The sequence below is a fragment of the Gemmatimonadaceae bacterium genome (assembly GCA_040882285.1).
GTDB lineage: Bacteria > Gemmatimonadota > Gemmatimonadetes > Gemmatimonadales > Gemmatimonadaceae > JACDCY01.
Window position 1 is genome coordinate 1 of sequence record JBBEBQ010000010.1, and the last position, 57,671, is coordinate 57,671.

Consider the following 57,671-nt stretch of genomic DNA (forward strand, 5'->3'; position numbering starts at 1 on the left):
ATTCATCGCATCAGCCCTGCTACCGTTTCACGGGTTACAGCCCACTAGTAGTAGTAGGCTTGGGAACTGCCACTGAGAACTGCCAAGCTGCGCGCTGCCAGCTGGAAGCTTCCAGCTACGGGCTCAAGACACTACCCGGTCCAAATCGCCTGCAGCTCGTAGCTGGCAGCTTCCAGCTGGCCGCTCGCAGCTTGGCAGTTCTATGTGGCAGTTAAAACGCTTGGCAGTCTACGTGGCAGTTAAAACCGGCTCGACCCCTCTCGTCGCAAAAATGCGAGCGACGGTCTCCCCGATCTTGTTGTTCGGCGTGCTCGCCCCCGCCGTGAGCCCCACCCGCACCGGCCCCTCCGCCGCGAGCCACCCTGCGCTCGTCGTCTCGCCCTCGGGGCTCCGGTGCCGGATCGTCCCCGCCGCGGGATCGATGCAGTCCGCGTCCTCGATATGGTACGTCGGCACCTTGAGGGCGCAGATCGCCGCGAGCGAGATCGTGTTGCTGGAGTTGTACCCGCCCACCACCACCATCGCGTCGAGCGGCTCCGTGAGCAGCTCGTCCACCGCGTCCTGCCTGTCCTGCGTCGCGCTGCAGATCGTGTCGAACGTCCGGAAATTCTCGGCCAGGTACTCCGGGCCGTGCCGGTGCGCCAGCGCCTCGCCGATCCGCCCCCCGATCGCCAGCGACTCCCGCGCGAGCATCGTGGTCTGGTTCGCCACACCGATCCTCTTGAGGTCGCGCTCGGGATCGAACTCCTCGTCGAACGCGTTCGGCAGCCGCTCCCGCAGCTCCCCCGCCCGGATCTTCCCCTCGATGAAGTCGCAGACCACTTCGGCCTCCTCCATGCTGCGCACCACGATGGACTTGGCTCCCGGGTACTTGAGCGTCTGCGACGCCGTCGCCCGCGTCTCCTCGTGGTAGTACTTGCCGTGGATCAGCGACGTCAACCCGTCCCGGGCGTAGCTCTCCACCCGCTTCCACACGTTCAGCACCGAGCCGCAGGTGGTGTCAACGACGATGCATCCCAGCGAGCGGAGTGACTCGAAATCGCCGATGGTGACGCCGAAAGCCGGCAGGATGACGACGTCTTCCGGCCGGATGACGCTAAAGTCGAATCCCTGCGGGCTCGGCAACAGAAACGTCACGCCCATCGCCCGCAGCTTGGCGTTCACGTGCGGGTTGTGGATGATCTCCCCCACCAGGTAGATCCGGCGGTCCGGAAACTTCCGCCTGGACTGGTAGGCGTAGTCCACCGCGCGCTCGACCCCGTAACAGAAGCCGAACTCGCGGGCCAGCCGGACGGTCGTGTCCCCGGCGGTCAGGGTGTACTCATTCGTACGCAACAGGTCCACGAGCTGCCCCGTATAATCAGCGGCCAGCTCTTCCTCGACCTCCGCCTTGAGCCCGAGCCCTTTCCGAAAGTAGGTTACCTGCCCTCCCTCACTGCTCATACGATCCAATCTAGTCAGCCCCCTCCCGGGTCGCCCTCGGAAGAGCCCCTCTCTTCCGATCCGGCCGACGTGGACCTGCTGCCACTGCAGAAACCTCCCGCGATCAGGAAGGGCGACACCATCGGCGTGGTCGCTCCCTCGTACGCGCCGCGCCCCGGCTGGCTGCTGCGCGGGGTGAAGGCGCTCGAGCACGTCGGCTTCAACGTGGTGCTCGACACCGAGATCGAGCAGATGCGCCGGTTCGAGCGCCGCGAGGACGAGCGCCGCGCCGAGAACTTCATGGGGATGTGGATCGACCCGCGGGTGAAGGCCGTGATCGGCGGGACCGGCGGGTACGGCGCGACGCGGATGATCCCGTATCTCGAGTCCGAGGTGTTTCGCCGGAATCCCAAGCCGTTCGTCGGCTACTCCGACATCACCGCGCTGCACATCTGGCTGATGCGGCGCTCGGGGATCCGCGTGTTCCACGGCCCGACGGTGGACGATCTCATTCCCAGCATGCGCGACCCGACGATGATCTCGCTGCTGAGCGCGCTGATGACGCCGCGACCGGCGATAAAGCTTGGCAAGGGCATCGCGCGCACGAGCCGGCCCGGTCGCGCCGTCGGCCGGCTCACCGGCGGGAATCTCTCGCTCGTGCAGCAGACGATCGGCACGCCGTACGAGATCGACACGCGCGGCGCGATTCTCTTTCTCGAGGAGACCACGGAGCCGATGTCGGTCGCCGACGAGCGGCTGGTGCATCTCCGCGCGGCGGGGCTGCTCAAGCACATCCGCGGGATCGTGTTCGGGCAGCTCTCGCTGGACCGATCAGAGGAAGACGAGTTCGAGGATTTCCTGCTCGATCTCGTGGCTGATCTCGGCGTCCCGGTGGTGATGGATTTCCCCGCGGGGCACGAAGTGCCGAACCTCACGCTGCCATTGGGCACAATGGTGGAGCTGGTGGCGGAGGAGCAGACGGGGTGGATCAGTTATGCTGAAGATGCGCTGACTGAATCTCCGGGGGAGTAGCTACCGGGATTCCCCGTCATTACGCACGGGGGTTGCGGGTGCTCAGCTTTCCCGACAAGCATCAACTGGTTTCCCCACGCAGCTTGGAGCTGGCGCTCCGAATGATCGACCACGCGGACTGAAGAAACAGCCCCGCGATCGCCGCCGCGACGATCAGGTCCGGCCACCGCGTCCCGGTCAGCGCGACAAATCCCGCCGCGATCACCACGGCCAGATTCCCCAGCGAGTCGTTCCGGGAGAACAACCAGATCGCGCGCACGTTCACGTCGCCCGCGCGATGCGGCAGCAGGACCGCGGCGGCGGCGAGGTTCACGACCAGCGCGATCACGCCGAACACGCCCATCAGCTCCGCGTCGGGCTGGCGCAGTACGAAAACTCTGTAGGCAGTAGTCGCGAGCACTCCCACGCCCATTGCCGCCAGAAACACACCTTGTGTGAGAGCGGCGCGGGCGCGCCACTCGCGCGGCCATGACAGAGCGACGATCCCGAAGAGCGTGATCAGCCCGTCGCCGAGAAAGTCGAGCGCGTCCGCCTTGAGCGCTTGTGAATCCGCGAGAAACCCGCCGGCCATCTCCACCACGCCGTAGCCGGCATTGAGCAGCACGACGATCCACAGCGCGTGCCGATAACCGGGCGCGGTCGCGACGTCGCCGGCTCGCTCCACTCAGCCTGCCTTCACCGCCTCGTCGATCGCGACGCACCACAGATGCAGCAACATGAGATGCATCTCCTGGATGTGCGCGGTGATATTGCTCGGCACAGCCAGCACGTGATCAGCCGTTGCACCGTCGGTTAAGCCCGCCGCTCCAGTGAGCGCAATCGTAACCGCCCCGCCTTTTTTCCCGGCGGCGAGCCCGCGCAGGACGTTCTCCGATTTCCCGCTGGTGGTGAGCCCGATCGCGACGTCGCCGGGCTGGGTGAACGCTTCCACCTGTCGCTCGAACAGAGTCTCGTAGCCGAAGTCGTTGGCGATGCACGTCACCGCCGCGGGATCGCACGCGAGCGCGACCGCCGGCAGGGGACGGCGGTTGTCCTTGAACCGACCGACCAGCTCACCCACCAGATGACTCGCCTGCGTTGCGCTCCCGCCGTTGCCGAACGCGATCACTTTGTGCCCGGCGACGAGCGCGCCGGCCATCGCGTCGGCGGAAGCGGCGATCCGGGCCGCGAGCGCGGTGAGCGTGTCGCCCGCGACTTTCTGGTGAGCGCGGAAATATTCGGCGAGTGCGGATTGCGAGGTCTTCGGCATTTGTCCCGGGATCGGTCGGTGCGGAATTCTAACGCCGGCCGCGCGGGCTGCGACCCCGCCCGCCGCCGCGCGCCTTCGGTGCCCCACGCTTGTCGCCACGCTTGCTCCCCTGCCGCGGGCCGCCGCGCTTTCCGCCCCCGCCGTGACGATCACCTCCGCCGCCACCACCGCCGCCACCGCCACCACGACCACCACGACCGCCACGACCACCGCGTCCACGCGACCCGCCGCGCCCGTCGCCCCGCACCTGCTCACGCTCTCCCCGAGCGGGTCGCTCGACTTCCTCCGGCATCCACGGCAGGTCGAGCGCGTCCTGCAATTCCTCCAGCGTGTTCCCGCGCACCGCCCCCCGCTGCCCACGCAGCACCATGAAGCGCAGCGGCCGGTCGAGCCGCGGCAGCTCGGGCTCGCTCAGCGTCCGCGCGACCTTCTCCGGCAGGCGCAGCCGGGCGACGCCGCGACGCTCGCCGTCCTCCTCCTCCACCTCGTACGCGATCTCGACTTCCTTGTCGCGGATCGGAACGGTGTCCGGCAGCGCCGCGTACCGCTCGCGCGCGCCCGGCTCGATCAGCGCCTCGAGATCCAGGCGCAGAGGCGCGGCCTTGAAGTCGTTCAGCGAGCGGACCTCCGCGAGCGCGATCTCGTACATCGCCGTCAGCTCCTGCAAGCCGAGCTTCGGCGTCGCCCCGCCCGAGCGCCGGTAGATCTCGCGGATCTCCTCGACCGCGACGCGATTGCGGTTCACCGCCGCGTGCCGCGCCTCGCCCTTCGCCAGCGCCTCCGCCAGCGCGTGCCGCGCCGCGCGCTCCAGCTCCGGCGGAAATTCCTCGAGCGACTCCAGCTCCCGCTCCAGCTCGAAGCCGAAGTACGTCAGCGTTCGCCGCAGGGTGAACGGATTGTGCTTGCGCCGCGCGTCGTACACGATCTCCGGCGGACCGCGGCGGGCGTGCTTGCGGATTTTCTCCAGCGGGATCTGCGTCCCTTCGATCCCCGCCCGCGGGATCCCGCTGCGGTCCGCGAAGTATCGCAGCGTCCCGGCGATCGGACCCCAGCTCCCGCACACGCTCGTCTTCGACACGCGCGCGTTGTCGCCGCTCGCGGTCTCCTCGTCTATCACGAGATCGAACGGCATCACCTCCGCCAGCAGCTCCACGAACTTGCCGTACGCGTGATCGCGCGCGAGCACCATCTTCGACGGCAGCTCGAGGTTGAGCCCACGATACACGCTCGCCATCCCCAGCGCGGCGTCCTCGATCGCCTTGACGAGCACTCCGCGCTCCTCGGCCCACTGCTCCACGCTGTCGTCGAACAGGTGCCGCGGCAGCCCGTACACCTCGCCGATGTAGCCGCAGCGCGTGAATCCCTCGGCGTAGAGATTGTACGCCGTGAGGTGATCGCTCCCCGGGACGACGAGCCCTTCGAGGTTACGGTCGTCGCGCGTCATGCGGTGCAGCGACTCGACCGAGCTCATCACCGCGACGTACGGCACGAGATCGTCGTCCGCGTGCACCAGCAGCTCGGCCCACGGCCGGTCCACCGGCATCGCCTCCACCAGCTTGCCGTAGTGCGTGAGCCGGCCGTTCTCCACGATGCCGCGGTCCTCGAGCAGCGCGAGCGCGCGGCGGTACGACTGCTTGTCGAGCGGCACCGGCAGCTCGAGCTCGTCGGCGCGCACGCCGAGGTCGGCGCAGGTGATCGCGACGCGCTCGGAATCGCCCGCGAGCTGGAAGTCGGGCGCCGTCGGCCGCAGCTCGGAGAAGACGATGTCGCGGTCGGACAGAATAAACACGCGCCCGTTCTCCACGCGGCCGTGCACGCGTCCCGCCATCTGCAGGATCTCGTTCGCGCCGAGGTGGACGCGAGTGAGCACGTTGCGCCCGCGCTCGATCACGTTGGCGAAGCGCGTGTCGTCGATCACCACCGTATCGAGCCCGCGCACGTTCAGCGCGCTCTGCCCCGCCGCCGTCATCGTGAGCAGGAACGGCTTCAGGTCGTCCCCCTCGAGGAACGGCCGGATGATCCGGATCGGCTCGCCGCCGTGATAGAACGCGGTGTTGATGCGCGGGAATCGCTCCTCGACCTGCGCGGCCGCCTGCTCCACCGCGTTGCGCGTCGGCAGAAAGACGCCGACTCCCCGCCTCTCCTTGAGCACGCGCTGGAGGAACCGGTCGTCCAGAAAGTCGAGCGGTTCCTTGTCGATGACGGTGACCTTCGCGGCGCGGGCAGGATCGAAGGCGAAGCTCTGCACGACCCCGGAAGATTCCAGGTAGCGCGAGTAGAACGTCGGATCGACCGTCGCCGACAGCCAGATGAACCTGCACCCGACACGCTTGCCGAGCGCGAGGCACAGCTCCAGCTCGGCGGAGGTCTGATGGATCTCGTCCACGACCAGCGTGTCGCTCGCGAGGATGTCGCCGTCCTGGAACCAGCGGCGCGCGATGCCGGTGGTGACGATGATCACGTTCCACGTCGGCGTGTCGGGCGTGGCCTCGCGCTCGCGGTTGACTACTCCGACTTTGAGCGGCGCCTTGAGAATGATCTCGGAGATCGGCCGGACCGCGAGCGTCTTGCCCGTACCCGTACCCGCGACGATCCCGAATCCGTTCCCGGACGCGGCCAGCTCGCGGACTTCAGTGCCGTGCTCGCGCTCGAGAAACGTGTCGATGTGGAGCCCCAGCGCGAGCTCGATGGTCTCACACGCCGCGCGCGTGGGGGCGATGACGATGACGCGCCCTGTGGGCGGCTCCGCCGCGACGAAGGCTTCGTGGTCGGGCGGGAGGTATTGGTCGCGGGCGCTGCGGAGCATTTAGGGAAGATGCCACCGCGCGGGCGCGAAACAAACCGCGGGTTGGTTGATGCCGGAAGGCGAAGTTGATTGAGGGAAGGTCCGCAGACCCGTCTTAGCGAGCGCAGTCTGCTCGCGTAGGGCCAGCGGACCTTCCCTCAATCAACTTCGACCGCGCGACAAGAGCCTACCCCGCGCGGCCCTTCCCGCGGCGCCCGCGCTCGGCGTCCCGCCGCGCGCGCTCGATCGCCTTGGCGCGATTTTTCTGCGCTTTGCGCACGGCCTTTTCCCGGTCCCGCCGCGCCTTCTCCACCGCCTTCCGGCGGTCGTGCTCGGCGCGCGACATCCGCCGATCGAAACCGTCGTCGTCCCGGTCCCGATCACCGTTGACGCGCCCGTTGGCTGCGATCCGCGTGAGAGTCCGCCCGTCGCGGCTCCGCGCGCGCTCCACGATCGTGCGACCGCTGCGGTCGCGCACGCGGCGCTCGTAGATCACGTTGCCGTTCCGGTCGCGGCCCACCGGATACCACACGCCGAGGTCCCGGGTGCGGCTCGCGCTCACGCGGCAATCACGATCCATGTCGCGCCGCGAGGTGCGCAGGCCGAAGAAGATGTCGCCGAGGTTCGAGCCGCGACGCTCGAAGTCGCAGTTGTTGTCCCGGAAGCGGCCGACCGCGCGCCCCGGGAACGGAGCGTCGCTGCCGTAGATGATGCGCGAGTTCAGCGGAGCCGTCGCGCGCGCGGTGATGCAGTCGGTCACGGTCGGCTGCCGTCCAGCGGGCACTCCTTCGATCCAGACGCGACACATTCCCGCTGGTGGACGCTGGCCCGGCGGAACGCTGCTCGCCCGCACCATAACCTGCGCGCTCGCTTCCGCCGCGAGCGCCGCGCCCGCGACGATTAACGTAAGAGCGATCTTTCTCATCGGTCCCTCCTCATGAGCTGATCCATCACTCGAAGGAGCTGAGCCCGAACGGGTTGCCACGGCCGCCCTTCTTCCTGGATGCCGGCAGCGGATCTCCGAAGATCACGCGGCCGTTCGCCGGCTTGTTGCGCAGCGCCCTGATGCAATCGGTCGGCGCCGGCTGTCGGCTGGCGGGCACACCCTCGAGCCAGATCCGGCACATCCCCGCGGGGGGACGGTATCGGCTCGGGATCCGTGGCTGCTCATCTCTGTCGCGCTGCGGCGCCGGCTGCGGCACGCGGGGCTTGCCCTGTGCGGCGGCCTCCCCCGGTATCGCGGCGGCGATCACTGCGAACGTTATTGCGAGATAGAGCTTGTTCATTGACAACTCCAACGATGCGCCGGCCCCATGCCGGCACGCTAGGTAATGGCAGATATGGGGCCGAGTGCTCAAATCAGCGTAAGTCGTTATAGGGAAGTAGTTTACGGATTTGTCAAAGCGGGGCCAACCGCGAAAATCGTCCTCCCCAGAGGACATTCAGTCCCCGAACGAGACTCCCGTGGCCCGGGCCGTCATGACGATGTCGTGGTTGGGGTCCACCCGCTTCGGCTCCCGCAACGCGTCCTCCAAGGGAATCGTGACGATGTGCGGCGATTGCAGCGCCAGCATCGTTCCCCACCGCTCGTCCTCTATCGCTTTGATCGCGGCACCGCCGAAGCGAGTCGCCAGCAGGCGGTCGTATCCCGTGGGCTGGCCGCCGCGCTGCAGGTGACCGAGCGTGAGCGACCGGCTCTCCTTCCCCGTTTTTTTCTGGATGATCTGCGCGAGCTCCTCGCACACTCCGCCGAGTCGCTTCGCTTCGCCGGGCAGCGACTCTCCGAGGATGGATTCGCGCCTGCCCTTCGGGTAAGCGCCCTCGGCGATCACGACGATGGAGAATTTCTTCCCCACGCGGTCGCGCGCCAGGATCTTCTCGCACACGACGTCCACGTCGTACGGGATCTCCGGGATCAGGATGACGTCGGCGGTGCCGGCGACCCCGGCGTGCAGCGCGATGAAGCCCGCGCGGCGCCCCATGACTTCCATGACCATCACGCGGTCGTGCGACTCCGCGGTGGTGTGCAGCTTGTCGATCGCTTCGAGCGCCGTGTTGACGGCGGTGTCGAAGCCGAAGGTGGTGATCGTACCGCTGATGTCGTTGTCGATCGTCTTGGGAACGCACACGATCTTCAGCCCCTTGTCGCACAGCTTCTTCGCTATTGCCAGCGACCCGTCTCCGCCGATCGAGATCAGCGCGTCGATGCCGAGCGCGCGCGCGTTCTCCAGCAGCTCGTCCGAGCGATCGATCTCCTCGACTGTTCCGTCGTCGCGCATGCGCGGATACGAGAACGGGTTGCCGCGATTGGTCGTGCGGAGAATTGTGCCGCCGAGGTGGGCGATACCGCGCACCGTGTTCTCGTCCATCGGGATCACTTCGTCCTCGCCGAGCAATCCCGCGAAGCCGCGCCTGATGCCGCACATCTCCCAGCCGCGACTCAGGGCGGAGAGCACGGCGGCGCGGATGACCGCGTTGAGCCCCGGCGCGTCGCCGCCGCCGGTGGAGAGGGCGATTTTCATGGAGGGAAAGCTATTGGCTGTTGGCTATTGGCTGTTCGCTAACAACCCCAGTTCCCGGCTCTTCCGTTCTGAGCGAATAGCTAATAGCCAAGAGCCAATAGCTCCTTCAGTATCTCCCCCTTCTCAGCATGCCGCTTCAGCTTCGCCTTCGAGAAAATCAGCTTCCCGTCCACCGTCACCTCGAACCTCCCTCCTCCGGACGGAATCAGCTCCAGCTCCGCCTTCGGATGCGCCTTCCTGATCTCGGCGGCCAGACCGGCCGCCCGGGGCTCGTAGCTTCAAACGGTGCAGTACTCGATCGTGATATGCATGGGTGCAAGATAATGGATACGGTGGTGAGAGTTGGCTGGCATTGGATCGCGATGGTCGCACTAACGTCACGGTGACCAGAAGATCAACTGAGAACGGATGAGCTGCCCGCTACCCGCTGCACGCTGTCAGCCACGGAGCTACGGCAAAGCGGTTGACTTATGAAGAGGTACTTAATGACACCTGCACGTTGCCCATATGCACCGACAAAGGGTCAGCGAAGTTTGCAGCTGTCTAGCGGACAGCTTCCAGCGGGTAGCGGGCAGCTGTTCAATTCTCTGTTGCAGTTCAGGCAGCTTCAAGCGGACAGCGGGCAGCTATTCAGTTCTCTGTCGCCGTTCAATCGCAGAAGGCCGCGCCGAGGCACGACGATACTCGAGCTCGCGCTTTCCCTGTCCGTGATCAGCATCCTCTCCGCCATAGCGTATCCCCGCATCGGCGGGCTGCTCGACGGCATCCACGTCCGCGGCAGCGCCACCGAGATCCACTCGCTCTTCACCGCCGCCCGGCATCACGCCATCACTCGCGCCGAGCGCATAACGGTTCAGATCGACACCGCGCGCGCGGCCATCTCGCTCGTGGCCGGCTCCGACACCCTGCACACGCGCGGCTTCAGCGAGACTCACGGCGTCGCGCTCGCGGCCAACCGCGCGTCCTTCACCTACTCCCCGATAGGCATCGGCTACGGCGCGGGGAACATGACGCTGGTGATCCGCCGCAACGCCCGGGTCGACAGCCTGTTCATTTCGCGCCTCGGCCGCGTGCGCAGGGACTAGAGCTTCCGCAGGAAGCTTCGCGTCGCTTCCAGCACCACGTCGGGCGTCTCCTCGCAGATCACGTGGCCCGCGCCGGGAATCTCGTGCACTTCCGCGTCCCGCATCGCGGCCGCGTCCTTCGCCGTCGCGCCCTCGTCCAGCAGCAGGTCCTTCGTGCCGAACAGCAGCAGCGAGCGGTGGACGATGCTCGACAGCGGCACCGGAACGCGCTCGCCGAAATCGAGCTCGTGCAGCAGGTCGCGAACGGCCAGCGGGAACTCCGGGAACTGCGTGGGAGCCCGGTACTCGTCCACGTCGCGCGCCGTGGGCCTGCCGATTCCGCCGTACGTGAGCCGGAGAATCGCCGCGATGACCCAGCGCCAGGTGAGATGCGGCAGCAGCGGCCGGACGAACGCCGGAGTGCACGCGCGATAGAATCGCAGGTGCGGAACTCCGCGATATCCCACCGGCGAGTACAGCAGCAGCGCGCGCACGGCGTCGCGGCGCTCGGCGGCCACCATGAACGACAGCACGGCACCGAGCGAGTGGCCGCCGATGACGGGATTCGCAAGCGCGAGCGCGTCGAAGATCTCCACCCCGTGCCGCACGAGCGCGGGGCGGGTGTACTCGCCCGGGCCGAACGGCTTGTCGGAAAGGCCGTGCCCCTTCAGGTCCACAGATATGGCGCGGTAGCCCATCTCCGCGAGCGCGGGGAGAATCAGCCGGAAGATGTACACCGAGCACGCCCAGCCCGGATACAGCAGAATCGGCGGCGCGCTCTCGTCGCCGCACTCGACGGCGCGTACCGAGATGCCGGACTTCAGCCGCACCATCCGCGAGCGGAAACGCGCATCATCCGCGGGGAACATCGCTTCCGGGGGAAGTCGTCCCCCGAGCCGCCGCGCGCTAGACGACCTTGATCTCCCGACCGGCGAGCCGCGCGATGAGACCGACGCGGAAGGTGACGTCGGCCCAGCGGCCCTCGCCCGCCAGCGACTCTTCCAGCGGGAACGTCGCCCACGCGTACGGGCTCTTCGTCTTCGGCGTCTCCGTTCCCTTGTGCGGATGCCACACGCCGTCCCGGTTGGTGTCCTCGAGGAACCTGTCGAACATCTTCAGCCATCCCTCGTTGCGGCGCAGGAAGCCGAGCCGAGCCATCAGCTCGAGCCACATCAGCGCGAACGGGATGTCAGCCTCGACCGCGTTCCGGTGCGGCAGCTTGTCGCCGAGAACGAGATGCGGCTGCTGCATCTGGTGGCGCCCGACCAGCTGCACGGGGTCCTGCCTCGGCTGCGGCTGCGACAGATGCTCGTACAATCTCTCCAGCGCCGAGTGGTGCTCGTACCGGAGAAGCGGCATGTGCGCGAGGATCCGCAGGACGAAGATCGAAGGCGGCGCGGCTTCGGCCGCGAGCACGTGCGTGTTGCCCACGCGCGTCCACGGCTTCTCGCCCAGCGGCGAGGCGAGGAACGCTTCCATCCGCTCGACGATCCGGCGCACCGCGCCGCGCAGCCGCGGATCGTTCTCGAACCCCGCGCGGGCCAGCGTCGCGGCGGCCGCCTCGCGCAGGATGGCCCTTCCGCGGCGGATCTGGTCTTCCGTCTGCGTCTTGGTCGCGAGCTCGTACAGAAAGCTGGGATCGTCGTCCTCGGCCAGCAGGCGGAACAGGATCCGGCGCGAGAGCGCGATCGGGGGCGAGTCGGGCGACCAGCCGTACTCCAGCAGCCGCTGGAGAGCGGGGATCGTGCCCACTCCATCGAACTCGCCGCCGCGGCTCGCCGGGACCGCCATCATCCGGTCGTTCCAGACGCCGTCGATCCCCTGCGTCACCGCCAGCCGGATCGCCGACCTGGACGCGTACGGCATCCAGTCGAGCTGCCCCTGCGGGATCGGCAACCGTGCGACTTCCACCGCCGCCCTGTATTGTAAGGCGGGCGAGCCGTGCTCCATCATCCAGGAGAGCGGGAACGTAACCGCTTCCGCCTCTTCTGCCGGAGCTGCGGGCGGAGGAGCGCTGGAAAGCCCTTCGAGCGCGGTCGAAAACCCTGCTGGGCTTGGGCTTAGGTGTGTAGCGCGCGCGTCGGGCGGAGTATTAACGGTCAAATTGTCCGTTTGAGCGGGGCGGGCCAGCCATGGAAGTGCGTGCCGGTTCAGCGGTTGGGCGAGGTCGGCGCGTAAGAATAGCACGTTTCCCGGTGGACGCCAGCCACTTATCGGGGTCAAATGCGCGGTGAATTCGTGGATGTCGGGGGCGTGCGGCTGTACTACTACGCCGCGGGCACGCGCGGTGGGGGCGACCCGATCGTGCTCCTGCACGGTTTCGCGACGTCGAGCGTGCTCTGGCGCGGTCTCATCCCGCTGCTGCCGCCCGGCCGCCGTATCGTCGCCGCGGATCTGCTCGGCTACGGTCGCAGCGACCGCCCGTACAATTCCGCGCTGACGGCCGATGCGCACGCCGACCGGCTGCGCAGTCTGCTCGCCGAGCTGCGGATCGCTCGCGCCTGCTTCATCGGCCACGATCTCGGCGCCACGGTTGCGCTCCGCTTCTCGCACGCCTGGCCCGCGCTGGTGTCGCGGCTCTGTCTCGTGGATCCGCCTGTCGGCCGCCACTGGGCCGCGTCGGCTTCGCTCTCGCCGGGAGCCGCGGCGATGCTGGGTGGACCGTTGTCCGCCTTCGCCCGGGGGAGAATCAGAGCGCGCATGATCTCCGGCTACATGAACCGCGAAGCGGGCGCCCGGTCGTGCGCGCGGTATCTCAAACCCTTCTCCGACGCCGCGGGTGGAATCGTGCTCGCGCGGCACGCGCGCGCGCTGCGCGGCGAGGCCTTCCCGGAAGACGGCGCGACCGCGGGCTCAGCCAGCGTATCCGGCGTATCCGGCGCCATCCCGACGGCGATCGTCAGCGGATCGCTCGACACTCTCGCGCCGCCGCGCCGCGCGCGAGTGCTCGCCGATTCGATTCCCGGCGCGACGTTTCAGCAAATAGATGGGATGGGACACTTCTCGCCGGAAGAAGCGCCGACGCGCCTCAGCGAGGTGATCGGGGCGCTACTGTCCGGGTGACGCCCGCGCCGAGTCCGCGCGGCGCGCGGAGTCGGCTCTTCTCGCGGTAGCGGCTCGCCGGATCGAATCGGCGGTGAGACTGCGCAGCCCTTCCTCGAGCGCCGACTTCGGCCGCAACGCCGCGACCGTGTAGCGCGATCCCGGATTCCACAGAACCCAATCATAGTAGCCGTTGTCGTAGCCCGCCTGGATCTGCGCGCGCACTTCCGCGATTCCGTACCGCGGCGCACCCAGCGTGAAATCCTGGTACCACGGGATGATACGGCCCGCGCCCTTTATTGGAGCGGTGCGCCGGGTCACGTCCTTCATCGCGTTGTCGATGGTCGCGTACGGCCGCGCGTTCGGGTTGGCGAGCTTGTACGTGCCGGGCGCGAAGTGCGACGGATAGTTCATCGGCAGCACCGCGTCGGCCATGTCCACGAACAGCTCCCACTTCTGCCCGATCCCCATGTCGGTGCTGTCCGTGGCCGTGAGGCCGAACACGTCGATCGTCATCGGGATGCCGTTGGCCCGCAGCAGCCCGCGCGTGAAGCCGAGCTGGTCGCGGATCACCCGCGCGCGGATTCGTCCCTGCGCGAGCGGGAAGACAACCTCGCGATGCATCCGGTTCTCGTCCGGGAAGCGGACGTAGTCGAGCTGCACTTCGCTGAAGCCGAGGTCCCACGCTTCCCTGCCGAGGTCGGCCGCGTACTGCCAGACCGCGCGCTGGTGCGGGTCGAGCCACGGCTTCCCGTTCTTGTCGAGCCACGGCTGCATGTCGGACCGCCGCTTGATGGCGAGCTCGCGCTTCTTGTCGGCGAGCAGCGGGTCCTTCACCACGACGATTCTCGCGATCGCGTAGATGTTGTGCGCGCGCATCGAGTCGAGCATCGCGCGCACGCGCGCCGCGCTCATCGGCGAGTTCGTGTCGGCGCCGATCTCGCGCGCGAGCGGCACGCGCGAGCGGTACAGGACGAAGCCGCGGTCGTCCTTGACGTCGATCACGAGGGCGTTGATCTCGGTCGTCTTCGCGAGATCGATCATCTGATTCATCTTGGCGCCGACCGCGGCCCAACGATTGACGTACAGCCCGCGGACGATCCGCGGCATGGGCATGTGCGTTACGCGGCGGACCGTGTCCTTCGCGGCGGCGTCGTTCTCGGCGGGGCCGACACGCTCCGGGACGGGCGGGCCGGCGACGCGCGAGTCGGCGGCGGCGGCGCGCTGATCACAGGCGGACGACGCCATCGCCACGACGAGGGGAAAAGCAGCAAAAAGGGGAGCGCGGAACATCATTGAATTTACCCGGGAGGCAAAGCTTGTTCCGCGAGGGCCGGCTCCAGGGATCAGGAGAGGGAATCCAAGTTCGGAGTGTGGCAGTCTTGGAGTGGGACAGTCAGGAGTTGCTCCGAACTGCCACACTCCGAACTACCACACTCCAAACTTGGATTCCCCTGCGGCTCGATCGGCACAAGTTCTATCGAATTGACTTCACCTCATCGGCCGCTTCCAATGCACGCCGGATGTCCGACGACAGCGCCCTCGCCTGCTGCGTCGCGCCCACCACGTCCTCCGCCGCCGACGCAACCCCCGACGATCTCAGCTTGAGCACGTCCAGCCGCAGGTTCTCCAGCAACAGCGTCGCCCGCTCGAACCGCGTCTTCAGGTCCGCTTGCCGCTGCTGCAGCTCCTTGATCGACGTGCGCTGCCGCTCGAGCAGCTCGCGCTTCCGCTCCCACTCGCCCGTGCGGTTCGTCTCGCGCTCGAGCGCCGCGAGCCGCGAGCTCACCTCGTCGGTCGAGGTCGAGCCGACGTTCTCCTCCAGGCGGCGGAGCGCGTCGCCGAGCACCAGCACCTGCTCCAGCAGCGCGTCGATCGTGGGACGCACGTCGGGAATCAGCTCGCGGTCCACGGGCGAGAGCTGTTGAATGGTCTGCACGATTCCCTCGTAATGCTCGCGCGCGCGTGCCATCGCCCGCTCGGTGGGGCCGGCGTAAGCCGACACCGACACCGCCTCGATCGCGCGCTGCCGGCCGCCCTCGCGCGCCGACCGGTACGAGCGCCCGGGGAGCGCGCGCGAGGAATCGCCCCTGAGCGCTCTCCCCTCGAGCGACACGGGCCCGCGCGAGATCAGCTCCCGCAGGCTCACGCCGTCGGCCCAGAGCCCCGCCGCCTGCCGGATCAGGCCGATCGAGAACACGATCGCCGCGATCAGCACCCACGGCACCTGCGGGGTGAACAGCACGTTCAGCCCGATCAGAAACGCGAGCGTGCCGGCGGCCTGCCAGAACGAGCGCCGGAAATCCCGGACCCGCCTCTCGAGGGTCGGCTCTTCGATCACCCTCTTCTCCGGCATCAGCGCGAGGCGCTTACGCGCCCGGTCTCGTCAGCCGCGTACGCCAGCACGTCCACGTCGCGCGCGAGCCGCATCGCCTGCTCCGCCAGCAGCGTCACGTTGTAGTGCGACTGACCTCCGGTGCGCAGGCGCAGCACGTCGAGCCGCATGTTCTCCAAAGCGATCCCGCAGCTCTCGATCTTCGCCATCGCTTCGTCGCGCCGCTTCTTCACATCCATCAACGCGCGCCGCCGGCGCTTGAGCCCGGCGAGCCGGCGCACTCGCTGCTCGCTCGCGGGCTCGAGCGGATTCGCCTGCGCTTCGAGCGTCTCTATCTCCCGCTCGACGTCGGCGGCCGCCGCGTCCACACCGTGACTGTCCACGGCCGCGAGAGCGTTCGACAGCGCCCTGATCTTGTCAAACAGCTGCTCGGCGGATGGCACCACGTCGGGGATCAGCTGGCTGTCCTCTTCCGGCAGCGACCGCACCAGCCGCCTGATCTCGTCGCGGTCGGATCGCGCCTGCGCGACGACCGGCAGCTCCCGTCCGCGGGGAGCGTCGGAGATTCCACGGCTGCGCTCGTCGCGCTCGCGCCCCTCGCGCGCCTTCCGCTCACGCCGCCCCTCCGATGGTACGCCTGTGGTGTCCGGCCGCGCGCGCGGCAGATTCCGCTGCGGCGTGCGGCGGGCGCGCATCTTCGCGCGCACTTCCTCGCGCTTGTTCGGATCGAAGATCGCGCGCGCGTCGTCCAGCGTCTCGCCGGCGACGTCCACGAACAGCCGGTCCCGCGGCTGGCGAAAGACGTCGCGCCAGTCGTAGCCGGCCGACCACAGCTTCGAGTACTGGATCGCCATGTGAATCGACCAGAAGACCGTGACGAAGAAGACCTCGACACCGCTGATGATCGACGCGACGACTATCACGGAGTTGACCGCGATGTACGGCGCCAGCTTCTTGCGGAACCGCCGGACCGGCGCGGCTTCCCACCGCTCCAGGTCTTCGTCGTACTCCGGCAACGGGGCCGGAGGAGGCACCGGATACCGCGCCGTCGTGACCGGCCGCGGGATCGCGGGCGCCCATATCGTCCCCTGCGGGATCGGCACGTTCCCGCTCTCCAGTGCCACGGCCAGCGCGCCGGCGCTCGGGAAGCGCGCGTCGGGGCTCTTCTCCAGCATCAGCATGACCGCGCGCGCGAGATCATCCGGCACGCCGCGGCACCGGTCGGAGATCGGCGGCGGCATCTCCGACAGGTGCTTCACCAGCATCGCGGGGGTGTTCGGCGCGTCGAACGGCAGCTCGCCGCACAGCATCTGGTACGCGACCACGCCGAGCGAATAGATGTCGGTCCGGCCGTCGATGTTGCTGTCGCCCGCGGCCTGCTCGGGCGACATGTACGCGGGCGTGCCGAGCGCCATGCCGGTCGCCGTCAGCTTCGACCCCGACCCCTCGATGACCGCGCGCGCGATGCCGAAATCCGTCACCATCGCGCGCCCCGTGTCCGCATCCAGCAGGATGTTGTCGGGCTTGATGTCGCGGTGCACCACCTTGCGTCCGTGCGCGTACTGGAGCGCCTCGGCTACCTCGCGCAGGATCCGCCGGACTTCGGCCGGGTCCAGCGGCCCGCGGTCGTGGATCAGCTTGGCGAGGTTGTCCCCGCCGATGTACGCCATGATGAAGAAGACGAGGTTCCCTTCTTCGCCTACCGTATAGATCGGGACGATGTTCGGATGGCTGAGCTGCGCCGACGTCTCGGCTTCCCGCAGAAAGCGCGTGCGGATGTCGGAGCGGAACGACAGCTCCGGAGGCAGAAGCTTCACTGCCACGGAGCGCTTCAATCGTTTATCGCGGGCGCGATAGACGATCCCCATTCCGCCACGGCCGATCTCTTCCTCCAGCTCGTAGTTTGCAGAAAGAGCCCGATCTACCTGGGCCCTGAGCTCAAAATCAGACGTAGTTAGACCGCGATCAGCCACTATGTCTCGCCGGGAACGTTAGGGTGGGACTAACAGGCCTAACGTAGCACGGAGGACACTGACGGAACAGGATGGCGCCGTTCCGGCAGCCATGGCGCCATTCCGGCCTTTGTTTGCTTGCCCAGGCCGCCTGATTGGCGTATGTCATCTAGTGCGATTCATGCAAAAGGAAGTACGTAAGAAATCAGTTTTTGGTTCATGTAGTTCCCGGTGGCTGGAAGAAAGCAGTTACTAGTCACTAGTCACTAATCACTAATCACTGCCTCTGTGACTGAACGCCAGACAATGCCCGTCCTGCCCCTGCGCGGGACCGTGATATTTCCCGGACTCACCGCGCCGATAGCAGCGGGGCGCCCGGGGACTTTGCGGGCCATCGAGTCCGCCCTCAAGAAGGACCGCCTCGTCTTCGCCGTCGCCCAGCGCGACAACAGCGACGAGCCCACCGCCGACATCCTGTACTCGATGGGCGTCATCGCCAAGATCGGGCAGATCCAGCGCGGGCTCGGCGGCGTGCAGCTGCTGCTTCAGGGCGAGCAGCGCGCGACGGCGCTCCAGTACACCACCACCGAAGGCTTCCTCGCGGCGGTGGTGATGCCCGCCGAGGAGATGGTGCCGATCGATGAGAACGACCCCGCGTTCGTCGCGCTCGAGAAGGAGACGCGCGAGCGCGCCGCCGACCTCGGCGAGCGCCGCGGGCTGCCGGAAGAAGTCGTGCATCAGGTGCTGGAGTCGGTCACTGATCCGGGCCGCTTCGCGGATCTCGTGGCCGGCTACATCGATCTGCCCGTACCCGAGAAGCAGGGATTGCTTGAGACGCTGAGCGTCGAGGAGCGGCTCCGCCGCGTGCTCGTGCACATCCAGCGGCACGTCGGCCTGCTCGAGGCGCAGGAAGAGATCAAGTCGCAGGTGCAGGAAGAGCTGGGCGAGCGGCAGCGCGAGATGTACCTGCGCGAGCAGCTCAAGGCGATTCAAAAGGAGCTGGGCGACGACGACCAGGCCAAGGAGATCGTCGAGCTGCGCGAGAAGCTCACCAAGCTCGATCTTCCCAAGGAGGCGCGCGCGGAAGTCGAGCGCGAGCTCGGCCGGCTGGAGCGCGCGGGGCGCGAATCCATGGAAGCGCAGGTGATCCGCACGTACCTCGAGTGGATCGCCGAGCTGCCGTGGAACGAGCGCTCGGACGACCACCTCGACCTCAAGAACGCGGGCGAGGTGCTCGAGGAAGACCACTACGGCTTGAAGGACGTGAAGGATCGCGTGCTGGAGTTCCTCGCGGTGCGGCAGCTCCGCGCGGAGCAGCTCGCGCACGAAGTCGAGGAGGTCGGCGAGCTGCCGGCGTCCAAGCTCCAGCCCGTGAGGGACGAAGCCACGCCCGCGCTCAAGATCGGCGAGCTGGAGGACCGGTCCATCACCGACTCCAAGGAAGTGAAGTCGCGCGCGATGGCGAAGGGGCCGATCCTCCTGTTCGTCGGACCGCCCGGCGTCGGCAAGACATCAATTGCGAAGTCAGTGGCGCGCGCGCTCGGCCGCGAGTACGTCCGCGTCGCGCTCGGCGGCGCGCGCGACGAAGCCGACATCCGCGGGCACCGGCGCACCTACGTCGGCGCGATGCCCGGCCGCATCATCCAGGGGATGAAGCAGGCCGGCACCAAGAATCCGGTCTTCCTGCTCGACGAAGTCGACAAGCTCGGCGTGTCGTTCCAGGGCGATCCCGCGAGCGCGCTGCTCGAGGTGCTCGACCCCGCGCAGAACGACACGTTCACCGATCACTACCTCGGCGTGCCGTTCGACTTGAGCGAGGTGATCTTCATCGCGACCGCAAACCTGCAGCAGACGATCCCCGGTCCGCTGCTCGACCGCATGGAAGTCGTGGAGTTCGCGGGCTACACCGAGCGCGAGAAGCTCCAGATCGCGAAGAAGTACCTGCTCCCGCGGCAGCTCGAGGAGTCGGGACTCGCCGACAAGAAGATCGAGATCAGCGACGAAGCGATTGCGTCAATCATCTCGGGCCACACGCGTGAGAGCGGCGTGCGCCAGCTCGAGCGCCAGATTGGCGCGGTCGCGCGGAAAGTCGCGCGCAAGATCGCCGGCGGCGAGACCGTGCCCGAGAAGATCGAGGCCGACGAGGTGCGCGAGCTGCTCGGCAGGCCGAAGGTGCACCCCGAGCACGCCAAGGAACAGAACGAGATCGGCATCGCTACGGGCATGTACTACACGCCGATGGGCGGCGACATCATGTTCGTCGAAGCGTCGATCAGACGGTTCTATGGAAACCGCGCGAACGACAGCGAGCAGGTCGGTCCGAGCGGCGCGGTGTCGCTGATTCTCACCGGTCAGCTCGGCGACGTAATGAAGGAGTCGGCGCGGGCGGCGTTCACTTATGCCACGAACAACGCGTCGGATCTCGGCATCCCGCGCGACCGGCTGGGCGCGATCGAAGCCCACATCCACGTGCCGGCGGGCGCGATCCCGAAGGACGGCCCGTCAGCGGGCATCGCGATCGCCACGGCGCTCGTGTCGGAGATGTCGGCGCGCCCCGTGCGGCGCGACGTCGCGATGACCGGCGAGATCACGCTGCGCGGACGCGTGCTGCCGATCGGCGGGCTCAAGGAGAAGGTGCTCGGCGCGCACCGCGCCGGGATCACGACCGTGATCATCCCGAAGGCGAACGAGGCCGACGTCGAGGACGTGCCCGAGGAAGTGCGCGAGCTGCTGACCTTCCACCCGGTGGAGACGCTGAGCCAGGTGCTGGACATCGCGCTGGTGCAGCCGGAGGAGCCGGCGCAGCCGTTGGAAGCCGTGGCCTGATCCAGATCCGCTCGGCAGATAGCGCTAACGTAAAACGGGCCCCGCGACTTCGCGGGGCCCGTTGAGTTTCAACCTTCCAGCTTACGGCGTAATCGTAGCGACGAGGCTAACACCCGTGAACGCGACGTACGGGTCGATCATGATGAAGTACGTCCCAACCTGCGGAGGCGTGAACGTACACGTTTCGTTGTTTCCACCGGCCCACGGACGGCAGTCGAACTGAGTTAGCGTGGGGAGCGCTCCAAAGCGGACGTGGATGTCAGCATCACCGGTACCGCCCGACATGGCAATGGTGAGGTTCGTCGCGCCTGCAGGAACGATGACCTTGAAGTACGGCGGGTTGCCCGGCGTGCCGGAGATGCCCGTCCTTGCAACGCCGCTCGTGAGGGTCGGAACCGCGGTCACGGTGACATTGGACGAGATGATCGTACCGTCGGATGTGGAGGTCGCGCTGATCGCAGTGGTTCCGGCACCGACGCCCGATACGAGGCCGGCAGCGTTGACGGTCGCGATCGTAGCGTCCGAGCTGGACCACGTAACGTCTGATGCGGCGATTCCCGTCACACCGATCTGTGTGGTTGCGCCCTGGAGAATGCCTACGGAGCGGGGAGTGGTCTCCCAGGGAAGGATGTCAATCCCGGTCGGCTCGTCGTCGCTACAACCGGCGATGACGAAGGCCGCAAGCATCAAGCTGGCACAACGAGTGACGATACGATTCGACATACGGTTCGACTCCTGGGGGGGTTGCCTCGAGGCCCACGCTCGACCCATACGAGCGCGCGCTACAAAACTGGTTCGTCAATGTAGAACGGAATTCGGCAAGCGGCAAGCAGTTATTGCAGGGGGCCCCGTTCCAGGACCCTCCAGGGGTCCAGCCGGAGGACCTCGGGCTCGGTGCCCTCCACGAAATACTCAGTGTAGCGGCGATCCGCGGGGGTCAACTCGCCGGCGAGCAGCCCTGTCCCCCGCTCGGCCGTGGCCGAGATGACGCCCGGCGGGGGCGTCCAGCTCTGTCCGGGGCCCCTGGACCGGTACATGGTGGCCACAATTCGCCCCCAAGCAGGGGCGGCCAGGGTGCCACCCGCCGCGGCCCCGCTGATCGGCGTAGGCCGGTCGAACCCGAACCAGACACCGGCCACAATGTCCGGTGTCAAACCGATGAACCAGGTGTCCGTATTGTCGTTGGTCGTGCCGGTCTTGCCGGCTACCGGGACCGTCGCCGGAACGAACCGGCGGACGCTGGTGGCCGTTCCCCGGTCCACCACGTCCCGCATCATCTCCCGGACCACGAAAGCCACCCGGGCGTCCATGGCCGGGGCGAGGGCCTGAACGGGGGCGGAATGCACCGTCCGGCCCCGGCTGTCCTCGATCCGGTGGATGAAGCGCGGCTCGACCGGCGTGCCCAGGTTCGCGAAAGCCGTGAAAGCCGCGACGATGTCGAGCGGTTGGACGACCGAGGCCCCGATAGCGCTGGCCGGCCCGGGCGTGATCGGGGAGCTGATCCCCATCCTCCGCGCCATCGCGATGACGGAGTCCATCCCCATCTCGACGGCGAGCTGTACCGCCACGACGTTGCGCGACCGCGCCAACGCGTCGCGCAGGGTCATCGCTCCCATAAACCGGCGGTCGGAGTTCTGCGGCCGGTAGTAAGTGCCGTTCGTCAGCCGGAACGAGACGGCAGTGTCCTGCACGATCGTGAGCGGGGTGAGCGCCTGATTGATCGCCGCGGCGTACACGATGGGCTTGAACGCCGAGCCGGGCTGCCGCTCCCCGTCCACGGCCCGATCGAACTGCGAATCCTCGTAGTCGCGCCCTCCCACGAGCGCGCGCACGTCGCCGTTGGACGGATCGATCGCGACGGCGACGCCCTGCAGGTAATTCGGCGTGCCGCTCCTGTGGCTCGCCCGGGTCGGGTGCCTGTAGCCGGGCCACGCCTCGAACGCCGACGCTTCCGCTTCGATCGCGGCCACTGCCGCGTTCTGGAGATCCGGATCCAGCGCCGTGTAAATGCGATACCCGCCGTTCATCACAGGGATTCCCGCGCGCGTCGCCTGCACCCGCACGACGTTCACGAAGTTCTGCGCGGGCGCCGACATACCCCGGTTCGGCGCGAGCGCGAGCAGTGTGCTCTGCGCGGCGCGCGCCGCCGCGGCCGAGATGTACCGCTGCTCGGCCATGAGCCGGAGCACCACGTTGCGCCGGGTCCGCACGCGGTCCGGGTTCCGCAGCGGATCGAATACCGCCGGCCCCTTGGGTACCGCCGCGAGCGTGGCGGCCTCGGCCAGAGTGAGCTGCGCTGCGGGCTTGCCGAAGTAGTGCCGGGACGCGACCTCGATCCCGAACCAGCCGTGTCCGAAGGCGATCTGGTTCAGGTACGCCTCGAGGATCTGCTGCTTGTTGTAATGCCGCTCCATCTCCCGCGCCGCTTGCTGCTCGCGCACCTTGCGGCCGATCCCGGGGTCGGACCGGTCAATGATGTCGGGGTGCATGTTGCCCACGAGCTGCTGGGTGATCGTGCTTGCGCCGCGGCGCTCGCCCAGCAGGTTGTCCTTGAGCGCGCCCGCGATGCCGACGACGTCCACGCCGTCGTGCTGATAGAAGCGCTGGTCTTCCACGGCGACGAACGCCTGCCCCACGTACGGCGGGAGCGAGGACAGAGCTATGGACACGCGCCGCTCGCGGCCGATCTCTCCGATCATCGAGCCGTCGCGCGCCAGCACCAGCGAGGCCTGCGGCGGCGTGATGATTTGCCATGGCTCGCGCTGCTGCGCGCCCGCGGCGTGCGGGAGCGCGAGGATTCCGGCGGCGATAGCCGCCACGAGTCCCGCGGTCCTGCGATTTGTCCGCACAGGTGCGAAGGGTGGAAGCGTCATGTAATGTTCGGCCAATGCATTCACTAGTACACCTGGCGGCGGTACAGTTCAAACCGCGCAAGGGTGATTACGCCGGCAGCCTCGAGCGGCTGGGGCCCGTCTTTGCCCAGCTCGACGAGCTGGACCCCCGGCCCGAGCTCGTGCACTTCGCGGAGACCGCGCTCACCGGCTACTTCGTGGAAGGCGGCGTCCGCGAGGTCGCCGTCACCGCGGGGACGCTCGCGGCCGACCTCCACAAAGTGTACACCGACGTCACGGGCGGCGCGCGTACGCTTGACGTCGCGCTGGGCTTCTACGAGCTGTTCCGGAACTCGCTGTACAACAGCGCGCTGTACGCCACGCTCGGCGGCGACGCGCCGGTCGTCCGGCACGTGCACCGAAAGCTCTTCCTCCCGACGTACGGGCTGTTCGACGAGGAGCGCTTCGTGGACCGCGGGCTCGAGCTGCGCGCGTTCGACACGTCCGTCGGCCGCGTGGCGATGGTCGTGTGCGAGGATGCGTGGCACAGCTTCATGGGGACGGTTGCGGCTCTCGACGGGGCTCGACTCCTGTTGATTCACTCGGCGTCTCCGGGACGCGGCCCCTGGCAGCGCGAGCCGGAGGAAGCGCCCGCGCCGGGACCGGCCACGCTCGACCGCTGGGACCGGCTCGCGCGCGACATCGCGGAGGAGCACGGCATGTACGTCTCCGTCGCGCAGCTCGTCGGCAGCGAGGGCGGCAAGCTGTTGACGGGCGGCTCCGTGCTCGTCGGGCCCAAGGGAGACATCCGCGCGCGCGGCCCCGTCTGGGACGAGGGGATCGTGAGCGTGACAGTGGACATGACCGACGTAACCAAGGCGCGCTCGGACATGCCGCTCCTGAGCGACTTCGAGACGCTGCTGCCGCACATGCTGGAGAACGTGCAGCGCATCAAGCGCGGTGACCCGGTCGAGCTCGAGTACGACAAGGCGAAAAAGAAGCCCACCGCGAAGAAAGCGGTGAAGCCGGCGAAAGCCGACAAGGGTGCGGTAGCCGGAAACGGGAAGAAGAAGGGCGGCCTCAAGGTCACCCGCGTGATCGAGCGCCCGCTCGCTCCGCCGCCGATCGACATCGACCCGAAGCTGACGACGGAGTGGCTCGTGGCCTTCATCCGGGACGAGATGGAGCGCCGGCGCTTCAGCAAGATCGTCGTCGCGCTGTCCGGCGGGGTCGATTCAGCCTGCTCCACCTACCTCGCCGCCCGCGCGCTCGGCCCGGAGAACGTCATCGCCGTGCGCCTTCCTTATAGAACGTCGAGCCCGGAGAGCCTGGCGCACGCACAGCTCGTGATCGACGATCTCGGGATCGCGTCCGAGACCATCGAGATTACGGGGGCCGTGGACGGCTACTTCGCGCACGAGCCCGAAGCCGATCCGACGCGCCGCGGCAACGTCATGGCGCGCGTGCGCATGATCGCGCTGTTCGACATGTCGGTGAAGTACTGCGCGTTGCCCATCGGCACGAGCAACAAGACGGAGCGGCTGCTCGGATATTTTACCTGGCACGCGGACGACAGCCCGCCGATAAATCCGCTGGGCGACCTGCTCAAGACGCAGGTGCTGACGCTCGCGCGCTACCTCGGCGTGCCCGAGGAGATCGTCGCGAAACCTCCCACGGCCGATCTGGTACAAGGACAGACCGACGAAGGCGACATGGGGATCACCTACGCCAAGGCGGACGAGATCCTCAACTGGCTCGTCAGCGGCTACCGGCCGGAGGAAGTCGTTTCGCGCGGGTACGACGCAGCCGAGGTGGAGGTGGTGAACCGGCGGCTCTCGTCCACGCACTGGAAGCGCCGGCTTCCGACGGTCGCGATGCTCAGCACCGCCGCGATCGGCGAGTCGTATCTGCGACCCGTCGATTACTGATTGAGTTCGAATTTCCCCCAGGAGTTATCTGAAGTGATGGCGATCCGGTACCGGCTTGGCTTTCTGCTTGCGCTCGTTTTTCTCGCCGGGTCGTGTGACGACCCCGCGGAGCCGCTTCCCTCGGGCGTGCTGTCGGTCTCCATAGATAGCTCGGCCGGCCCGATCATCCGGGTGGCAACGATAACGCTGGAGCGGCCGGCGCCGGTCGACGTCGTGTACGGTGCGCCCGACACTCCCACTCTCCGGATCACAGCCGATTCACAGGCCAGCGTGTATCGCATCGTACTGCCGCGGCTGCGAGCGGACAGCAAGTACCGCCTGCAGGTGGGGATTCCCGAGGAAGGCGGGGTCCACGAAACGACCTTCGGAACTGCGCCGCTGCCGGCCGACCTCGCGCGGATCGAGCTGACGATTACAGGCGAGCCGACTTATCCGGTCTCGCTGATCGAGATCGCCGGCGCCCCGCCGGGGGAGTTCACCGGCCTGCTGATGGTCGAGCAGGGCGAGATCGTGGGCTACATGCACGTGCCGGGGTCGCTGTTCGGAATGACGAGACGCGCGAACGGCGACATCGGTCTCATGCACCCGCTCGTGGGACTCGTGGTACAGCGCCTGGACGGCACCGTCGTTCATCAGCTGCCCTCGTCGAGCTCGAGCACCGCCTACGGCCGCATTCACCACGACCTCACAGCGACGCCATCTAATACGATCCTTTTCATCGCGGCGGACGTCCAGACAGTGGATGGTGTTGCGGTCACGGGCGAAGCGCTGTGGGAGTGGAGCCCGGAAGCGGGGACGGTCGTGAAGCGCTGGAGCGCATTCGATCATCTCGACTGGCGAACCGAGCGCGGTCGCGAGAGCACGCGGTCCAACGCCGGCAACTGGCTGCATGGAAATGGAATCCAGTACGGTCCGCGCGGCAACGTGATAATGTCGCTGCGCAACATCAATCAGGTGATCTCCATCGCGCCGGATTTCCAGTCGGTGGAGTGGAAGCTCGGCGGGGACAACCCCACTCTGGCCGTTCCCGACGGCGACAGGTTCTTCGGACAGCACTACGTCTCGGAGCCGAAGCTCAACCACTTGCTGGTGTACGACAACGGCTTCGAGCGGCCGGGGTGCGTGGATCCGCCGAGCGCGCCGTGCTACACCCGGGCCATCGAGTATGTGATCGATCGCACGGCGAATACCGCGACCAAGGTGTGGGAATACCGGCACTTCCCGGATATTTTCGCCGCGCTGGTCGGCTCGGTGCGCCGGCTGCCGAACGGAAATTCAGTGGTGCTGTTTGGAATGAGCGTGCAGAACCAGTCGACGGGACCAATTACCGCCGTCGAAGTGAACGACGCCGGCCAAGTTCAGTGGCGGCTGACCGTGCCGGATACCGATGTAGCGTTCCCGCAGAACACGCCGGGTCGGCCGGGGCCGCCGAGCCGCCTCTACCGCCTCACGCCAATCGCGTCACTCCTCGGCGAGGTTCGTGCTTCGTTTCGCTGATTCGATTGTCCAGCGTCCCTGGAGTCCGTCGTCGATATCACCGATCCTGACGCTTCGGAGCTACTGCTCGACCATCCGGCACTCGCCGCCCGAGAGCGCGAGCGGCGCCGGCATGCGGAATTCGCACGTGGACGCGAGCTGATACTTGCGGTTGTAGGCGTTCTCGGCCACGACGATTTCGTCGAGCTTTCTGAACAGCGCTACCGAGTCCGTGCCCGTGGAGCAATACGCCAGGTAATACCGCGGGCCGCCGCACGCGCGATTCCCCACCGGAGCGGTCCGGCACTGCGACACAGTAGCGCAACCGGAGACTTTCGCGATCGCCTTCGCCTGGTCCTCGAGCCGGAGGATCGCCGCCCAGTCCGCCTCCTGTGTGCCCGGCTGCGCGCCCGCCGGCGGCGGCGTGGAATCACCGGGTCCCGCGCCGTTGGGTGGCGGTTGTACGCAGGCGGACAGGATGAGCGCCGCAACGAAGTAGAGGCTGGTTGATTTCGTCATATGGTCATCGAAGTTGGCGGCTGAATAGCCGGAAGCGTTCAGCGGGCAGCTCGCAGCTTGTCAGTCGGCGGTTGCCTTTGGCGGTATCGGCGCATATTCCCGGCCACTCCGTCGTAGCCCGCGCCCTCGCTCATTCACTATTTTTCAAGACAATGGCCACCCGAGCAATCCCGGAGCGCAAATCCGCGCCCAGGTCCGAGGCGCCGCCCGCGCTGAGCCGCGAGCAGCTCGTCGCCGCCTACCGCAACATGCTCCTGTCGCGCAAGATCGACGACAAGGAAGTCCAGCTGAAGCGGCAGAACAAGATCTTCTTCCAGATCTCCGGCGCCGGGCATGAAGCGGTACTGACCGCCGCGGGCATGCTGCTCAAGCCGGCGTACGACTGGTTCTACACCTACTACCGCGATCGCGCGCTCTGCCTCCACCTGGGAGTCACCCCCGCGGAGATGCTGTACGAGGCAGTGGGCGCGGCGATAGATCCCGCCTCGGGCGGGCGGCAGATGCCCAGCCACTGGGGCCACAAGGACTACAACATCGTGTCCTCGTCGTCGCCCACCGGCACGCAGTTCCTGCAGGCGGTCGGCTGCGCCGAGGCGACGCTGCGCGCGCGGCTCATCGGAATCACCGAGGGCTTCCAGAAGGACGAGGTCGTGTACGTCTCGACCGGCGAAGGCACGACCAGCGAAGGCGAGTTCTGGGAATCGCTCAACACGGCGTGCAACCTCAAGCTGCCGGTGCTCTACCTGGTGGAGGACAACGGCTACGCCATCTCGGTGCCGGTCGAGGTGCAGACCGCCGGCGGCAGCGTCTCCCAGCTGGTCCGCTCCTTCCCCGGCCTGCTCGTCGACGAATGCGACGGCTGCGACTTCCTCGCGAGCTACGCCACGCTGTCCAGGGCGGTCGACCACGTCCGCAACCGGAAGGGGCCCGCGCTGGTGCACGCGAAGGTCATCCGCCCGTACTCGCACTCGCTGTCCGACGACGAGAGCATGTACCGTCCGGCCGCCGAGCGCGAGTCCGACGCCGCGCGCGATCCCGTCACGCACTTTCCGAAGTGGCTGGTGGAGCAGGACCATGCGACGGACGAGGCCATCGCGAAGATCCAGGAAGAGGTGGACGCGCTGATCCTCGAAGCCACCGATGACGCGCTGGCGCAGCCGCAGCCCACCGAAGACACCGTACACTTCGGCGTGTACTCGCCGTCGGTCGATCCCACCAGCGAGCAGTTCGACACCGAGGACGATCCGCAGTTCAGCGGCGACCCGACCACGATGGTGGACCTGCTGAACGCGTGCATGAAGGACGAGATGCGGCGCGACGAGAAGATCCTGCTGTTCGGCCAGGACGTCGCCGACGTGTCGCGCGAGGAGTACGCCGGCAAGGTCAAGGGCAAGGGCGGCGTCTTCAAGGTGACCTGGGGGCTGCAGAAGGAGTTCGGCGGCCACCGCGTGTACAACTCGCCGCTCGCCGAGGCAAACATCGTCGGCCGCGCGATCGGCCTCGCCACGCGCGGCTTCAAGCCCGTCGTCGAGATCCAGTTCTTCGATTACATCTGGCCCGCGTACATGCAGCTCCGGAACGAGCTGGCCACGATGCGCTGGCGCTCCAACAACAATTTCTCGGCGCCCGTGGTTGTGCGGGTGACGTACGGCGGCTACATCCGCGGCGCCATCTACCACTCGCAGACCGGCGCGTCGCTGTTCACGCACTGCCCCGGGTTGCGGGTGATGTGCCCGGCTACCGCGCTGGACGCGAACGGGCTGCTGCGCACCGCGATCCGCTGCGACGATCCGGTGATCTTTCTCGAGCACAAGCACCTGTACCGGCAGACGTACAACAAGAGCGCGTATCCCGGGCCGAACTTCATGATTCCGTTCGGCAAGGCGCGGATCGTCCGCGAGGGAACGGACGTCACCGTCGTGACCTACGGCGCGACCGTGCAGCGTGCGCTCACCGCGGCGAACGCGGTGGCCGACCAGGGGATCTCCGTCGAGCTGATCGACCTGCGCTCGCTCAGCCCGTGGGACCGCGAGACGGTGTTCGCCTCGGCGAAGAAGACCTCGCGGGTGATCGTAGCGTACGAGGATTCGCTCTCCTGGGGATACGGCGCCGAGATCTCCGCCGCGATCGCGGACGAGTGCTTCGCCTGGCTGGACGCGCCGGTGAAGCGGGTCGCATCCACCGACACGTTCGTCGGTTACGCGCCCCAGCTCGAGGACGCGATCCTCCCGCAAGTCGCCGATTTCAAGCGCGCGTACGAGGAAATCGCCGGCTACTAGCCGCCGCGCACGCCACTACACACGCGTTTTCTCTTGACCTGAGCTTCCGCCAGGGCGATATGTGTTGCCCCAAGTACCCAACCTCTGGAGGGACTCGGTGGGCAACATCAATTGGAGCAGGGTTCTGATCGGCGGGCTTGTCGCGGGGATTCTGTTCCTCGGCTTCGACGTGCTCGGCTTCATGCTCATGAACATGGACATGGACGCCTGGCTCGCTCAGCACGCGCTGACCGAGCCGCCGATGTGGGTCATTTACCTGACCGACATCCTGTTCGGCTTCCTGGCGGTGTGGTTGTACGCCGCGATCCGGCCGAGGTTCGGGCCGGGCTGGAAGACCGCCGCGATCGCGGCCGCCTTCATGTGGATCTGCTTCGCGCTGGCCTACTTCAGCTTCCACATGATGGGGCTGTTCACGCAGGGCGACTACATGATGATCGCCGGATGGTGGCTCGTCGCGGTCTTCGTCGGGACGCTTGCCGGTGCGTGGCTGTACCGCGAAGGAGGAGTAACGGCGCGGATGTAGCCGCCAGGACACGCGAGAGAAACGCCGCGGAGCCGAATGCTCCGCGGCGTTTTTTGTGGCTGCCGGGGCCGCTACCTGCCGCGCTCGAACACCACGCGCCCGCCGACGACAGTCAGCATCACCCTCGCGTCCCGAATGCTCTCGGGAGCGATGCGCGTGATGTCGCGATCGATCATTACTATGTCGGCGAGCCTGCCCGGCGAGAGCTCGCCCTTTTTTCCCTCGGCGAACTCCGCGTACGCCGAGCCGGTCGTGTAGGCGCGCAGCGCGTCTTCCACGGTGATTTTCTGCTCCGGCACCCAGCCGCCGGGATTGCGGCCGTCGAGAGTGCGGCGTGTCACAGCCGCGTAGATGCCTTCCAGCGGAGTGGGCGGAGCCACGAACCAGTCGCTGCCGAACGCGAGCGCCGCGCCGGCCTCGAGCAGCGACCGGAAAGCGTACGTGGTCCGCGAGCGCTCGACGCCGATGACCTTGTCCGCCCAGCGCCCGTCGTCGATCGCGTGATACGGCTGCATGCTCGGTAGCACGCCGAGCTGCGCGAACCGCGGGAAGTCCCGCGGCGCGATGTGCTGTGCGTGCTCGATGCGGAAGCGGCGGTCGCGCGCGCCGTTCTCGCGGGCCACCCGCTCGAAGACGTCGAGCTGCAGCGCGATCGCGCGGTCGCCGATGGCATGCACCAGCACATGCAGTCCCGCGCTATCGGCATTCTTCGTCCACGTGTAAAGATTCTCCGGCGTGTTCACCAGCAGCCCGCGATCGTTCGGTGCGTCGGTGAACGGCTCGAAGAACGCCGCCGTGTGCGAGCCGAGTGATCCGTCCACGAATCCCTTGAGCGCCCCGATGCGCAGCCAATCATCGCCCGTTCCGGCCGCCGCGATCGTGTCCCGCAGGCGGGCCCAGGAGGAGAGCGGCACCGCCGCGTAAATCCTGGTGCGCAGCCCGCCGCGCGCGTGCGCGCGCCTGAACACGGCCAGGTCGCCCCAGCTGCCCACGTGATGCACCGAGGTCACGCCCTGCTCGGCGACGTGCGCCATGGCAGCGTCGAGCGCGCGATCGTTCATGACGTCCGACGACGGCGGCTGCGCGCGCCCCACCAGCGACGTCGCGTTGTCCTTGAACAGGCCGGTCAGCTCGCCGGCAGCGTCGCGCACGATCGTCCCGCCCGCGACGTCGCGCACCTCGCGCGTGACGTTGGCGGCGCGCAGCGCCGCGGTGTTCGCCAGCGACATGTGCCCGTCGAGCCGGTTGATCCAGACCGGATTGTTCGGCGTCACCGAATCGATCCAGTCGCGGCGCGGGAGCTCGCCGCCCCACTGTTCGTGGTCCCAGTTCCCCTCAATGATCCACGTACCCGCGGGTACCGTCGCCGCGAAGGCTTTGATGCGCGCGATGAACTCGGCCGGCGTCGCCGCGTCGCGGAGCTGGACCGACGCGAGACCCCGGCCGCCGTCGAGGAAGTGGATGTGCGAGTCGATGAAGCCGGGAGCCACGAGCCCGCCGCGCGCGTCGATCACTCTCGTATCGGGACCAACCAGCGCGTTGATGTCGGCGTCGGAGCCCACGGCGACGATCCTGTCGCCGCTGACAGCGAGAGCGGTCGCCCACGGGTGCGCGTTGTCGCCGGTCCACACGCGTCCGTTGGTGATCGCGAAAGTCGCCGGTTCGCGCGGCGTCACCGCGACGGCGCAACCGGCGAGGGCGATTCCGAAAACGAGTCCGGCGACGAGGTGCGCGGCACGCAGGGCGTTCACTCCTTGTTCTTGATGAGTGCCTGGCTCTCAGGCAAATCTACAGTGCCTCGACGCCTGTCGATCCACACCTGGATTTCATTGGGAACGAACATGTTGTCGGCGATGGCGGCAATCTCTTCCGTATCGCGCGGAGAACGCCCGCTCGCACTCCTCGATCGCTTCCCACCGCTCGCACCCCCGGCAGACAACCCACAGCCGCCCCTTCGCCGCGTCGTGATATTCCTGCTAGTTCACGTCGGGCCCGCCCACCATCGGCATCTCCATCTCCGTGTACCCTTCGGGAATCGCGAACATGGCGAGCGGGACGCTCTCCCGCTTGATGTTGGAGAGCCGAGTCGTCGTCGTTTGCACCGGCTCGCCGCCCTCGGTCACTCCGGTCACGCGATCGACCTGCCGGAGCGCGAGTCCGCGTGGCGCGGCACGAATGAGCTTCTCCATCTCAGCCGTGGAGGCCGAATCGGCCCAGGGCATCCCGGACATCGCCGACCTGAACCCGCGCGTGTCCCGGAGCGGGTCCGAGTAATCGCTCAGCTCCTCCGCGAAATCGCCCTCGGACTCCACGTGCATCGACTCACTTACGTGTTCGCCCATCATCGTGATCGACATCGCGATGTCGGCGCTGACCTTGTAGCGCTTCGTCGCAAAGCCGGAGATCGTCTCTCCGGCGCCGAGGGTATCCACGACGATGTTGGTCACGGAGAAAGTCATCGCCGGCTTCTCCGGCATCGCCTCCATCATCTCCTTGAGCTGCTCCATCATCCTGCTGGGATACATGAACTCCTTCGTGTCGTGCATCACCAACGCGACCGTGGGAGCGTCGCTGGAATCGTGGACGATTATCGAGACGTTGTCGCCGTCCATCCCCGGCATCGGCGTGCCCGGCATCCCGCCCCGCAAATCGAGTCGCGTGCGCTTCCCCGCTATCCAGCCGCGCCCGGTCTGATGGCTGCCCGCCGTTGAATCGCCGGTATTCACGGTTACGTCGAAGGTGAGTCCCGCCGTCTCCTGGGCTTCGGACGGCCCGGCCACCAGCGCCCCGGCAAGAGAAGCCGCCGCGGCCAAGCGCCGCCATTCAAGAAATCTTCGCACAACTGCCTCGTGTGTTATTGATCGATTCGCCGACAGGGCGCCGAACGAATATCGGGGTCTGACGGATAACCGCCAGAGTCATTTGAGCGTCACACGCCCGTGATCGAGGCGCCGGACAGAGCCGAAGGCTCTACTCGTCCTTGCGGGACTCGGCTGGCTCGTCGTGACGGTGCTGTCCGAGCTTCGCCAACGGGGGGATGGAGGGCAGGTCGTGCCGCGGCCAGCGCAGCGACGCGACCACCGAGACGGCCAGCACCAGGGCGACGACCCCGAGCGACACGCCGATGGGAATGTGCACGAACTGCTCGCCCAGCATCTTCAGGCCGATGAACACCAGGACGACGGACAAGCCGATCTTGAGATAGTGGAACTTGTCCACGATCCCCGCGAGCACGAAATACAGCGCCCGCAGGCCGAGCACCGCGCACACGTTGGACGTGTACACGATGAACGGGTCCCGGGTGATGGCGAAGATCGCCGGAATCGAATCGGTCGCGAATATCACGTCCGTGGTCTCGACCAGCACGAGCACGATGAACAGCGGCGTGGCCGTGAGCCGCGGCGCACCGGTCTCGTCCGGCGCGCGGATGAAGAACTTCTGGCCGTGGTACTCGGGCGTTACCGGAACCACCTTCCGCACGAGCCGGAGTATCGGGTTCTCCTCCGGATCGTACTGGTCCCCGGCCTTCTGCAGCGCCATCCGCACGCCGGTGAACACCAGGAACGCGCCGAAGATGTAGAGAATCCACTCGAACCGTGAGACCAGCACGGCGCCCGCTCCGATCATCGCTCCGCGCAGGAGCAGCGCGCCCATGATCCCCCACAGCAGCACCCGGTGCTGATACTGCATGGGGATCCTGAAGTACCCGAAGATCAGGACGAACACGAAGATGTTGTCGACCGAGAGCGCGTACTCGATCAGGTATCCGGCCAGGAACTCCAGTCCCGACGTCGTTCCCATGAAGCGGAACACGAACAACGAGAAGGTGAGCGACAGCCCAACCCAGAGCGCGCTCCACGCGCCGGCCTCCTTGAGCGAAACGTGCCGCGGCCGGCGGTGGAAGACGAGCAGGTCCACCGCGATGAGCGTCAGCACGACGGCATTGAAGCCGACCCAGCCCCACACGTTGGTCAACCGCGGACTCCCCGGCCGGGCGAGGTCAGGCTAGCGTCTCGTCTCGAGCGCGTCGCGCACGTCGAGCAGGATCTCGAAATACAGCTGCTCGCGGCGGTAGGCGAAATCCAGCGTGGCCATCTGCGAGTCGTCACCGGACGCGCGCGCTCTCTCGAACGCCTCGCGGTACATCTCTTCCAGATTCGTCAGGATCTTGTCTCGGCTTCGCGGCATACGGGTCTTCTCTATCGCGTTGGGTGTGAGGCGTGGAACTTCGTCGCCATGCGGGCCCGAGACCGCGTCCTCGAGGAAGCGCTCGGGGTCCTTGTTATCGAAGATGTATTTACGGGCCGCGCTGAGTACGAGGCGGCGTGGATTGGGCGGCTGCGGCAAGTTGGGCTCCGGTCAGGAGTCGAAAGCTAGCCGATGGAAGACCGCTTCCTCCACGATGCGCCCGTGCTTGAGGTGGTCGACGACGATCCGCTCGAGCAGCTCGTCGGTGACTCCGGCGTACCACACGCCCTCCGGGTACACGACCACGATCGGCCCGCCGGCGCAGACGCCGAGGCACGGCGTCTCGCCGCGCTTCACCCGCGCGGGACCGAACAGCAGCCCTTCGCGCTGCAGCAGCAGGGCCAGCCTGGCGTACAGCGCCCGCCCGCGCCGATCGGGAGAGCAGAATTCGCCCGTGCAAATGAGCACGTGACGGGAATAGGGCTCCATGGCGGGCGTCGGCGGCATCGGGAAAAAGATAGCTGGCAGCTGGCACCGGCAGCTGGCAGCTAGCAGCGAACGACTCCCCGACAGCCATTCGCGCAGCGCTTAGGTTTCATAGTCTGCAGCTAGCAGTTGGCTGCTCGCTGCTAGCTGCCAGCTTTCTCTCGAGTTCTCCCCATGCCTACGACTCCGCAGGGCGACGGCAACTCGGCGCCGCCCGCCGCCACGAACACAGCTCAGCCGCCCGCGACTGTCACGGTCACCTGGGACGGCGACCAGCGTTTCGATGCCGGCCGGCCGGACAGCGAGACGATCCACCTCGACGGGCGGGGCAAGACCGGCCCCAGTCCAGTGGACGCTCTGCTCGGGTCCATCGCGGCTTGCGCGGGAATCGATGTCGTGGAGATCCTGGCCAAGCGCCGCACGCCCGCGAGCTCCATGAGAATTGAAGTGACCGGCGAGCGCGTCACGACGATCCCGAAGCGGCTCAAACACGTGACGCTGCACTTTCAGATCGAAGGCGCGGGCATCGACCGCGAAAACGCGGAGCGCACGATCGATCTCTCGATCAACAAGTACTGCTCCGTGCGCAGCTCGCTCCGGCCGGACGTGCCGGTAGAGTGGACACTTGAACTGGTGACTAGTGACTAGTGACTGGTGACTAGTAACGACTGGTAGCGCGTAGTGTCGTTTCTAGTCACCAGTCACTAGTCACCATTTCTTAGGGCTTTCCTCCAGCTCCGCGCGCAGCCGCGCATAGCTGTCGTACCGGGCCGCGCTGACCTTGCCCGCCTCCACCGCGTCGCGCACCGCGCAGCCGGGCTCCACCAGGTGCGAGCAGTCCCCGAACCTGCACTCGCCCAGGTACGGTCGGAATTCGGGGAAGCACCGGTCCAGGTCGTCGGACGCGAGCTGCCACATGCCCACCTCGCGCAATCCCGGGGAGTCGACCACGTAGCCGCCGTCCGGCAGCGGGTGCATCACCGCGCCGACCGTCGTGTGCCGCCCCTTGTTCACCGACTCGCTGATCTCGCCGATGCGCAGATTCAATCCCGGGAACATCGCGTTCAGCAGGGACGACTTGCCGACTCCGGACGGACCGCTGAAGATCGACGACAGGCCGGCGAGGGAATCGTGCAGCGTGTCGAGCCCCGCCCGTGTCTTGGTACTGGTGTAGTGCACCGCGTAGCCCGCGCGCTCGTAATCGGCGAAGGTGCGCGCGGCTTCGGCTTCGGGCACGAGGTCCACCTTGTTCACGACGACCCGGGAGATCAGCTCGTTCGCCTCCGCGATCACGAGAAACCTGTCGAGCATCCGCGTGTGCGGCTCCGGCTTGGCCGCCGCGAACACGACGACGACCTGGTCCACGTTGGCGGCGACCACGCGCTCGCCGTAGCCAGAGCCCGGCTCACGGCGCGCCAGCCGCGACCTGCGCGGGTGGATCGCCGAGATCGCCCACGCGCCGCCCGGATCCTGCTCGACTTCCACCTCGTCCCCAACCGCGATCTTCGTCACGGTGGTTTTCTTCAGCCGTCCGCGCAGCGACGCCTCGCGCACTTCGCCGTCGCTCGTCCTCACGTGCCAGATCCCGCCGGTCCCGCCGAGCACGTCTCCTACGAGCGTACCGCTCACGCTTCGTCGCTCTCGTCACGCATCGCTTCCCACCACGGACGTCCCGCGGACCGCTGCTCGAGCCGGGCATCCAGCAGGCGGCGCACGTCCTGTAGCGTGAGCCCGCCTATCTCACGCAGCACGTCGGCCTCGGAGCCGGTCGCCAGATACCCGGTCTCGACATGCCCCGACGCGACGGGATCTCCCGCCCGCCAGCGGACGAACAGCAGGTAACCGGCTACGGCTCCTTCCCCCGACTCCGGAGCGGGATCGGTCACGATCTCCGCGCTGTACGACGCTCCATCGGCGCCCTCGAACGCCGCCGGCCGCGCGTGCACCGCCATGTAGCCGCCGAGAGTGTTGGGATCACCCTTCGAGAAGTCGCCGGGAAGAAACTGTCCCACCAGTCAGCGCCGCGGCTTGCGGCGGCGGCGCGAGACCCCGCCCACCATCTCGCGCAGCATGCTGCCGGTGAGAAACGCCACGTTCGCGGGACGCTCGGCGAGTCGCCGCATGAGATACGGATACCATTGCGTGCCGAAGGGGACGTACACGCGCAGCCGGTATCCTTCCTCGATCAGCTGATCCTGCAGGTCGCGCCGGACGCCGTACAGCATCTGAAACTCGAACCGGTCGACCGCGATCCCCTGCTCCATGGCAAACCGCTTCGTCTCGTCGATTATCGCCTCGTCGTGCGTCGCGATGCCGGGGTAGTTTCCGCGCGTGAGCAACAGCCGCATCGCGCGAACGTAGCTGTCGTCCACGTCCTTCTTGTCCGGAAACGCGACGGTATCCGGCTCCTTGTAGGCGCCCTTGCACAGGCGGACGCGCGCGCGCAGGCGGATCGCGTCCTCGACGTCGGCCATGGTGCGGTAGAGATAGCTCTGCAGGACGATTCCGACGTGCTCGCGAAAGCACGGATACAGCCGGTCCTCGAACATGTCGAGAGTGCGCTGCGTGTACGCGCTGCTCTCCATGTCGACCCGCACGAACGTAGCGTGATCCCGCGCGCGCGAGAGTACCTCGTGCATGAGCAGCAGGCACAGCTCCCCGGACACGTCCAGCCCCATCCCCGTGAGCTTGAGCGACACGTTCGAGTCCACGCCCACGCTCGCGATGCGGTCGAGCAGCTCGGCGTACTGCCGGGCCGTCTGCTTCGCCTCGGCTTCGTTGTGCACGCTCTCGCCGAGGAGGTCGAGCGACGCCGTGATTCCGCGGGCGTTGAGCGAGCGCACGGCGCTCATCGCCGTGTCGAGCGTCTCGCCCGCGACGAACCGGTTCGCGAACGCACGCGCGAGCCGGTTGCGACGGACGAAGCTGAAGATCTGCTGTTGTTCGGAGAGGTAGAGCAGCGCGCCGCGAAGCATCAGGCGGATGGTTGCGTCATCGTGTCGTTGGCGTTCCCGGCCCGGACGCGATCCGCGCGACCGGAAACACAGATCCGGCGGCGAGACCCGGAAAATGATTCCAGGTGACGAGACCGTCGTCGCTCTCGGGCTCGAGCAGATATACCGCCAGCCGGCCGAGCGGCTGATCCGTCGCGACAAAGTAGGAGCCGGCCGGGATGGACTCGGTGCTCGTGGACCAGCGGCCGGTCACGCGCTCCTCCCGGTGTCCCTCGAACGGCCGCGGCGCGCGGATCACTGAATCGATGGTGAACAGCTCCAGCGGCGCGACTCGCGGGCTGGCGAGTCGCTCGACCGCGATGCCGTGGGCCGCGAGCAGCTTCAGCACCGCGGGAGGATCGCCCACGATGACGTACCCGCTGCGGACGTTGACGCTCAGCGTCGGATCGAACCGGTCGAACACGGGCATCTTCACCGCACGGAAATTCCCCGTGCGCCTTCTTCCCCGCGGCACACCCGGCTCCGTCCGGCTGGAGTCGCCGGTGCCCACGATGTCCTCGACGATCACGTCGGCCACGACCGGCGACCGAGTGAGCCGGGACCGGATCGGCACCACCTGGCCCGCACCCTGCGCGGCGGCCATCGCGCGCAGCCGCTCGATCTCGGCCGCGCGCTCGGCGGTGAGCGAGAGGATCTCGCGCACGAATGCGTCCGTGGACGCCACTCTGCGCGCGAACGGATCATGCGAGTACGCCTCGCTCAGGATTCCGATCCCGTTCCGCATTCCATAGTAGTTCGTGGAGTAGCGCGGCCTGTGATCGTACGTCGCCCAGCCTTCGGCCGCCTGCGTCGGGGCGGCGAGCGCGCGCTCGTCGGTGAGAAAGTTGCCGTAGTCGAACGTCTCGAAGCCGCGGCGCGCGCGCATCCGCTCCCGCAGCAGCGGGAGCCACACGCCCTGCGCGTAGCTCGCCAGCGGCGCGGCGGGCGTGAGGGGAGGTGAGTACGTGAGCGCGTAGCCGTGGTAGCTGCCGTTGGTCGTGTGCAGATCGACGAACACGTCGGGGTCCCACTCCCGGAACATCGCGAGCGACCCGCGCGTCTCCGGCGCCTCCGCCTTCACGTAATCGCGATTGAGGTTCAGCTCCAGCGCGCTGGCGCGTCCGCCCACGAGCTGCGGGCCGTTCTGCGAGGGGCGATTCCTCTCCCGCGGTCCCACCGCCTCGTTCCCGTCGGCGTTGTAGATCGGCACGGCGATGAGCACGATCGAGTCGAGCACGTTGCGCCGCTGCTCGAACACGAGATCGCGCACCAGCGCCTGTAGCACTTCCTTTCCCTCGACTTCGCCCGCGTGGATGTTGCCCTGCACGTACGCGATGGGCCTGCCCAGTCTTCGCGCTTCCTCCGCCGTCCGCACGAGCGGACGCGAAGCGATGACGTACGGTATCTCACGTCCCTGCGTGGTCCTCCCGATGCTGCCGACGGCTATCGGCGCGCCGAGCTTCTGCAGTGAATCGATGAACGCGACGACGTCCGCGTAGCGCGAGGTCTCGGTGTAGCCGCTCCGCTCCGCGCGCGTCTGCGGCAGCAGCGCGCGGTCGACGGCGGCCGGAAGCGGCGCCGAGCCGCTTGCGGTGACGAGTGTCTGCGGCGCGCAGCCCCACGCTGCGCCTGCCGCGATCGCAAACACGGCTCCTCGAGCCCGAGAGAATGTCAAACCGCGGGTGCGCGCCCCCCTGGGCAGCACCCGCGCGCGCACCAAACTCACAAATTCTCGAGAATGAACCGCGTGAAAGTGTCGTAGAGGTGGAGCGTAGCGCCAGCGCCCGAGATCGAGTGGGTCTTGTTCGGATACAGCATCATGTAGAACGGCTTGCGCGCGAACTGCAGCTTCTGCGCGAATTGCAGGGTGTTCTGCGAATGCACGTTGTCGTCACCCGTCCCGTGCACGAGCAGCAGCCGCGCGGTGAGGCCGTCCACGTGATTCAGCGCCGCGGTCGCGCGGTACCCCTCCGGGTTTCCCTCCGGAGTCCACATGTATCGCTCGGTGTAGATCGTGTCGTACAGGCTCCAGTCCGTCACCGGCGCGACCGACAGCCCCGTCTTGAAGACGTTGCCTCCGCGCGTCGTGGAGAGGAGCGTCATGGTGCCGCCGCCGCTCCACCCCCAGATGCCGATGCGGCTCGCGTCGCCCCAGCTCTGCCGTCCTATCCACCGCGCGGCCGCGATCTGGTCGTCCGACTCGAGCGTGCCGACGCGGTATTGCGTCATCTTCCGGAAGTTGCGTCCCCGCATCGCCGCGCCGCGGTTGTCCACGCTGACCACCACGTACCCCTTCTGCGCCAGCATCTGGTGCCAGAGGAACCGGGAGCTGCCCCACGCGTCGCCGACCGTCGGCGACGCCGGCCCGCCGTACACGTACATCAGCACCGGGTGCTTCCTGGTGCTGTCGAACTGCGGCGGGACTATCCGGTACGCATCGAGCATCGTCGCGCCGTCCGCCGACGGAATGCGAAGGAAGGTCACCCGACTCAGTCCCAGGCGCGCGACCCTGGTCCGCAACGTGTCGTTCGTCACCAGCGTCCGCACCGTCCGCAGCGACGGGACCTCGACGAGCCGCGCCACGGCCGGTGTGTTGATGTCGGAGTGCGTCATCACCGCGTAGCGGCTGTTCGGTGCGAGATTCATCGAGTGCCAGCCGCGCGCGGACGTGATCTGCTGGCCGCGGCCGGCGCGGAGCGCATAGCGGAAAATGTGGCGCTGCGTCGGAGTCGGGGCCGCCTGCTGCACGTACAGCTCGCCGCGGGTCTCGTCCAGTCCCACTATGTTGGTGACGTCGCTGCCGTCGCTCGTCACCTGTCGAATCAGCCGGCCCGACCGGTCGTACAGGAATACCTGCCGCCAGCCGGTGCGATCGCTGATCCAGAGGAACTGCCGGTCGTCGTTGAGCCACACGGGCTCCTGCACGTCCACGTACGCGGAATCCGAATCGGTGAGGATCAGCCGCGACCCGTCCCTTGTCACGCTCGCGGCGACGAGATCGACCCGGTTCTGCTTGCGCGGCAGACGCTGAAAGACGACGGAGTCGTTGCCCAGCCATTCCATCCGTGGAACGTACGAGTCCGGCTCGCCGCCGGTGCTTATCCAGCGCGTGCTGCCGGTCGCGACGTCGATCACTCCGATCCTGATGTCGGCGTTCCGCTCGCCCGCCTTGGGGTACTTGAAGGTGGTGAACGACGGATACAGCTGCGTCTCGTCTATCAGAGAGAACGGCTTGACCGCCGTCTGGTCGAAGCGCCAGAACGCGATCCGCCTGCCGTCGGGGCTCCAGCGGAACGCGTCGCGCAGCCCGAACTCCTCCTCGTACACCCAGTCCGTGGTCCCGTTGATGATCTCCGGGCTGCCGTCGCGCGTCAGCGCGCGCTCCTGTCCCGTAGCGAGATCCGTCACGTAGATGTTGTTGTTCCGGACGAACGCGGCGTGTTGGCCGTCGGGCGACAGCTTGCCGAACATGATCAGCGTGTCGACGCGCGTCACCGGAATCAGCTTGCGCGAAGCGACGTCGAAGACGTGAAACCGGCCGCGTGAATTCGCTCGCCACACCCGCTCCGAGCTGTGGAAGATCAGCGCGCGCGTCTGGTCCCCCGACCAGATGACGTCCTCGATGTCCAACCGCTTTCCATCCTCTCCCACGAAAGCCGCCGCGTCGACGAGCAACGTGCTCCGCCCGCTTCCTATGTCCACCATGTGGAAGCTTCCTTCCCGCACGTCCACGTAGTTCGCCTCGTTGCCGAGCCAGTGCAGCGTCGGCGACGGCTGCGCGCGGAACTCCGCGGAGTTGAAGATCCTGTCGACGGTGAGCTCGGTGGGGCTTTGCGCCCCCGCAACCGGCGCGGCGAGCACGAGGGAAAGAATCGACAGCTTCAGAACGCGACGCATGTAGTACCTGCTGTTGAAGTGTTGGTATGAATAGTAGGAGGCGGAGCCCTCAGAAAGCAGCGCAGTTACTAGTCACTAGTCACTAGTCACTAATCACTAATCACTAATCACCAGGCACCCTTTTCAACTACCGCCGCGCCGCCTGCAGCAGCCGCTCCGCCGGCTCGAACCGGCCGGGGAACCGCGAGTTCAGCTCCTCGAGCTGGCCCACCAGCGTCGCCGCCCCGATGGAGTCGATGTACCGGAACGGACCGCCGCGGAACGGCGGAAAGCCGATGCCGAAGACCGCGCCCACGTCGCCGTCCCGCTCCGAGCGAATGATTCCGTCCTCCAGGCAGCGCGCGGCTTCGTTCAGCATGGCGAACACGCACCGCTGCTGGATCTCGGCGACCGGAATCTCGGTACGCTCCGCCGCCGCGCCCGCCACCGCGTACACCTCCGGATCCGCGGCGCCCTTCTTCCCGGCTTCGTCGTACAGGTAAAATCCTTTCTTCGCTTTCCGCCCGTACCGTCCGGCGGCGACGAGCCGGTCGATCGCTCCCGCCGGAGCGAACCGGTCGCCGAACGCCTCGTGCATGACCGCCGCGGCCTTGGCGCCGACGTCCATGCCGACTTCGTCGAGCAGCGTCATCGGTCCGACGGGGAAGCCGAAAGCGACCATCGCGGCGTCGATGGCGTCCACGGACGCGCCCTGCTCGAGCAGCCGCCCCGCTTCATTGATGTATGGGAAGAGGATCCGGTTGACGTAGAACCCCGGCCCGTCGTTGACCACGATCACGGTCTTGCCCAGCCGCTTGCCGTAGGCGACCGCGGTGGCGACCGCTTCCGGGCTCGTTCCCGGCGTGGTGATCACTTCGATCAGCGGCATCTTGTGCACGGGGCTGAAGAAGTGCATCCCGAGTACACGCTCCGGTCGCGCCGCCGCCTCCGCGATCCGCGCGATCGGAATGGTGCTCGTGTTCGTCGCGAAGATCGCCTCGGGCTTCAGCACCGGCTCGACCTCGCGCAGCACCTCGTGCTTGGTCGCGAGATCCTCGAAGACCGCCTCGATCACCAGGTCCACGCTGGCGAAGCCGCTGTAGTCCACCGTCCCGCCCAGCAACGACATCGTATCGTCCATCTGCTGGCGGGTGATCTGCCGCTTGCCGAGCCGTTCCTTGAGCACCGATCGCACCGCGGCGAAGCCTTTGCCGACCCGAGCATAATCCGCGTCCTTCATGCGCACGACGGTTCCCTGCTGCACCGCGACAGACGCTATCCCGGAGCCCATGAAACCGGCGCCGAGTATGCCGAGCTTCTTCACTTCGCGCGGCTCGGCCGGACCGTCCACACCGTTGTCCTTCTTCAGGGCCGTCGTCGCGAAGAAGAGATAGATGAGCTGGCGCGACACGTCGGTGGCCGCCATCTCGCCGAACAGGCGCGATTCCTCGCGGTAGCCGTGCGCGCGCCGGCCGCTCAGTCCCGCGGAGACGGCGTCGAGCGCCGCGAGCGGCGCGGGATAGTGCCCCTTCGTCTTCTTGAGCGTCTCCTCCCGCGCCTTCCGCAGCACCACGCTTCTGCCGACCGGGTTTCCGTCGAGCAGAGTGTCCACGAAGCTGCGCTCCTTGCGCGTCTGCGGCCGCTTGCCGTTGCCCAACTCCTTCGCGCGCTGCACCGCTATCTGTCGCAGCATGGCCGGATGCACCAGCTCTTCGACCAGTCCCATCTGATACGCTTTCTTCGCGCGGACGTTCTTTCCCGTGAGAATCATGTCGAGCGCGGCGCGCAAACCGATCTTGCGCGGCAGCCGCTGCGTGCCGCCGGCGCCCGGTATGATTCCGAGCTGAACCTCGGGCAGCGCGAGCACGGTCTTGGGATGATCCGTCGCGACCCGGTACGTGCACGCGAGCGCGAGCTCCAGCCCGCCTCCTAGGCACGCCCCATGGATCGCGGCCACCAGCGGGATCCGCATCCTCGCCACCGAATCGATGAGCATCTGCCCGTCCCTGCTCAATCGCTCGGCTTGCGCCGCGGTTTCCAGCGTGAGGAATTCCTCGATGTCGGCGCCCGCGATGAACACGTCGGGCTTGCCGCTGATCAGGACCGCTCCTCTGATGTCCTTATCGCGCTCCAGCCGGTCCGCCAGCTGGAGGAACTCGTCCTTGACCGCGCGGCCGATCTTGTTGACCGACTCACCCGGCAAATCGAACGTGACGATGGCGATCCCGTCCTGCACATCGACGGTCAGCGCGTACGGTCCGCGGCTCTCCTTCGGCTCGACCACGCGCATCGTCTCCATCACGCGCGCTCCACGACCATGGCGAAGCCCATCCCGCCCGCGGCGCACACCGTCATCAAGCCGAACTGTCCGCCGCGCCTGCCCAGCTCGTTCAATAGCGTCACCGTGATGCGTGAGCCTGTAGCGCCGAACGGATGGCCGATGGCGATCGAGCCGCCCATGACGTTGAGCCTGGCGCGATCCACTTCGCCGACCGGCTCGGAGAACCCGGCGCGCTTCGCCCACTCGCGCGATTCCAGCCCGCGAAGATTCGACAGCACCTGCGCGGCGAACGCCTCGTGCATCTCTACGAGATCCATGTCGCGCAGCGTGAGTCCCGCGCGCTGGAGCGCCACCGGCGCGGCCAGCACCGGTCCCTGCAGCAGCTGCTCGCCCGGATCCAGCGCGGCGTACGCGTAGGATCTGATGAAGCCGAGCGCCGGATAGCCGAGAGAGCGGGCCTTTTCTTCGCTCATCAGCAGCACACAGGCGCCGCCGTCGGTGAGCGGGGACGCGTTGCCGGCGGTGACCGTTCCGTACTTGCGGTCGAACACGGGCTTGAGCGCGGCGAGCTGCTCCATGCTCGTGTCGCTGCGGACCCCGTTGTCCGAGGTCGCGAACGTCTCGTACTTCGGCGGGACGTACACCGGCATGATCTCGGCGGTGAGCCGCCCGTCCGCCGTGCCGGCCGCCGCCATTCTATGCGACCGCAAAGCGTATTGGTCCTGCTCCTCCCGGGTGATGCCGTTCAGCTTCGCCATCTTCTCCGCCGACTGACCCATCGTCTCGCCGGTGGACGGCTCGGCGATGGCGGGGGCGATGGGTACCAGGTCGCGCGGCCGTATCTTCGCCACGGCGCCCGCGCGTCCGGCGATCGTCTTCGACCTCGAGGCCTTGATCAGCGCGTCGGTGAACGTCTGCTGGTGGAGCATGGGCACGTTCGACAGCGTCTCCGCGCCCCCCGCGATCGCGACGTCAACGTGTCCGAGCACGATCTGGTCGGCCGCGTCGGTGATCGCCTGGTTCGCGGACGCGCACGCGCGGCTGACGCTGAACGCCTGCACTCCCTTCGGCAGCATCGGCATCAGCGCGATCTCGCGCGCGATGTTGGGCGCGACGACCGAAGGAATGACCGTGCCGAACACGATCGCCTGCACCTCGCGCGTGTCCAGCCCCGTGCGCTGCAGCAGCTCGGCGACGCACAGCTTGCCCAGCTCGATCGCGCTGAACGACTTGAGCGACGTGCCCGCTTTGGTGAACGGCGTTCGCACCCCGGCGACTATCGCCACACGTCTGCCGGTCCCGCTGCCGAAGGTCGCCATTACGGGAAAGTTAGACGCGGGGCGTATATGTTTCTAGGATGACGGCGCCGCTTCCGACGTCCGTTCCCGTTTCGGCTCACGCGCACCGCGCGCGGCTGGGGCGGGAGTCGTTCGATGTCGTGGTCATCGGGGGCGGCATAAACGGCTGCGGCATAGCTCGCGATGCCGTTATGCGCGGGCTGAGCGTCGCGCTGATCGAGCAGGACGACTTCGGCTGCGGCACGTCCAGCCGGACGTCGCGCCTCGTGCACGGCGGGCTGCGGTACCTGGAGCACGGGCGCGTCGGGCTGGTGCGCGAGTCCCGGCGGGAGCGCGCCACGCTGCTGCGCATCGCGCCGCATCTCGTCCGGCCGCTCCGCTTCACCTGGCCGGTCTACAGCGGCGCGCGGGTCTCGACACGAAAGCTCGGCGCCGGGCTGACGCTGTACGACCTGCTCTCCCTCTCGCGTCCCGGCAGGTGGCACGAGCGATTGTCGCCGGCCGAAGTACTCGCGCGCGAGCCGGCGCTCAAGCACGCGGGACTCTCCGGCGGCGGCGCCTACTTCGATTCGTCCACGGACGACTCGCGCTTGACTCTCGCGAACGCGCTGAGCGCCGCATACTGGAGCGCGGTCACCGTGAATCACATGAGCGCGGAGCTGCTGCCCGGCGGCGCGCCGCACACCGTCGCACTCACCGACAACCTGACCGGCGAGCGGCTCTCAATCTTCGCGCGCGTCGTGGTTCGCGCGATCGGTCCGTGGTCTTCGGCCGTCGAGCGCAGCAAGGGGTCGCACATCATGGTCGACCGCTCGCTCGTCGGGAACCGCGACGCCATCGCGCTGCTCTCCCCGGTCGACGGCCGCGTGATGTTCATCCTCCCCTCCGGTCCGCACACGATCATCGGCACCACCGAGGTTCTCACGCGCGCGTCGCCCGACGAGGTTCGCGCCTCCGAATCGGAGATATCGTATCTGATCGAATCGGCGAACGCCTATCTGGCGGACGCGCGCCTGCGCCGGCGGGACGTGATAACCGCATGGGCCGGTCTCCGTCCCCTCGCGCCCGCGCCGATGTCGGCGGACCTCGCTTCCGCTTCCCGGGAGCATCTCATCACGCGCGACGCCTCCGGCACGATCACGCTCACCGGCGGCAAGCTCACCACGTACCGGGCGGTGGCGGAGGAAGTGGTCGATCTCGTGCAGATCACGCTCGGCATGCGCACTACGCGATCACGCACCTCCCGGGAAGCTCTTCCCGGCGCCGACCGCGAGACCGCGATCGCGGAGATGACCCGCGCGGAGCCCGCGCTGGGGCGACCACTCGCGAGCGACTCCGAGGTGCGCCCCGCGGACCTGCTCTATTCAGTCCGCCACGAGCACGCCCTGACCCTCAGCGACCTTCTCATCCGCCGCACCCAATCCGCCTTTCGCGCGCGCGACCACGCCATGTCGCTCGCCGCGCCGGCCGCGGACGTCGTCGCCCCGCTCCTCGGATGGAGTGCCGAACTGAAGGAAGCCGCGATCGCGGATTACGCGCGCGACGTCACCCGGCTGTTCACGATCGATCCCGACTAGGCAGGTGCCGTTGTTGGTTCGGGAGCCGAGGCTGGCCTCCGGAGCACCGTCTTAGCGAGCGCAGCGAGCGTAGGTGCGAAGGAGGCCAGCCTCGGCCTCCGAACCCCGCAGGCCGCGCCTGCTAGACGGAAGTCGAATCGTGAATCGTCTTGAGGTCGACGACCTTCAGCCGCCGCACGCCCGCCGGCAACTTGAGCACCGCAACCTCGCCCAGAGCCTTTCCGACGACCGCGAGACCGATCAGCGACGACATCGTGACGTGACCGTCCTGGAACTCCATGGCGTCGCCGAACACTAGGCTGTACGTCTCCCGCTTGCCGGTCTTCTCGTCCTCGACCGTGACCTCCGAGCCGAGCCCGACTCGATCGGTCGGAATCTGCGCGACGTCGATCTGCGACAGCTTGCTCAGGCGCTGGCGGAGCTGGCCCAGCCGCGCCTGCACGAACTGCTGCCGCTCGAGCGCGGCCTTGTACTCGCTGTTCTCGCGCAGGTCGCCGTGCTCCACCGCGCGCTTGATCTCCTGCGGGAGCGTGATGCTGAGCTCGCGCTGGAGACGCTCCACTTCTTCGCCGAGTTTGGCCTTGAGCTCTTCGATCATGACTGCGGTGACTAGTGATTAGTGACTAGTGACTAGTAACTAGTAACAGATAAACTACCAACAACCCCTTTTACTAATCACCAATCACTAATCACTAATCACCTTTTTGCGTTAAATGCAGTAATCACCGCCTGCGCCGCTTCTTCCGGGTCGTCCGTGAGAAAGAGCAGGTCCAGATCGCCCGGAGAGATCTTCTGCTCCAGCAGGACGCGCGCCTGCAGCCAGCGCAGCAGGCCGGCCCAGTACCGGCGCCCCATGAGGATCACGGGGAACTGGTAGATCTTGCCCGTCTGAATGAGCGTGACCGCCTCAAACAGCTCGTCCAGCGTGCCGAAGCCGCCGGGGAAGATTATGAACGCCGAGGAGTACTTGATGAACATCGTCTTCCGCACGAAGAAGTAGCGGAAGTTCACCAGGGTGTCGACGTACGGGTTCGCGCCCTGCTCGAAGGGCAGCTCGATGTTGCAGCCGATGGACGGGCCGTCGCCGAGGCGCGCGCCCTTGTTGGCCGCTTCCATGATGCCCGGGCCCGCGCCCGTGATGATCGAGAACCCGGCCTCGGCCAGCAGCCGCGAGACCTCGACCGCCTTGTCGTACTGCGGGTCATCGGGACCGATGCGCGCCGAGCCGAACACGGCGACGCCCTTCTCGGTCTGCGCGAGCACGTCGAAGCCTTCGATGAACTCGCTCATGATTCGCAGGACGCGCCACGGGTCGCTCTTGACAAAATCGGCTTCCGCGCGGGGATGCTGCAGGAACTTCTCGTCTTCCGTCTCGACGATGTGATCGCGGATGGCTTCGTCGATCACGCGCGTCGCTCCGGCCTGCCGCGTGTCCTCGACGCGCGACGGCGGCATGCGTCCGGCCTTCATGTGGCCGACTTCGGTGCGCTCCTTGAGCCCCGCCAGCGCCGACTCTTCCGCCGAAGCCAGCACGGCCGGGCTCATCGGCTTCCCGGTTGCCGTGCGCGCGCCTTTCTTGCGGCGTGTCGGCTGCTTCTTGCCGGCGGACGGCGACTTCCCGGGGCGCGTCGCGGGCTTTACGGTATCTTTTCGCTTCTTCTTCATCTAATTGCACGCTGAAGTACGTGGCCGGAATCTATTGCCGATTATAATCCTCGTCGCCGACGGCGCACGCACCGATACCCTTCGAGCCGCGATCGACTCGGGCGCGCTCCCCGCCATGGCACGAATGCAGGCGGAGGGTGGTCTGCACGAGATCACCTCCGTCTTCCCTTCGGTGACCGGTCCGGCGTACACGCCGTTCCTGCTGGGGAAGCACCCAGGGTCCGTGGGGATGCCCGGACTCCGCTGGTACGACCGCTCGCGCAAGGACTGCGCCGGGCCCGGGCACTCGCGCAGCTACGTCGGCAGCGAGATGCGGATGGTGGACCGCGATCTGGAGCGGGGATCTCCGACGATGTTCGAGCTGGCGCCCAACTCGCTGGCCGCGATGAGCATGGTCACTCGCGGGCTTCGCCCCTCCCGGAACCTCACCCGCGGTCCCGCTTTCGCCGCGCGCACCGCGTTCACGCACTTCCGCGGCGACGTCCAGGGCTGGCTGGACATCGACCGCGCTGTCTCGCGCCGGCTCGTCTCGACGATGCGGAAGCAGAAACCGTATTTCGTTTTCGCCGCGTTCACGGGCGTCGACAAGGTATCGCACGCGTGCGGGCAGGCTTCCGACGACGTGACCGCCGCGCTCCGCATCGTGGACGACACGGTCGCCCACATCCGGGGCGATCTCGAGCACAGGGGGCTCTGGGACATGACGCACCTCTGGGTCGTCAGCGATCACGGGCATACGGCCATACGCGGGCACGACGACCTCGCTGGCGTGCTCACGCAGCTCGGACTCCGCCCGATCTGGCACCCGTGGGGACTGTTAACGCGTGACCCGCGCACGGCGGTGATGGTGAGCGGCAACGCGATGGCGCATCTATACCTCGACCTGAAATCGGGAAAGCGGCGTTGGTGGCCTTCGCTCGCGAGCGAGTGGAGCGGACTCGCCGCAAGTCTGCTGGCGCGCGACTCGACCGATCTCATGCTGCTGCCGCACGGCGACGCCCGCTGCGAGATCCGCTCGCGCGCCGCAGGGACGGCCATGCTCGAGTGGACCGGTGACGGCTATTCGTACCGGCCCGCTAGCGGCGACCCTCTCGGGATCGGCGAACACGCCGGCCTGAGCGGAGACGAATCGCGCGCCCTGACGGTGGGAAGCGAGTACCCGGATGCGCTGGTTCAGATCGCGCGTCTCGCGCGCTCGCCGCGGTCGGGAGACATCATACTGTCCGCGGCGCGCGAGTGGGACCTGCGCGCGCGCTTCGAGCCGATACCGCACATCTCGTCGCACGGCGCGCTGCACCGCGATCACATGCTGGTGCCGCTGCTGGTCAGCAGGCCGCTCGCGCGGGCTCCGCTGCGAACCGTGGATCTGATGCCGAGCGCTCTGGACGGACTCGGTCTCCCGCATCCACCGGGCCTCGAGGGCAGATCCTTCCTCTGATCGTCACTCGCTCGCGCTCAGCGTGATGAACTCGACGTCAGCGATTCCGTCGGATATCCGCAGTCGCGCGACGCTGGGCTCGAGATCGAACCTGCGCTGACCGGCGGCTCCGGGGTTCACGACGACCCGTCCTTCCCACTTCAGCAGGAAAGGCTTGTGCGTGTGGCCGTACACGAGAACGTCCTGCGGATAGCGCGCCAGCAGGCGCTCCGGCGTCGGACGCCCGAGCTCGTGCCCGTGACTCACGTGCACGCTCAGCCCGCCGATCTCCTGGATTATCTCGCTCTCGAGATGCGGCGCCGGCGCGTCCGTGTTGCCGCGAACCGCGAGCGTCGGCGCGATCGTGCGCAGCTCGTGCAGGATGTCCTCGCCGCCCACGTCTCCCGCGTGCAGGATCAGCTCGACGCCGGCCAGCTCGTCGTGCACGTCGGGCCGCAGCAGGCCGTGCGTGTCCGAGATGAGGCCGATCAGGTGTCGGGAAGCCATATCACTTAAGTTGAATCATGCAGTGGTTGCGTCTGACCGGAGCACTGGCCGCGCGCTCGGTTCGCCGGCCGCGACTGGCCGTCGCCCTGACACGGGTGGCGTGGCGCTTCCGCCGCCGCGAATGGTATAAGCGATTCCCGTTCCTGCCGCTCCCGGATCGCACCTACCTGCGGTGGAGAATGCACACGGCGTATGGCGATTACGACGCCACGCCCCCCGCGCGCGACGTGGAACGGTACGCGCTCTGGTCGGTATCCAACTCATGAGGATCGAGGATTCGCTCAAGTCCCGCGCCCGCGCGCTTGGCTTCGATCTCGTCGGGATCGCCAGGCTCGGGCCCGCGGAGACCGCGCCGATGTTCGACGAGTGGGTCGCGCGCGGCTTCGCCGGCGACATGGCGTATCTGGAGCGCGGCGCCGGGAAACGCGCCGATCCGCGCCGCGTGTTCGAGAACGTCAAGTCGGCGGTGGTTGTCGGAATGAACTACGGCGGCACCGCTCCCATCGGGCCCGTCGCCAGATACGCGCGCGGCGATGATTATCACGACGTGATGACGGAACGGCTGCGCGCGTTACATGCCTGGCTCAACACCGAGCTCGGGCGCGAGGTCGCCGGCAAGGCATACGTTGACACCGGACCGATTCTCGAGCGTGACCTCGCGCGCAAAGCCGGGCTCGGCTGGTTCGGCAAGAACACGATGTTGCTCAACCCGGAGATCGGCTCGTTCTTCTTCATCGGCGCGCTGCTGCTCGATCTCGACCTCCAGGAGGACGCGCCGTTCGAGGCCGACCGATGCGGCACGTGCGCTCGCTGCCTCGATGCGTGTCCCACCGATGCTTTCATCGCGCCGCGCGTGCTCGACGCCACGCGGTGCGTGTCATACCTCACCATCGAGCTCAAGGGCGACATTCCTGAGGAGTTTCACTCCGCCATCGGTGAGAATGTGTACGGCTGCGACATCTGTCAGGACGTGTGCCCCTGGAACGTGAGCTTCTCGCGCAACCTGCCTGATGACTCACCCTTCAGCGCGCGGGAGATGCTCGCCGGCAAGAACGCGCGGCAGCTCGCGCTCGACCTGCTGGCCATGTCGCAGGAGGAGTTCACGGTGCCGTTCCGCAAGTCGCCGATGAAGAGAGCGAAACTGCGAGGCTTGCAGCGGAACGCGGCGGTGGTGCTGGGAAATGGGACCTCCCAATGAATCAGCGCTCCATTCGCCGTAGACGGGAGCTCAGGGCTCCCTCGCGGCCGAGTCCATGCGCGCGTTTCGTGCGGCCACCGAATCCGCGGCATTCATCGCTCTGGTGATGCCTCGCGCGCCCGGTAGGCCGGAGGCGCCGATCGCGCTGTCCGCCTGACGTTTCGTCAGGTCGGTGCGGGGCTCCGGCGTCTCGCCAGACTGGCACGCCGCCAGCGCGAGCATTCCCGCCAGGAGCATCAGCTTTTGCATCGTACCAATCCTCCGATGGTTGTTGGAAGCATGCTGCTGTGCTGAGACTAACACGGCATCATCGGCGGAGCGTCTCCGGCATGCGCCAGACGACAGCCAGGCCGGACGCGAGAGTGAGCAGCGCGACGACGCCGATCGCCCACGCCATCCCGAACAGGTCCGCCACCACGCCCGCGAGCAGCGCCCCCACGGCGTAGCCGCTGTCGCGCCACAACCGGTAGATGCCCACGGCCGAGCCGCGCCAGCGCGGATGCGCGACGTCGCCTATCGCGGCGAGCAGCGTCGGATAGACCATCGCGGTCCCCACGCCGAGTAGCGCGGCGGCACCCATCCACGGCCAGAAGCCGCGCACGAGGGCGATCGCGCCCAACGCCACTCCCTGCAGCAGCATGCCGCCCGCGATCAGGCGCCTGCGCCCCAGACGATCCGACGCGGCGCCGGTCCAGAGCTGCAACACGCCCCAGACCGCGGGATACGTAAAGCTCAAGACTCCGATCTGCGCGACATCCAGCCCCGCCGCCGCGAAGAAAAGCGGAAACAGCCCCCACGCGAGACCGTCGTTCAGGTTGTTGACCATTCCAGCCTGGCTCGCGCTCGCCAGCGCCGGATCCCGCCAGCTCACGCGGGCGAAGAGCTCCCGCGCGGACACGTCGCCGCCGTAATCCCGCGCGGTCGAGCGCTGCTCGAAGGTCGTTGCCTCCAGCGCCGAGTGTTGCTGCGTCTCCCGCACGAAGAAGAGCGACAGCGCCAGACCGATCGCGGCGAAGGCGATGCCGAGGTAGAACGGCGCCGGACGGTAGCCGTACGCCGCGGCGATGTAGCCGGTGCCCAGCGCGGCGAACGCAACGGCGAGATAGCCGGCGAACTCGTTGAGACCCATCGCCAGTCCGCGCCGCTTCGGGCCGACGAGATCGATCTTCATGATGATCGTGATGGACCATGTCAGCCCCTGGTTTATCCCAAGGAGCACGTTGGCGAAGACGATCCACGACCAGGTGGGCGCCCATATCACGAGCAGCGGCACCGGCAGCGCGAACACCCAGCCCGCGAGCAGGACGCGCCTGCGGCCGTAGCGATCGCCCAGGCGCCCGGCGAAGAAATTGGTGAGCGCCTTCACGACGCCGAACGTCGCTATGAACGACAGCGCGGCGCTCTTGCTGGCCACGCCGAACTCGGCTTCCGCGAGCAGCGGGAGCACGGTGCGCTCGAGCCCCACCATCGCTCCCACGAACGCGTTGACGAGCACCAGCAGCCAGAACTGCCGCCAGTTCTCCCGCAGCCCGAGCGCGAGCGCTCCCTTGGGAGCCGCCGGGCTCAAGCTATGCGCGTGCCGGGAGCGACATCCGCGTCGGGGCCGAGCAGCACCACGTCGCCGGGCGCCGGACACGCGCCGAGCACGAGCACCTCGGATACGAACGGTCCGATCTGCCGCGGCGGGAAGTTCACGACGCCCACCACCAGCTTTCCGACGAGAGCCTCCGGCTCGTAGTGCAGCGTGAGCTGCGCGCTCGACCGCTTGATCCCGATCTCCCCGAAATCGATCGTCAGCTTGATCGCGGGCTTCCTCGCCTCGGGAAAGTACTCGGCGGAAATGATCCGGCCGACGCGGATGTCGACCTCGAAAAACTGCTCGGGCGTGACCGTCTTCAACTGCTCTGAATCGTTGCAGTGTCGATCACGAACCGGTAGCGCACGTCGCTCCGGAGCATTCGCTCGTACGCCTCGTTGATCCGATCCATGGCGATTACCTCGACGTCGGCCTGCAAGCCGTGCTCGGCGCAGAAGTCCAGCATCTCCTGCGTCTCCCGGATCCCGCCGATCGACGAGCCCGCCAGCCTCCGCCGGCGGGAGACCAGCGGACCCGCCGAGACCAACGAAGGATCCGGTATCCCGACCAGCACCATCGTCCCGTCGAGGCAAAGCATCCGGAGATAGGCGTTGTAATCGTGCGTCGCGGAGACTGTGTCGAGAATGAAATCGAACCGGTTCTTGTTCCTGGCGAACACGGTGGAGTCGTCGGTCGCGAGGAACTCGTCGGCGCCAAGCTGGAGCGCGTCCTCGCGCTTGCCGGGCGAGTGGCTGAGCACGGTGACGTGCGCGCCCATGGCTTTCGCGATCTTGACGCCCATGTGCCCCAGGCCGCCGAGCCCGACGATCGCGACCCGGTCTCCGGCCTTCACGCCGAAGTGCCGCAGCGGGGAGTAAGTCGTGATGCCGGCGCACAGCAGCGGCGCCGCTCCCTCGAGCGGAATTCCCTCCGGAATCCGGACGACGTAATCCTCGTTCACGGTGATGCGCGTGGAGTAGCCGCCGAATGTCGGCGTTTTTCCGTCGCGCTCCCGCCCGTTGTAGGTCGGGGTCATCCCCTTCTCGCAGTATTGCTCCTCGCCGGCCTTGCACGCGGCGCACCGCCGGCACGAATCCACGAAGCACCCCACTCCCACGACGTCGCCGGGCTTCCAGCGGGCGACACGCTCGCCCGCGCGGGCGACGGTTCCGACGATCTCGTGGCCCGGCACCATCGGATAGATCGAGCCGCCCCACTCGTCACGCACCTGATGGATGTCCGAGTGGCACACGCCGCAGAAGCGGATGTCGATCAGGACGTCGTGCGGGCCGGGCTCGCGCCGGTCGATGGCGAGCGGACCGAGCTGCGCGGTCTTCGACGGCGCGGCGTAGGCTGCAGTCTTCAACATTGTCTCCTCGGTGCTGTTTCCATTCCGCGAACTTCGTGGCATAGCCGCCTTTCGCAGAGCTTCTCAAAGCGACAACATTCCCCGCTGTGAAACAAGACCGAAAACGCCCCGCGATCCATGTGGAGTACCCGGACTGGGTCGACTCCGTCGTCGACTGGCGCCGGACCTATCGCACCGACAGCGAGCGCATGTCGCTCGCCATCGCGGTCTCGCGCGAGAACGTCGAGCGCGGCACCGGCGGGCCGTTCGGCGCGGCCATCTTTGACCAGGCGAGCGGCAAGCTCGTGTCCGTCGGCATGAACAGCGTGGTCCGTTACAACAACTGCGCGCTGCACGCCGAGATGGTCGCGTTCATGTTCGCGCAGAACCGCGTCGGCTCGTTCAGCCTGAGCTCGGCCGCGCTTCCGCCGCACGAGCTGTTCACCTCCTGCGAGCCGTGCGCCATGTGCCTGGGCGCGACGCTCTGGAGCGGCGTGCGGCGGGTGGTGTACGGCGCGGCACGGGAGGACGCATCCCGATTGAGCTTCGAGGAGGGCCCCGTATTCCCCGAGTCGTACAAGTACCTCGAGGATCGCGGAATAGTCATCGAGCGGAACGTCCTGCGTAACGAGGCGCGGGAAGTGCTCGAGCTGTATCGCTCGCGCGGTGGCATGGTGTACAACGGATGACGACTTCGCTCGACAACGAGCTGCTCCTCGATGCCGCAGCGGCTTTGCGCGAGGCGAACATCGCGTTCGCCGATGCGCATCCCGGCGAAGGACCCGGCCGGCAGCCCGTGCACACGGTCTACGGCGGCGCGCAGCTGTTCGCCGCCGACACCGTGTCCAAGCTCGGCGCGGTGGCGCTACGCGCACTCGACACCTACGCGCCGGACGCGGCCGCGCTCGGCCGCGCGCTGAACATCGGCAACCACCCCGCGCTCGCGACGATCGACCGCCGGGTTCGCGACAAGCTCGCGCGCGAGCCGATCGAGGATTTCCGGATCGACTTCGAGGACGGCTACGGCAACCGCCCGGACGCCGAGGAGGACGGGCACGCCGCCGCGGTCGCGAAGGAGCTGGCGAAGGGGATGCGCGACGACTCGTTGCCGCCGTTCATCGGCGTGCGGGTCAAGCCGCTCAACGAAGAGCTGCGCGCGCGCAGCGTTCGGACGCTCGATCTCGTCTACACGGCGCTCGCCGAGTCTGGCGGCGTGCCGGACCGATGGATCGTGACGATCCCCAAGATCACGATCATCGAGCAGGTGGAGTTCACCGTTTCGGTTCTCCAGCAGCTCGAGCGCAAGCTCGGCCTTCCCGCCGGCGTCTTGAGGTTCGAGGTGATGGTCGAGACGCCGCAGATCGTCCTCGACGCGAGCGGCCGGTCGCTGCTGCCGCGGCTGCTGGACGCTTCGGGCAGCCGTTTGCGCGGCGCGCACTTCGGCACCTACGACTACACCGCCGGCATCAACATCACCGCGGCCCAGCAGCGCATGCAGCACCCGTCGTGCGAGTTTGCCAAGCACTTCATGCAGGCCGCGTTCGCCGGAACCGAAGTCTGGCTGTCGGACGGCTCGACTACGGTGATGCCGGTCCCGGCGCACCGCGAAGCCAGGGGCGGCCCGGCGCTGACGAAATCGCAGCTCGCCGAGAACGCCGCGAGTGTGCACGCCGCCTGGCGGATGCACTTCGACGACGTGCGGCACTCGCTCGCAGGCGGATTCTATCAGGGCTGGGATCTGCACCCGGCGCAGCTGGTGACCCGCTACTCCGCGCTGTACAGCTTTTTCCTGGACGGGATCGACGCGGCCGGCGTGCGGCTCAGGAACTTCGTCTCGAAGGCGGCGCAGGCCACTCTCGTCGGTGACGTTTTCGACGACGCGGCCACCGGCCAGGGACTGCTGAACTTCTTCCTGCGCGGGATCAATTCCGGCGCGATCACCGAAGCGGAAGCGCTGAGCATGACGGGGCTGACGGAAGAGGATTTCCGCAGCCGCTCGTTCGTGAAGATCATGCGGACGAAGAGGTGAGTGGAGCGGACTGGGAGATCGTCGACCTCGTAGCGCGCTGGGTGCACGTCATCGCCGGCATCATGTGGGTCGGTAACTCCCTGCTCTTCAGCTGGCTCGACCGGAATCTCCAACCGTCGGAGGACGCGGCACCCGGATCCCTCGGGCACATCTGGCTGCTGCACAGCGGCGCGTTCTACTACGTGGACAAGACACTCCTCGGCGGACGGTCGCTGCCGCGGCCGCTGCACTGGTTCGTCGTGCAGGCGATGACGACGTGGGGCAGCGGCGCAGTGCTGCTGATCGCGGTGTACTGGGCCGGCGGCCGCGCGGCCATGGCCGATCCCGGGCTCGCGCAACTCAGCCATGGCCAGGCGGTCGTCGTCGGCATCGCCGCAATCCTGCTCGGCTCGGCGCTGTACGATGCGATGCAGCGGACAGTGGCGGTACGTTCGCCTCGCCTCGCGAGCGCGGTTTGGCTGACCGGGCTGACAGCGATATCGATCGCCCTCACGCAGCTGCTGAGCGGCCGCGCGGCGTTCCTCCACGTTGGGGCGATGCTCGGAACGATCATGGCGCTGAACGTCGCGCACACGATCGTTCCGTCGCAGAGACGGCTGGTGGCTTCGGTCGGCGGGGGCGGCATCGCCGACCCGGCGGTGAGCGATCGCGCGAAGCGCGTCTCCATTCATAACAACTACTTCGTGTTCCCCGTCATCGTGCTGATGGTGAGCAGCCATTTCCCGAACATCTACGCGAATCGCCTGAGCTGGTTGCTGCTGTTGATCCTCGTCGCCGGCGGGGTGGCCGTGCGGCACGTGCTCAATATCCGCTACACCATGCGGACGTGGCCGGCCGTGCTCACGGCCACGATGCTGGCCGGCGTCGTGGCACTGTACGGCACGGTGCGGCTCGGCGCGGCCCCGCGGTTGCCCGCGGTCGCCGACCCTCCGGGGCCCCTGACTTTCGCGGAAATCCGCAGCGTCATCGACCGCCGCTGCACGGTGTGTCATTCAGCAAAGCCGAGCGACATGACGTTCGGGGTCGCGCCGGGCGGAGTGCGGTTCGACACCCCCGAGCAGATCGAGCTCCTCGCGGCCCGCATTTACGAACGCGCGGTCCTGACTCGAACGATGCCGCCGGCGAATAAGACCGCGATCACGGACGCGGAGCGCGCCCTGCTCCGCCGCTGGTCCGCTCAGCGCTGAGCGGACGCGAGCGAATTTCGTCAGCTCCCGCGGTATGTGGAGTAGCCGAACGGACTGACCAGCAGAGGCACGTGATAGTGTTCGCCCTCACCGATCCGGAAATTCACCGTGATCTCGGTGTAGAACGAGTCGCGCCCGCTCGCGGCGAAGTACTCGGCGACCAGGAAGCGAAGGCGGTAAACTCCGGCGCTCATCGGACCACCGGCTTTGATCTCGGGCACGCGCCCGTCGGCATCGGTCACGCCGGTTCGAATGATGTC

52 protein-coding genes (1 of these 52 running past the window's edge) are annotated in these 57,671 nt (G+C 67.3%); 16 read left to right on the forward strand and 36 right to left on the reverse strand.

Annotation, left to right across the window (positions count from 1 at the left end; all coding sequences use genetic code 11):
- Nucleotides 1-228: 228 nt before the first annotated feature.
- Complete coding sequence (locus WEA80_05590; GenBank protein ID MEX1186040.1) at nt 229-1,443, reverse strand: 4-hydroxy-3-methylbut-2-enyl diphosphate reductase; 1,215 nt, start codon at nt 1,441-1,443, stop codon at nt 229-231.
- 69 nt (nt 1,444-1,512) lie between these two features.
- On the opposite strand from WEA80_05590, the gene WEA80_05595 reads away from it, so the two are divergent.
- Entirely contained in the window at nt 1,513-2,454 is a 942-nt protein-coding gene (locus tag WEA80_05595) for an LD-carboxypeptidase (protein MEX1186041.1), read from the forward strand.
- 61 nt (nt 2,455-2,515) lie between these two features.
- On the opposite strand, the gene WEA80_05600 is transcribed toward WEA80_05595, so the two are convergent.
- The 7 genes from WEA80_05600 to WEA80_05630 form a co-directional block, all read right to left on the reverse strand.
- A complete protein-coding gene (locus WEA80_05600) occupies nt 2,516-3,118 on the reverse strand; it encodes a cation transporter (protein MEX1186042.1) in 603 nt (200 codons plus the stop codon).
- Entirely contained in the window at nt 3,119-3,703 is a 585-nt protein-coding gene (locus WEA80_05605; GenBank protein MEX1186043.1) for an SIS domain-containing protein, read from the reverse strand.
- A 28-nt stretch (nt 3,704-3,731) separates the two neighbouring features.
- Nucleotides 3,732-6,509, reverse strand: coding sequence for a DEAD/DEAH box helicase (locus tag WEA80_05610; protein MEX1186044.1), 2,778 nt, complete (start codon nt 6,507-6,509; stop codon nt 3,732-3,734).
- A gap of 166 nt (nt 6,510-6,675) precedes the next feature.
- On the reverse strand, nt 6,676-7,413 hold the full coding sequence (locus tag WEA80_05615; protein MEX1186045.1) for a hypothetical protein: 738 nt from the start codon (nt 7,411-7,413) through the stop codon (nt 6,676-6,678).
- A gap of 25 nt (nt 7,414-7,438) precedes the next feature.
- The gene (locus WEA80_05620) at nt 7,439-7,774 is read right to left on the reverse strand and encodes a hypothetical protein (GenBank protein MEX1186046.1); all 336 of its coding nucleotides are present in this window, start codon (nt 7,772-7,774) and stop codon (nt 7,439-7,441) included.
- A 156-nt stretch (nt 7,775-7,930) separates the two neighbouring features.
- Complete coding sequence (locus WEA80_05625; protein ID MEX1186047.1) at nt 7,931-9,010, reverse strand: ATP-dependent 6-phosphofructokinase; 1,080 nt, start codon at nt 9,008-9,010, stop codon at nt 7,931-7,933.
- Between the two features lie 80 nt (nt 9,011-9,090).
- Complete coding sequence (locus tag WEA80_05630; GenBank protein ID MEX1186048.1) at nt 9,091-9,321, reverse strand: SelT/SelW/SelH family (seleno)protein; 231 nt, start codon at nt 9,319-9,321, stop codon at nt 9,091-9,093.
- 396 nt (nt 9,322-9,717) lie between these two features.
- Between WEA80_05630 and WEA80_05635 the strand changes: the two genes are divergently transcribed.
- Nucleotides 9,718-10,095 (forward strand): GspH/FimT family pseudopilin, encoded by a 378-nt coding sequence (locus WEA80_05635; protein MEX1186049.1) that lies wholly within the window; start codon nt 9,718-9,720, stop codon nt 10,093-10,095.
- On the opposite strand, the gene WEA80_05640 is transcribed toward WEA80_05635, so the two are convergent.
- Nucleotides 10,092-10,943: an alpha/beta hydrolase gene (locus WEA80_05640; GenBank protein MEX1186050.1), complete on the reverse strand. Its 852-nt coding sequence runs from the start codon at nt 10,941-10,943 to the stop codon at nt 10,092-10,094. The two genes, WEA80_05635 and WEA80_05640, sit on opposite strands and share 4 nt — an antisense overlap.
- A 37-nt stretch (nt 10,944-10,980) precedes the next feature.
- Nucleotides 10,981-11,985 (reverse strand): hypothetical protein, encoded by a 1,005-nt coding sequence (locus WEA80_05645; protein MEX1186051.1) that lies wholly within the window; start codon nt 11,983-11,985, stop codon nt 10,981-10,983.
- Between the two features lie 312 nt (nt 11,986-12,297).
- On the opposite strand from WEA80_05645, the gene WEA80_05650 reads away from it, so the two are divergent.
- Nucleotides 12,298-13,137 (forward strand): alpha/beta hydrolase, encoded by an 840-nt coding sequence (locus WEA80_05650; protein MEX1186052.1) that lies wholly within the window; start codon nt 12,298-12,300, stop codon nt 13,135-13,137.
- Here the strand turns inward: WEA80_05650 and WEA80_05655 are convergent.
- From WEA80_05655 to WEA80_05665, 3 genes are all read right to left on the reverse strand, one after another.
- On the reverse strand, nt 13,123-14,409 hold the full coding sequence (locus tag WEA80_05655; GenBank protein ID MEX1186053.1) for a putative glycoside hydrolase: 1,287 nt from the start codon (nt 14,407-14,409) through the stop codon (nt 13,123-13,125). The two genes, WEA80_05650 and WEA80_05655, sit on opposite strands and share 15 nt — an antisense overlap.
- A 184-nt stretch (nt 14,410-14,593) precedes the next feature.
- On the reverse strand, nt 14,594-15,472 hold the full coding sequence (locus WEA80_05660; GenBank protein ID MEX1186054.1) for a hypothetical protein: 879 nt from the start codon (nt 15,470-15,472) through the stop codon (nt 14,594-14,596).
- On the reverse strand, nt 15,472-17,424 hold the full coding sequence (locus tag WEA80_05665) for a protein kinase (protein MEX1186055.1): 1,953 nt from the start codon (nt 17,422-17,424) through the stop codon (nt 15,472-15,474). The genes WEA80_05660 and WEA80_05665 overlap by 1 nt, the downstream gene beginning before the upstream one ends.
- 285 nt (nt 17,425-17,709) lie before the next feature.
- Here WEA80_05665 and lon point away from each other — a divergent pair, with 285 nt between their 5' ends.
- Nucleotides 17,710-20,229, forward strand: a complete 2,520-nt coding sequence (gene lon, locus WEA80_05670) for an endopeptidase La (GenBank protein ID MEX1186056.1) — start codon at nt 17,710-17,712, stop codon at nt 20,227-20,229.
- An 81-nt stretch (nt 20,230-20,310) separates the two neighbouring features.
- On the opposite strand, the gene WEA80_05675 is transcribed toward lon, so the two are convergent.
- Nucleotides 20,311-20,952, reverse strand: a complete 642-nt coding sequence (locus tag WEA80_05675) for a pre-peptidase C-terminal domain-containing protein (protein ID MEX1186057.1) — start codon at nt 20,950-20,952, stop codon at nt 20,311-20,313.
- Nucleotides 20,953-21,062: 110 nt separating this feature from the next.
- A complete protein-coding gene (locus WEA80_05680) occupies nt 21,063-23,102 on the reverse strand; it encodes a PBP1A family penicillin-binding protein (protein ID MEX1186058.1) in 2,040 nt (679 codons plus the stop codon).
- Between the two features lie 14 nt (nt 23,103-23,116).
- On the opposite strand from WEA80_05680, the gene WEA80_05685 reads away from it, so the two are divergent.
- Entirely contained in the window at nt 23,117-24,988 is a 1,872-nt protein-coding gene (locus WEA80_05685) for an NAD+ synthase (protein MEX1186059.1), read from the forward strand.
- A 36-nt stretch (nt 24,989-25,024) separates the two neighbouring features.
- Nucleotides 25,025-26,485, forward strand: a complete 1,461-nt coding sequence (locus WEA80_05690) for an aryl-sulfate sulfotransferase (GenBank protein MEX1186060.1) — start codon at nt 25,025-25,027, stop codon at nt 26,483-26,485.
- A gap of 60 nt (nt 26,486-26,545) precedes the next feature.
- Here the strand turns inward: WEA80_05690 and WEA80_05695 are convergent, their stop codons facing one another.
- Entirely contained in the window at nt 26,546-26,983 is a 438-nt protein-coding gene (locus tag WEA80_05695) for a hypothetical protein (GenBank protein MEX1186061.1), read from the reverse strand.
- A gap of 152 nt (nt 26,984-27,135) precedes the next feature.
- On the opposite strand from WEA80_05695, the gene WEA80_05700 reads away from it, so the two are divergent.
- Nucleotides 27,136-29,262 carry a dehydrogenase E1 component subunit alpha/beta gene (locus tag WEA80_05700; GenBank protein MEX1186062.1) on the forward strand — a complete coding sequence of 709 codons (2,127 nt, stop codon included), beginning with the start codon at nt 27,136-27,138 and terminating at the stop codon, nt 29,260-29,262.
- A 97-nt stretch (nt 29,263-29,359) separates the two neighbouring features.
- Nucleotides 29,360-29,785 carry a hypothetical protein gene (locus tag WEA80_05705; GenBank protein ID MEX1186063.1) on the forward strand — a complete coding sequence of 142 codons (426 nt, stop codon included), beginning with the start codon at nt 29,360-29,362 and terminating at the stop codon, nt 29,783-29,785.
- A 71-nt stretch (nt 29,786-29,856) separates the two neighbouring features.
- Here the strand turns inward: WEA80_05705 and WEA80_05710 are convergent, their stop codons facing one another.
- From WEA80_05710 to WEA80_05730, 5 genes are all read right to left on the reverse strand, one after another.
- On the reverse strand, nt 29,857-31,536 hold the full coding sequence (locus WEA80_05710) for an amidohydrolase (GenBank protein MEX1186064.1): 1,680 nt from the start codon (nt 31,534-31,536) through the stop codon (nt 29,857-29,859).
- Nucleotides 31,537-31,761: 225 nt separating this feature from the next.
- Nucleotides 31,762-32,625 carry a hypothetical protein gene (locus tag WEA80_05715; GenBank protein MEX1186065.1) on the reverse strand — a complete coding sequence of 288 codons (864 nt, stop codon included), beginning with the start codon at nt 32,623-32,625 and terminating at the stop codon, nt 31,762-31,764.
- A 130-nt stretch (nt 32,626-32,755) separates the two neighbouring features.
- Entirely contained in the window at nt 32,756-33,751 is a 996-nt protein-coding gene (locus WEA80_05720) for a TerC family protein (protein ID MEX1186066.1), read from the reverse strand.
- Nucleotides 33,752-33,790: 39 nt separating this feature from the next.
- The gene (locus WEA80_05725; GenBank protein ID MEX1186067.1) at nt 33,791-34,132 is read right to left on the reverse strand and encodes a hypothetical protein; all 342 of its coding nucleotides are present in this window, start codon (nt 34,130-34,132) and stop codon (nt 33,791-33,793) included.
- Nucleotides 34,133-34,144: 12 nt separating this feature from the next.
- Nucleotides 34,145-34,480, reverse strand: coding sequence for a (2Fe-2S) ferredoxin domain-containing protein (locus WEA80_05730; GenBank protein MEX1186068.1), 336 nt, complete (start codon nt 34,478-34,480; stop codon nt 34,145-34,147).
- A gap of 153 nt (nt 34,481-34,633) precedes the next feature.
- Between WEA80_05730 and WEA80_05735 the strand changes: the two genes are divergently transcribed.
- The gene (locus WEA80_05735) at nt 34,634-35,107 is read left to right on the forward strand and encodes an OsmC family protein (protein MEX1186069.1); all 474 of its coding nucleotides are present in this window, start codon (nt 34,634-34,636) and stop codon (nt 35,105-35,107) included.
- Between the two features lie 60 nt (nt 35,108-35,167).
- Here WEA80_05735 and rsgA read toward each other — a convergent pair whose 3' ends face one another.
- The 7 genes from rsgA to fadI form a co-directional block, all read right to left on the reverse strand.
- Nucleotides 35,168-36,088 (reverse strand): ribosome small subunit-dependent GTPase A, encoded by a 921-nt coding sequence (rsgA, locus tag WEA80_05740; GenBank protein ID MEX1186070.1) that lies wholly within the window; start codon nt 36,086-36,088, stop codon nt 35,168-35,170.
- Complete coding sequence (locus WEA80_05745; protein ID MEX1186071.1) at nt 36,085-36,471, reverse strand: hypothetical protein; 387 nt, start codon at nt 36,469-36,471, stop codon at nt 36,085-36,087. The genes rsgA and WEA80_05745 overlap by 4 nt, the downstream gene beginning before the upstream one ends.
- 3 nt (nt 36,472-36,474) lie before the next feature.
- Complete coding sequence (locus WEA80_05750) at nt 36,475-37,434, reverse strand: proline dehydrogenase family protein (GenBank protein ID MEX1186072.1); 960 nt, start codon at nt 37,432-37,434, stop codon at nt 36,475-36,477.
- 16 nt (nt 37,435-37,450) lie between these two features.
- Entirely contained in the window at nt 37,451-39,100 is a 1,650-nt protein-coding gene (locus WEA80_05755; protein ID MEX1186073.1) for a M14 family metallopeptidase, read from the reverse strand.
- 74 nt (nt 39,101-39,174) lie between these two features.
- Nucleotides 39,175-41,349 carry a S9 family peptidase gene (locus tag WEA80_05760; protein ID MEX1186074.1) on the reverse strand — a complete coding sequence of 725 codons (2,175 nt, stop codon included), beginning with the start codon at nt 41,347-41,349 and terminating at the stop codon, nt 39,175-39,177.
- Between the two features lie 127 nt (nt 41,350-41,476).
- Nucleotides 41,477-43,627, reverse strand: coding sequence for a fatty acid oxidation complex subunit alpha FadJ (gene fadJ, locus WEA80_05765; protein MEX1186075.1), 2,151 nt, complete (start codon nt 43,625-43,627; stop codon nt 41,477-41,479).
- Nucleotides 43,627-44,928 (reverse strand): acetyl-CoA C-acyltransferase FadI, encoded by a 1,302-nt coding sequence (gene fadI / locus WEA80_05770; GenBank protein ID MEX1186076.1) that lies wholly within the window; start codon nt 44,926-44,928, stop codon nt 43,627-43,629. Before fadI ends, fadJ begins: the two co-directional genes overlap by 1 nt.
- A 38-nt stretch (nt 44,929-44,966) precedes the next feature.
- On the opposite strand from fadI, the gene WEA80_05775 reads away from it, so the two are divergent.
- Nucleotides 44,967-46,484: a glycerol-3-phosphate dehydrogenase/oxidase gene (locus tag WEA80_05775; GenBank protein ID MEX1186077.1), complete on the forward strand. Its 1,518-nt coding sequence runs from the start codon at nt 44,967-44,969 to the stop codon at nt 46,482-46,484.
- Nucleotides 46,485-46,605: 121 nt separating this feature from the next.
- Here WEA80_05775 and WEA80_05780 read toward each other — a convergent pair whose 3' ends face one another.
- Together WEA80_05780 and WEA80_05785 are read right to left on the reverse strand one after the other, a co-directional pair.
- Complete coding sequence (locus tag WEA80_05780) at nt 46,606-47,082, reverse strand: GreA/GreB family elongation factor (protein ID MEX1186078.1); 477 nt, start codon at nt 47,080-47,082, stop codon at nt 46,606-46,608.
- A 98-nt stretch (nt 47,083-47,180) separates the two neighbouring features.
- Entirely contained in the window at nt 47,181-48,149 is a 969-nt protein-coding gene (locus tag WEA80_05785) for a TIGR00730 family Rossman fold protein (GenBank protein MEX1186079.1), read from the reverse strand.
- 34 nt (nt 48,150-48,183) lie between these two features.
- Here WEA80_05785 and WEA80_05790 point away from each other — a divergent pair, with 34 nt between their 5' ends.
- Complete coding sequence (locus WEA80_05790) at nt 48,184-49,587, forward strand: alkaline phosphatase family protein (protein MEX1186080.1); 1,404 nt, start codon at nt 48,184-48,186, stop codon at nt 49,585-49,587.
- 3 nt (nt 49,588-49,590) lie between these two features.
- Here the strand turns inward: WEA80_05790 and WEA80_05795 are convergent, their stop codons facing one another.
- A complete protein-coding gene (locus WEA80_05795) occupies nt 49,591-50,073 on the reverse strand; it encodes a metallophosphoesterase family protein (protein ID MEX1186081.1) in 483 nt (160 codons plus the stop codon).
- A gap of 17 nt (nt 50,074-50,090) precedes the next feature.
- Between WEA80_05795 and WEA80_05800 the strand changes: the two genes are divergently transcribed.
- Both WEA80_05800 and queG read left to right on the forward strand, forming a co-directional pair.
- A complete protein-coding gene (locus tag WEA80_05800) occupies nt 50,091-50,339 on the forward strand; it encodes a hypothetical protein (protein MEX1186082.1) in 249 nt (82 codons plus the stop codon).
- Nucleotides 50,336-51,271, forward strand: coding sequence for a tRNA epoxyqueuosine(34) reductase QueG (queG, locus tag WEA80_05805; GenBank protein ID MEX1186083.1), 936 nt, complete (start codon nt 50,336-50,338; stop codon nt 51,269-51,271). Before WEA80_05800 ends, queG begins: the two co-directional genes overlap by 4 nt.
- Before the next feature lie 30 nt (nt 51,272-51,301).
- Here the strand turns inward: queG and WEA80_05810 are convergent, their stop codons facing one another.
- From WEA80_05810 to WEA80_05825, 4 genes are read right to left on the reverse strand one after another with little or no spacing between them, the layout of a single operon-like run.
- Nucleotides 51,302-51,520, reverse strand: coding sequence for a hypothetical protein (locus WEA80_05810; GenBank protein ID MEX1186084.1), 219 nt, complete (start codon nt 51,518-51,520; stop codon nt 51,302-51,304).
- A gap of 58 nt (nt 51,521-51,578) precedes the next feature.
- Entirely contained in the window at nt 51,579-52,838 is a 1,260-nt protein-coding gene (locus WEA80_05815) for an MFS transporter (GenBank protein MEX1186085.1), read from the reverse strand.
- Nucleotides 52,835-53,170, reverse strand: coding sequence for a tRNA-binding protein (locus tag WEA80_05820; GenBank protein ID MEX1186086.1), 336 nt, complete (start codon nt 53,168-53,170; stop codon nt 52,835-52,837). Before WEA80_05820 ends, WEA80_05815 begins: the two co-directional genes overlap by 4 nt.
- Nucleotides 53,167-54,213 (reverse strand): NAD(P)-dependent alcohol dehydrogenase, encoded by a 1,047-nt coding sequence (locus WEA80_05825; GenBank protein ID MEX1186087.1) that lies wholly within the window; start codon nt 54,211-54,213, stop codon nt 53,167-53,169. The genes WEA80_05820 and WEA80_05825 overlap by 4 nt, the downstream gene beginning before the upstream one ends.
- Nucleotides 54,214-54,302: 89 nt before the next feature.
- Here WEA80_05825 and WEA80_05830 point away from each other — a divergent pair, with 89 nt between their 5' ends.
- Genes WEA80_05830 through WEA80_05840 form a run of 3 tightly spaced genes read left to right on the forward strand, consistent with a single transcriptional unit; the run spans nt 54,303 to nt 57,411 of the window.
- The gene (locus WEA80_05830) at nt 54,303-54,884 is read left to right on the forward strand and encodes a nucleoside deaminase (GenBank protein MEX1186088.1); all 582 of its coding nucleotides are present in this window, start codon (nt 54,303-54,305) and stop codon (nt 54,882-54,884) included.
- Nucleotides 54,881-56,224 carry a hypothetical protein gene (locus WEA80_05835; protein MEX1186089.1) on the forward strand — a complete coding sequence of 448 codons (1,344 nt, stop codon included), beginning with the start codon at nt 54,881-54,883 and terminating at the stop codon, nt 56,222-56,224. Before WEA80_05830 ends, WEA80_05835 begins: the two co-directional genes overlap by 4 nt.
- Nucleotides 56,221-57,411: a urate hydroxylase PuuD gene (locus WEA80_05840; protein MEX1186090.1), complete on the forward strand. Its 1,191-nt coding sequence runs from the start codon at nt 56,221-56,223 to the stop codon at nt 57,409-57,411. Before WEA80_05835 ends, WEA80_05840 begins: the two co-directional genes overlap by 4 nt.
- A gap of 20 nt (nt 57,412-57,431) precedes the next feature.
- Here the strand turns inward: WEA80_05840 and uraH are convergent, their stop codons facing one another.
- Nucleotides 57,432-57,671, reverse strand: partial view of a hydroxyisourate hydrolase gene (gene uraH, locus WEA80_05845; protein ID MEX1186091.1) — the 3' portion only. It continues 84 nt past the right edge of the window; the window shows 240 of its 324 coding nt (coding positions 85-324); its start codon lies beyond the right edge, outside the window; its stop codon occupies nt 57,432-57,434.

Excerpts from the sequence above, each read along its gene's own strand:
- WEA80_05590 (MEX1186040.1), bottom strand. The coding sequence starts at position 1,443 with ATGAGCAGTGAGGGAGGGCAGGTAACCTACTTTCGGAAAGGGCTCGGG.
- WEA80_05605 (MEX1186043.1), bottom strand. The coding sequence starts at position 3,703 with ATGCCGAAGACCTCGCAATCCGCACTCGCCGAATATTTCCGCGCTCAC.
- WEA80_05610 (MEX1186044.1), bottom strand. The coding sequence starts at position 6,509 with ATGCTCCGCAGCGCCCGCGACCAATACCTCCCGCCCGACCACGAAGCC.
- WEA80_05615 (MEX1186045.1), bottom strand. The coding sequence starts at position 7,413 with ATGAGAAAGATCGCTCTTACGTTAATCGTCGCGGGCGCGGCGCTCGCG.
- WEA80_05620 (MEX1186046.1), bottom strand. The coding sequence starts at position 7,774 with ATGAACAAGCTCTATCTCGCAATAACGTTCGCAGTGATCGCCGCCGCG.
- WEA80_05625 (MEX1186047.1), bottom strand. The coding sequence starts at position 9,010 with ATGAAAATCGCCCTCTCCACCGGCGGCGGCGACGCGCCGGGGCTCAAC.
- WEA80_05640 (MEX1186050.1), bottom strand. The coding sequence starts at position 10,943 with ATGTTCCCCGCGGATGATGCGCGTTTCCGCTCGCGGATGGTGCGGCTG.
- WEA80_05650 (MEX1186052.1), top strand. The coding sequence starts at position 12,298 with ATGCGCGGTGAATTCGTGGATGTCGGGGGCGTGCGGCTGTACTACTAC.
- WEA80_05655 (MEX1186053.1), bottom strand. The coding sequence starts at position 14,409 with ATGTTCCGCGCTCCCCTTTTTGCTGCTTTTCCCCTCGTCGTGGCGATG.
- WEA80_05660 (MEX1186054.1), bottom strand. The coding sequence starts at position 15,472 with ATGCCGGAGAAGAGGGTGATCGAAGAGCCGACCCTCGAGAGGCGGGTC.
- lon (MEX1186056.1), top strand. The coding sequence starts at position 17,710 with ATGCCCGTCCTGCCCCTGCGCGGGACCGTGATATTTCCCGGACTCACC.
- WEA80_05675 (MEX1186057.1), bottom strand. The coding sequence starts at position 20,952 with ATGTCGAATCGTATCGTCACTCGTTGTGCCAGCTTGATGCTTGCGGCC.
- WEA80_05680 (MEX1186058.1), bottom strand. The coding sequence starts at position 23,102 with ATGACGCTTCCACCCTTCGCACCTGTGCGGACAAATCGCAGGACCGCG.
- WEA80_05685 (MEX1186059.1), top strand. The coding sequence starts at position 23,117 with ATGCATTCACTAGTACACCTGGCGGCGGTACAGTTCAAACCGCGCAAG.
- WEA80_05690 (MEX1186060.1), top strand. The coding sequence starts at position 25,025 with ATGGCGATCCGGTACCGGCTTGGCTTTCTGCTTGCGCTCGTTTTTCTC.
- WEA80_05695 (MEX1186061.1), bottom strand. The coding sequence starts at position 26,983 with ATGACGAAATCAACCAGCCTCTACTTCGTTGCGGCGCTCATCCTGTCC.
- WEA80_05700 (MEX1186062.1), top strand. The coding sequence starts at position 27,136 with ATGGCCACCCGAGCAATCCCGGAGCGCAAATCCGCGCCCAGGTCCGAG.
- WEA80_05730 (MEX1186068.1), bottom strand. The coding sequence starts at position 34,480 with ATGCCGCCGACGCCCGCCATGGAGCCCTATTCCCGTCACGTGCTCATT.
- WEA80_05735 (MEX1186069.1), top strand. The coding sequence starts at position 34,634 with ATGCCTACGACTCCGCAGGGCGACGGCAACTCGGCGCCGCCCGCCGCC.
- WEA80_05750 (MEX1186072.1), bottom strand. The coding sequence starts at position 37,434 with ATGCTTCGCGGCGCGCTGCTCTACCTCTCCGAACAACAGCAGATCTTC.
- WEA80_05760 (MEX1186074.1), bottom strand. The coding sequence starts at position 41,349 with ATGCGTCGCGTTCTGAAGCTGTCGATTCTTTCCCTCGTGCTCGCCGCG.
- fadJ (MEX1186075.1), bottom strand. The coding sequence starts at position 43,627 with ATGGAGACGATGCGCGTGGTCGAGCCGAAGGAGAGCCGCGGACCGTAC.
- fadI (MEX1186076.1), bottom strand. The coding sequence starts at position 44,928 with ATGGCGACCTTCGGCAGCGGGACCGGCAGACGTGTGGCGATAGTCGCC.
- WEA80_05775 (MEX1186077.1), top strand. The coding sequence starts at position 44,967 with ATGACGGCGCCGCTTCCGACGTCCGTTCCCGTTTCGGCTCACGCGCAC.
- WEA80_05780 (MEX1186078.1), bottom strand. The coding sequence starts at position 47,082 with ATGATCGAAGAGCTCAAGGCCAAACTCGGCGAAGAAGTGGAGCGTCTC.
- WEA80_05785 (MEX1186079.1), bottom strand. The coding sequence starts at position 48,149 with ATGAAGAAGAAGCGAAAAGATACCGTAAAGCCCGCGACGCGCCCCGGG.
- WEA80_05795 (MEX1186081.1), bottom strand. The coding sequence starts at position 50,073 with ATGGCTTCCCGACACCTGATCGGCCTCATCTCGGACACGCACGGCCTG.
- WEA80_05800 (MEX1186082.1), top strand. The coding sequence starts at position 50,091 with ATGCAGTGGTTGCGTCTGACCGGAGCACTGGCCGCGCGCTCGGTTCGC.
- queG (MEX1186083.1), top strand. The coding sequence starts at position 50,336 with ATGAGGATCGAGGATTCGCTCAAGTCCCGCGCCCGCGCGCTTGGCTTC.
- WEA80_05810 (MEX1186084.1), bottom strand. The coding sequence starts at position 51,520 with ATGCAAAAGCTGATGCTCCTGGCGGGAATGCTCGCGCTGGCGGCGTGC.
- WEA80_05835 (MEX1186089.1), top strand. The coding sequence starts at position 54,881 with ATGACGACTTCGCTCGACAACGAGCTGCTCCTCGATGCCGCAGCGGCT.